59 protein-coding genes and 1 tRNA gene (2 of these 60 running past the window's edge) are annotated in these 55,893 nt (G+C 62.6%); 39 read left to right on the plus strand and 21 right to left on the minus strand.

Annotated elements, in window-relative coordinates; all coding sequences use genetic code 11:
• Positions 1–541, plus strand: partial view of a long-chain-fatty-acid--CoA ligase gene (locus ESZ53_RS13060; RefSeq protein ID WP_129073226.1) — the final stretch only. 1,163 nt of this gene lie to the left of the window's left edge; the window shows 541 of its 1,704 coding nt (coding positions 1,164–1,704); its start codon lies off the left edge, out of view; its stop codon occupies positions 539–541.
• On the opposite strand, the gene ESZ53_RS13065 is transcribed toward ESZ53_RS13060, so the two are convergent.
• Entirely contained in the window at positions 538–909 is a 372-nt protein-coding gene (locus ESZ53_RS13065; RefSeq protein WP_129073626.1) for a hypothetical protein, read from the minus strand. The genes ESZ53_RS13060 and ESZ53_RS13065 overlap by 4 nt on opposite strands.
• A 120-nt stretch (positions 910–1,029) precedes the next feature.
• Positions 1,030–2,487: an NADP-dependent phosphogluconate dehydrogenase gene (gndA, locus tag ESZ53_RS13070; RefSeq protein ID WP_129073627.1), complete on the minus strand. Its 1,458-nt coding sequence runs from the start codon at positions 2,485–2,487 to the stop codon at positions 1,030–1,032.
• Between the two features lie 175 nt (positions 2,488–2,662).
• On the opposite strand from gndA, the gene ESZ53_RS13075 reads away from it, so the two are divergent.
• Positions 2,663–2,980 carry a putative quinol monooxygenase gene (locus ESZ53_RS13075; RefSeq protein ID WP_129073227.1) on the plus strand — a complete coding sequence of 106 codons (318 nt, stop codon included), beginning with the start codon at positions 2,663–2,665 and terminating at the stop codon, positions 2,978–2,980.
• Positions 2,981–2,984: 4 nt separating this feature from the next.
• On the opposite strand, the gene ESZ53_RS13080 is transcribed toward ESZ53_RS13075, so the two are convergent.
• A complete protein-coding gene (locus ESZ53_RS13080) occupies positions 2,985–3,410 on the minus strand; it encodes a pyridoxamine 5'-phosphate oxidase family protein (RefSeq protein ID WP_129073228.1) in 426 nt (141 codons plus the stop codon).
• 211 nt (positions 3,411–3,621) lie between these two features.
• Between ESZ53_RS13080 and ESZ53_RS13085 the strand changes: the two genes are divergently transcribed.
• Genes ESZ53_RS13085 through ESZ53_RS13100 form a run of 4 tightly spaced genes read left to right on the plus strand, consistent with a single transcriptional unit; the run spans position 3,622 to position 7,459 of the window.
• Positions 3,622–4,143, plus strand: coding sequence for a gluconokinase (locus ESZ53_RS13085; RefSeq protein ID WP_210403804.1), 522 nt, complete (start codon positions 3,622–3,624; stop codon positions 4,141–4,143).
• 23 nt (positions 4,144–4,166) lie between these two features.
• A complete protein-coding gene (locus ESZ53_RS13090; protein WP_129073229.1) occupies positions 4,167–5,576 on the plus strand; it encodes a GntP family permease in 1,410 nt (469 codons plus the stop codon).
• Positions 5,577–5,585: 9 nt separating this feature from the next.
• Positions 5,586–6,359, plus strand: a complete 774-nt coding sequence (locus ESZ53_RS13095) for an SDR family oxidoreductase (RefSeq protein ID WP_129073230.1) — start codon at positions 5,586–5,588, stop codon at positions 6,357–6,359.
• 56 nt (positions 6,360–6,415) lie between these two features.
• Positions 6,416–7,459 carry an L-idonate 5-dehydrogenase gene (locus ESZ53_RS13100; RefSeq protein ID WP_129073231.1) on the plus strand — a complete coding sequence of 348 codons (1,044 nt, stop codon included), beginning with the start codon at positions 6,416–6,418 and terminating at the stop codon, positions 7,457–7,459.
• Between the two features lie 72 nt (positions 7,460–7,531).
• Here the strand turns inward: ESZ53_RS13100 and ESZ53_RS13105 are convergent, their stop codons facing one another.
• A complete protein-coding gene (locus ESZ53_RS13105) occupies positions 7,532–8,248 on the minus strand; it encodes a FadR/GntR family transcriptional regulator (protein WP_129073232.1) in 717 nt (238 codons plus the stop codon).
• A gap of 314 nt (positions 8,249–8,562) precedes the next feature.
• On the opposite strand from ESZ53_RS13105, the gene ESZ53_RS13110 reads away from it, so the two are divergent.
• The 3 genes from ESZ53_RS13110 to mfd all read left to right on the plus strand — a co-directional run bounded on the left by ESZ53_RS13110 (position 8,563) and on the right by mfd (position 13,598).
• On the plus strand, positions 8,563–9,183 hold the full coding sequence (locus ESZ53_RS13110) for a 50S ribosomal protein L25/general stress protein Ctc (protein ID WP_129073233.1): 621 nt from the start codon (positions 8,563–8,565) through the stop codon (positions 9,181–9,183).
• 26 nt (positions 9,184–9,209) lie between these two features.
• Entirely contained in the window at positions 9,210–9,791 is a 582-nt protein-coding gene (pth, locus tag ESZ53_RS13115) for an aminoacyl-tRNA hydrolase (RefSeq protein WP_129073234.1), read from the plus strand.
• A 120-nt stretch (positions 9,792–9,911) separates the two neighbouring features.
• Positions 9,912–13,598, plus strand: a complete 3,687-nt coding sequence (gene mfd / locus ESZ53_RS13120; protein ID WP_129073235.1) for a transcription-repair coupling factor — start codon at positions 9,912–9,914, stop codon at positions 13,596–13,598.
• A 16-nt stretch (positions 13,599–13,614) separates the two neighbouring features.
• Here mfd and ESZ53_RS13125 read toward each other — a convergent pair whose 3' ends face one another.
• From ESZ53_RS13125 to ESZ53_RS13135, 3 genes are all read right to left on the minus strand, one after another.
• Positions 13,615–14,547 carry a CPBP family intramembrane glutamic endopeptidase gene (locus ESZ53_RS13125; RefSeq protein WP_129073236.1) on the minus strand — a complete coding sequence of 311 codons (933 nt, stop codon included), beginning with the start codon at positions 14,545–14,547 and terminating at the stop codon, positions 13,615–13,617.
• Positions 14,548–14,625: 78 nt separating this feature from the next.
• Complete coding sequence (locus tag ESZ53_RS13130; protein ID WP_210403805.1) at positions 14,626–15,276, minus strand: thermonuclease family protein; 651 nt, start codon at positions 15,274–15,276, stop codon at positions 14,626–14,628.
• A gap of 82 nt (positions 15,277–15,358) precedes the next feature.
• Positions 15,359–16,171 (minus strand): SGNH/GDSL hydrolase family protein, encoded by an 813-nt coding sequence (locus ESZ53_RS13135; protein WP_246837323.1) that lies wholly within the window; start codon positions 16,169–16,171, stop codon positions 15,359–15,361.
• 99 nt (positions 16,172–16,270) lie between these two features.
• Between ESZ53_RS13135 and ESZ53_RS13140 the strand changes: the two genes are divergently transcribed.
• The 10 genes from ESZ53_RS13140 (at position 16,271) to ESZ53_RS13185 (ending at position 25,285) form a co-directional block, all read left to right on the plus strand.
• Positions 16,271–16,927 carry a YabN family protein gene (locus ESZ53_RS13140; RefSeq protein ID WP_129073237.1) on the plus strand — a complete coding sequence of 219 codons (657 nt, stop codon included), beginning with the start codon at positions 16,271–16,273 and terminating at the stop codon, positions 16,925–16,927.
• 288 nt (positions 16,928–17,215) lie between these two features.
• Positions 17,216–17,815, plus strand: coding sequence for a TetR/AcrR family transcriptional regulator (locus tag ESZ53_RS13145; RefSeq protein WP_231595631.1), 600 nt, complete (start codon positions 17,216–17,218; stop codon positions 17,813–17,815).
• 36 nt (positions 17,816–17,851) lie between these two features.
• Positions 17,852–19,141 (plus strand): histidine--tRNA ligase, encoded by a 1,290-nt coding sequence (gene hisS / locus ESZ53_RS13150; RefSeq protein ID WP_129073239.1) that lies wholly within the window; start codon positions 17,852–17,854, stop codon positions 19,139–19,141.
• 27 nt (positions 19,142–19,168) lie between these two features.
• Positions 19,169–20,125: a CPBP family intramembrane glutamic endopeptidase gene (locus ESZ53_RS13155; protein ID WP_129073240.1), complete on the plus strand. Its 957-nt coding sequence runs from the start codon at positions 19,169–19,171 to the stop codon at positions 20,123–20,125.
• Positions 20,126–20,185: 60 nt separating this feature from the next.
• Complete coding sequence (eno, locus tag ESZ53_RS13160) at positions 20,186–21,466, plus strand: phosphopyruvate hydratase (RefSeq protein WP_129073241.1); 1,281 nt, start codon at positions 20,186–20,188, stop codon at positions 21,464–21,466.
• Between the two features lie 30 nt (positions 21,467–21,496).
• Positions 21,497–22,003, plus strand: coding sequence for a septum formation initiator family protein (locus ESZ53_RS13165; RefSeq protein WP_129073242.1), 507 nt, complete (start codon positions 21,497–21,499; stop codon positions 22,001–22,003).
• Positions 22,000–22,569 (plus strand): DUF501 domain-containing protein, encoded by a 570-nt coding sequence (locus ESZ53_RS13170; protein ID WP_129073243.1) that lies wholly within the window; start codon positions 22,000–22,002, stop codon positions 22,567–22,569. Before ESZ53_RS13165 ends, ESZ53_RS13170 begins: the two co-directional genes overlap by 4 nt.
• Entirely contained in the window at positions 22,566–23,816 is a 1,251-nt protein-coding gene (locus ESZ53_RS13175; protein ID WP_168187251.1) for a S8 family serine peptidase, read from the plus strand. The genes ESZ53_RS13170 and ESZ53_RS13175 overlap by 4 nt, the downstream gene beginning before the upstream one ends.
• Before the next feature lie 39 nt (positions 23,817–23,855).
• A complete protein-coding gene (locus ESZ53_RS13180) occupies positions 23,856–25,172 on the plus strand; it encodes an NAD(P)/FAD-dependent oxidoreductase (protein ID WP_129073244.1) in 1,317 nt (438 codons plus the stop codon).
• A 39-nt stretch (positions 25,173–25,211) separates the two neighbouring features.
• A tRNA-Leu gene (locus ESZ53_RS13185) sits at positions 25,212–25,285 on the plus strand.
• A gap of 63 nt (positions 25,286–25,348) precedes the next feature.
• Here ESZ53_RS13185 and ESZ53_RS13190 read toward each other — a convergent pair.
• Together ESZ53_RS13190 and ESZ53_RS13195 are read right to left on the minus strand one after the other, a co-directional pair.
• Positions 25,349–25,771 (minus strand): arsenate reductase ArsC, encoded by a 423-nt coding sequence (locus ESZ53_RS13190; RefSeq protein ID WP_129073245.1) that lies wholly within the window; start codon positions 25,769–25,771, stop codon positions 25,349–25,351.
• Between the two features lie 63 nt (positions 25,772–25,834).
• The gene (locus ESZ53_RS13195; protein WP_129073246.1) at positions 25,835–26,884 is read right to left on the minus strand and encodes a metalloregulator ArsR/SmtB family transcription factor; all 1,050 of its coding nucleotides are present in this window, start codon (positions 26,882–26,884) and stop codon (positions 25,835–25,837) included.
• Positions 26,885–26,950: 66 nt separating this feature from the next.
• Here ESZ53_RS13195 and ESZ53_RS13200 point away from each other — a divergent pair, with 66 nt between their 5' ends.
• Positions 26,951–27,637 (plus strand): MIP/aquaporin family protein, encoded by a 687-nt coding sequence (locus tag ESZ53_RS13200; protein WP_129073247.1) that lies wholly within the window; start codon positions 26,951–26,953, stop codon positions 27,635–27,637.
• A gap of 42 nt (positions 27,638–27,679) precedes the next feature.
• Positions 27,680–27,907 carry a hypothetical protein gene (locus ESZ53_RS13205; RefSeq protein WP_129073248.1) on the plus strand — a complete coding sequence of 76 codons (228 nt, stop codon included), beginning with the start codon at positions 27,680–27,682 and terminating at the stop codon, positions 27,905–27,907.
• Here the strand turns inward: ESZ53_RS13205 and ESZ53_RS13210 are convergent.
• Positions 27,904–28,206 (minus strand): putative quinol monooxygenase, encoded by a 303-nt coding sequence (locus ESZ53_RS13210; protein WP_129073249.1) that lies wholly within the window; start codon positions 28,204–28,206, stop codon positions 27,904–27,906. The genes ESZ53_RS13205 and ESZ53_RS13210 overlap by 4 nt on opposite strands.
• A gap of 210 nt (positions 28,207–28,416) precedes the next feature.
• Here ESZ53_RS13210 and ESZ53_RS13215 point away from each other — a divergent pair, with 210 nt between their 5' ends.
• The 5 genes from ESZ53_RS13215 to ESZ53_RS13235 all read left to right on the plus strand — a co-directional run bounded on the left by ESZ53_RS13215 (position 28,417) and on the right by ESZ53_RS13235 (position 33,884).
• Positions 28,417–29,643, plus strand: a complete 1,227-nt coding sequence (locus tag ESZ53_RS13215) for an amino acid deaminase/aldolase (protein WP_129073250.1) — start codon at positions 28,417–28,419, stop codon at positions 29,641–29,643.
• A 46-nt stretch (positions 29,644–29,689) separates the two neighbouring features.
• Positions 29,690–31,075, plus strand: a complete 1,386-nt coding sequence (locus ESZ53_RS13220; RefSeq protein WP_129073251.1) for a D-arabinono-1,4-lactone oxidase — start codon at positions 29,690–29,692, stop codon at positions 31,073–31,075.
• 62 nt (positions 31,076–31,137) lie between these two features.
• Entirely contained in the window at positions 31,138–32,283 is a 1,146-nt protein-coding gene (locus ESZ53_RS13225) for an FAD-dependent monooxygenase (protein WP_129073252.1), read from the plus strand.
• Between the two features lie 112 nt (positions 32,284–32,395).
• The gene (locus ESZ53_RS13230) at positions 32,396–32,962 is read left to right on the plus strand and encodes a LemA family protein (protein WP_129073253.1); all 567 of its coding nucleotides are present in this window, start codon (positions 32,396–32,398) and stop codon (positions 32,960–32,962) included.
• 37 nt (positions 32,963–32,999) lie between these two features.
• Positions 33,000–33,884, plus strand: a complete 885-nt coding sequence (locus tag ESZ53_RS13235) for a M48 family metalloprotease (RefSeq protein ID WP_129073254.1) — start codon at positions 33,000–33,002, stop codon at positions 33,882–33,884.
• A 61-nt stretch (positions 33,885–33,945) separates the two neighbouring features.
• Here the strand turns inward: ESZ53_RS13235 and ESZ53_RS13240 are convergent, their stop codons facing one another.
• Entirely contained in the window at positions 33,946–35,178 is a 1,233-nt protein-coding gene (locus tag ESZ53_RS13240) for a winged helix-turn-helix domain-containing protein (RefSeq protein ID WP_210403806.1), read from the minus strand.
• Positions 35,179–35,383: 205 nt separating this feature from the next.
• Between ESZ53_RS13240 and ESZ53_RS13245 the strand changes: the two genes are divergently transcribed.
• The 6 genes from ESZ53_RS13245 (at position 35,384) to ilvA (ending at position 41,892) form a co-directional block, all read left to right on the plus strand.
• Positions 35,384–36,496, plus strand: coding sequence for an ABC transporter substrate-binding protein (locus ESZ53_RS13245; protein WP_129073255.1), 1,113 nt, complete (start codon positions 35,384–35,386; stop codon positions 36,494–36,496).
• A 35-nt stretch (positions 36,497–36,531) separates the two neighbouring features.
• Positions 36,532–37,476 (plus strand): ABC transporter permease subunit, encoded by a 945-nt coding sequence (locus tag ESZ53_RS13250; RefSeq protein WP_129073256.1) that lies wholly within the window; start codon positions 36,532–36,534, stop codon positions 37,474–37,476.
• Positions 37,473–38,333: an ABC transporter permease gene (locus ESZ53_RS13255; RefSeq protein WP_371683537.1), complete on the plus strand. Its 861-nt coding sequence runs from the start codon at positions 37,473–37,475 to the stop codon at positions 38,331–38,333. The genes ESZ53_RS13250 and ESZ53_RS13255 overlap by 4 nt, the downstream gene beginning before the upstream one ends.
• Positions 38,330–39,433, plus strand: coding sequence for an ABC transporter ATP-binding protein (locus ESZ53_RS13260; RefSeq protein WP_210403807.1), 1,104 nt, complete (start codon positions 38,330–38,332; stop codon positions 39,431–39,433). Before ESZ53_RS13255 ends, ESZ53_RS13260 begins: the two co-directional genes overlap by 4 nt.
• A 64-nt stretch (positions 39,434–39,497) precedes the next feature.
• A complete protein-coding gene (locus ESZ53_RS13265) occupies positions 39,498–40,664 on the plus strand; it encodes an AI-2E family transporter (RefSeq protein WP_129073257.1) in 1,167 nt (388 codons plus the stop codon).
• Positions 40,654–41,892 carry a threonine ammonia-lyase gene (gene ilvA, locus ESZ53_RS13270; RefSeq protein WP_246837324.1) on the plus strand — a complete coding sequence of 413 codons (1,239 nt, stop codon included), beginning with the start codon at positions 40,654–40,656 and terminating at the stop codon, positions 41,890–41,892. The genes ESZ53_RS13265 and ilvA overlap by 11 nt, the downstream gene beginning before the upstream one ends.
• A gap of 13 nt (positions 41,893–41,905) precedes the next feature.
• Here ilvA and greA read toward each other — a convergent pair whose 3' ends face one another.
• Together greA and ESZ53_RS13280 are read right to left on the minus strand one after the other, a co-directional pair.
• Positions 41,906–42,397, minus strand: a complete 492-nt coding sequence (greA, locus tag ESZ53_RS13275; protein ID WP_129073258.1) for a transcription elongation factor GreA — start codon at positions 42,395–42,397, stop codon at positions 41,906–41,908.
• A gap of 67 nt (positions 42,398–42,464) precedes the next feature.
• Positions 42,465–42,935, minus strand: coding sequence for a DUF4307 domain-containing protein (locus ESZ53_RS13280; protein ID WP_129073259.1), 471 nt, complete (start codon positions 42,933–42,935; stop codon positions 42,465–42,467).
• 81 nt (positions 42,936–43,016) lie between these two features.
• Between ESZ53_RS13280 and ESZ53_RS13285 the strand changes: the two genes are divergently transcribed.
• Positions 43,017–43,385 carry a hypothetical protein gene (locus ESZ53_RS13285; protein ID WP_129073260.1) on the plus strand — a complete coding sequence of 123 codons (369 nt, stop codon included), beginning with the start codon at positions 43,017–43,019 and terminating at the stop codon, positions 43,383–43,385.
• Here the strand turns inward: ESZ53_RS13285 and ESZ53_RS13290 are convergent.
• The gene (locus ESZ53_RS13290) at positions 43,366–44,115 is read right to left on the minus strand and encodes a hemolysin III family protein (protein ID WP_129073261.1); all 750 of its coding nucleotides are present in this window, start codon (positions 44,113–44,115) and stop codon (positions 43,366–43,368) included. The two genes, ESZ53_RS13285 and ESZ53_RS13290, sit on opposite strands and share 20 nt — an antisense overlap.
• A 63-nt stretch (positions 44,116–44,178) precedes the next feature.
• Here ESZ53_RS13290 and ESZ53_RS13295 point away from each other — a divergent pair, with 63 nt between their 5' ends.
• From ESZ53_RS13295 to ESZ53_RS13305, 3 genes are all read left to right on the plus strand, one after another.
• Positions 44,179–44,964 (plus strand): isoprenyl transferase, encoded by a 786-nt coding sequence (locus ESZ53_RS13295; protein WP_129073262.1) that lies wholly within the window; start codon positions 44,179–44,181, stop codon positions 44,962–44,964.
• Between the two features lie 210 nt (positions 44,965–45,174).
• Positions 45,175–46,548, plus strand: a complete 1,374-nt coding sequence (locus ESZ53_RS13300) for a PhoH family protein (protein WP_371683538.1) — start codon at positions 45,175–45,177, stop codon at positions 46,546–46,548.
• 73 nt (positions 46,549–46,621) lie between these two features.
• Positions 46,622–47,389 carry a fumarate hydratase gene (locus ESZ53_RS13305; RefSeq protein WP_129073264.1) on the plus strand — a complete coding sequence of 256 codons (768 nt, stop codon included), beginning with the start codon at positions 46,622–46,624 and terminating at the stop codon, positions 47,387–47,389.
• On the opposite strand, the gene ESZ53_RS13310 is transcribed toward ESZ53_RS13305, so the two are convergent.
• Genes ESZ53_RS13310 through xseA form a run of 5 tightly spaced genes read right to left on the minus strand, consistent with a single transcriptional unit; the run spans position 47,386 to position 51,596 of the window.
• A complete protein-coding gene (locus tag ESZ53_RS13310; RefSeq protein ID WP_129073265.1) occupies positions 47,386–48,783 on the minus strand; it encodes a class II fumarate hydratase in 1,398 nt (465 codons plus the stop codon). The two genes, ESZ53_RS13305 and ESZ53_RS13310, sit on opposite strands and share 4 nt — an antisense overlap.
• A 42-nt stretch (positions 48,784–48,825) precedes the next feature.
• On the minus strand, positions 48,826–49,467 hold the full coding sequence (locus ESZ53_RS13315; protein ID WP_129073266.1) for a carbonic anhydrase: 642 nt from the start codon (positions 49,465–49,467) through the stop codon (positions 48,826–48,828).
• Positions 49,464–50,111, minus strand: coding sequence for a DUF4245 domain-containing protein (locus ESZ53_RS13320; protein ID WP_129073267.1), 648 nt, complete (start codon positions 50,109–50,111; stop codon positions 49,464–49,466). The genes ESZ53_RS13315 and ESZ53_RS13320 overlap by 4 nt, the downstream gene beginning before the upstream one ends.
• Positions 50,111–50,356: an exodeoxyribonuclease VII small subunit gene (locus ESZ53_RS13325; RefSeq protein ID WP_129073268.1), complete on the minus strand. Its 246-nt coding sequence runs from the start codon at positions 50,354–50,356 to the stop codon at positions 50,111–50,113. Before ESZ53_RS13325 ends, ESZ53_RS13320 begins: the two co-directional genes overlap by 1 nt.
• Before the next feature lie 19 nt (positions 50,357–50,375).
• Positions 50,376–51,596 (minus strand): exodeoxyribonuclease VII large subunit, encoded by a 1,221-nt coding sequence (gene xseA / locus ESZ53_RS13330; protein ID WP_129073269.1) that lies wholly within the window; start codon positions 51,594–51,596, stop codon positions 50,376–50,378.
• Positions 51,597–51,731: 135 nt separating this feature from the next.
• Here xseA and ESZ53_RS13335 point away from each other — a divergent pair, with 135 nt between their 5' ends.
• Positions 51,732–52,784: a 4-hydroxy-3-methylbut-2-enyl diphosphate reductase gene (locus tag ESZ53_RS13335; RefSeq protein WP_129073636.1), complete on the plus strand. Its 1,053-nt coding sequence runs from the start codon at positions 51,732–51,734 to the stop codon at positions 52,782–52,784.
• Positions 52,784–53,329 (plus strand): DUF6264 family protein, encoded by a 546-nt coding sequence (locus ESZ53_RS13340; protein ID WP_129073270.1) that lies wholly within the window; start codon positions 52,784–52,786, stop codon positions 53,327–53,329. The genes ESZ53_RS13335 and ESZ53_RS13340 overlap by 1 nt, the downstream gene beginning before the upstream one ends.
• A gap of 91 nt (positions 53,330–53,420) precedes the next feature.
• Here the strand turns inward: ESZ53_RS13340 and fbaA are convergent, their stop codons facing one another.
• The gene (fbaA, locus tag ESZ53_RS13345) at positions 53,421–54,446 is read right to left on the minus strand and encodes a class II fructose-bisphosphate aldolase (protein WP_129073271.1); all 1,026 of its coding nucleotides are present in this window, start codon (positions 54,444–54,446) and stop codon (positions 53,421–53,423) included.
• A gap of 212 nt (positions 54,447–54,658) precedes the next feature.
• On the opposite strand from fbaA, the gene glpX reads away from it, so the two are divergent.
• Positions 54,659–55,648: a class II fructose-bisphosphatase gene (gene glpX / locus ESZ53_RS13350; RefSeq protein WP_129073272.1), complete on the plus strand. Its 990-nt coding sequence runs from the start codon at positions 54,659–54,661 to the stop codon at positions 55,646–55,648.
• A 52-nt stretch (positions 55,649–55,700) separates the two neighbouring features.
• Here the strand turns inward: glpX and rmuC are convergent, their stop codons facing one another.
• Positions 55,701–55,893 carry the final stretch of a DNA recombination protein RmuC gene (gene rmuC, locus ESZ53_RS13355; RefSeq protein ID WP_129073273.1) on the minus strand. Its footprint extends 1,121 nt past the window's final position, so the window shows 193 of its 1,314 coding nt (coding positions 1,122–1,314); its start codon lies beyond the right edge, outside the window; it ends in the stop codon at positions 55,701–55,703.

Genomic DNA, 55,893 nt, shown 5'->3' on the forward strand with positions numbered 1-55,893 from the left:
CGAGATTCGGGTCGTGGACCCGGAGAATCCTACGGTCGACCGAGCACCGGGCGAGGAGGGCGAGTTGCTGGCCCGTGGCCCGCAGGTGTTCTCCGGCTATTGGGATAAGCCAGAAGAGACAGCCGTGGTCTTCGTGAAGGCGACTGACTCAGGCTCAGACTGGTTCCGCACCGGCGACATCGTCACGGTCGATCCGAGCGGGTTCGTCCGGATTGTCGACCGCATCAAAGAGCTCATCATCACGGGGGGTTTCAACGTGGCGCCGAGCGAGGTCGAGGAGGCCCTTCGGCAGCAGCACGGCATCGCCGATGCCGCCGTTGTCGGTCTGCCGAGCGAACACAGTGGCGAAGATGTCGTCGCCGCGGTCGTGCTGGCGCCGGGAGCATCGCTCGACGAGAGTGCCGTGCGCGAGGCGTTGCGGCAGAACCTCGCGGCGTACAAAGTTCCTAAGCGAATCGAAATCGTGGATGAACTGCCGCGATCCCTCATCGGCAAGATTCTGCGTCGTGAAGTGCGAGAGCAGCTGCTCGCGAACGACTAGGTGTTGTCTGCCGGGCTCGTCGGAAGTACGGCGGGGCCGGGGATGAGGCCGAGTGAACGCAAGAGAGTTTCGCTACCGTTGAACGAGATCGCGTAACACTTCCAACCGGGATCGCCGTCGCCCGTGAGCGCGAAACGAACGTCGTAGGACACGGCCTGGGGCGCAAGGTATTCGGTGTAGATAGCGCACGTTCGATGCGCAGTGTTGTTTGCGGTGCCTGCTGCGGAAACGATGCCGGGAACAACGAGGCCGATGAGGCCAAGAACAACAACGACCCGCATCACGGACTTGAAGGCGCGTGATCGTAGCGGGCGTTCTCCGTGGGGTACGTAGCCGTCGAGTTCGGGGTTTTCGTCAGACAAGCTCATGGTCATGCCATTCTGTCACTGACCGCTGAGGATCGCCCCGCGCGGCCGCTCAGAAACGGCGATGGCGGCGAACCGAGGTCCGCCGCCATCTTTGTTAGTGCAGGTAGTGAGTGAACCCGCTTAGTGCGAGTCCGTCGCTTCGATTTCGCTACGGTCGCCCGACCACAGTGTGTGGAAGGTGCCATCCATGTCGACGCGCTTGTAGGTGTGAGCGCCGAAGAAGTCGCGCTGTCCCTGAACGAGGGCAGCAGGCAGGCGCGGTGCGCGCAGGCTGTCGTAGTAGGCAAGCGACGACGAGAATGCGGGGGTCGGGATGCCGGCGGCGGCAGCGCCACCCACCACACGGCGCCAGGAATCCTGCGTGCCTGCCATCGCGTCGGTGAAGTACGGCGCCGTGACGAGAGCCACGAGACCGGGGTTCTCGGCGTAGGCCTCGGTGATGCGGTTCAAGAAGCGCGCACGGATGATGCAACCACCGCGCCAGATCTTGGCGATCTCGCCCTTCTTGATGTCCCAGTTGTACTCTTCAGCGCCGGCGACGATCGCGTCGAAGCCCTGGCTGTACGCGATGATCTTCGAGGCGTAGAGAGCCTGGCGAACATCCTCAATGAAAGCTGCTTTTTCTTCGATGGCGGGCACCGAACTCGGGCCGGGCAGCGCTGCGGCTGCCGCACGCTGAGCAGGCTTCGACGAGACGGCGCGAGCGAACACGGCTTCGGCGATGCCCGAAACGGGTACTCCGAGGTTGAGGGCGGTCTGTACTGTCCACACGCCGGTTCCCTTGGAACCAGCCTGGTCGAGAATGATGTCCACGAGGGGCTTGTCGGTCTTGGCGTCGACCTGGCGCAGAACCTCGGCGGTGATCTCGATGAGGTAGCTCTCGAGCTCGCCCTTGTTCCACTCGGCGAAGATGTCGGCGATCTCGGCCGGGGTCGCGCCGGTGCCCTGGCGGATGAGGTCGTAGGCCTCAGCGATGAGCTGCATGTCGGCGTATTCGATGCCGTTGTGAATCATCTTGACGAAGTGACCTGCACCGTCGGTGCCCACGTGGGTAACGCAGGGCTCGCCTTCGGCAACAGCGGCGATCGACTTGAGGATCGGGCCGAGGGTCTCCCACGCTTCAGCGGAACCGCCGGGCATGATCGACGGGCCGAGCAGTGCGCCCTCTTCGCCACCGGAGATTCCCGCACCGACGAAGTTGATGCCGGTTTCGCGCACTGCCTTCTCGCGGCGGATGGTGTCGGTGAAGAGCGCGTTGCCGCCGTCGACGATGATGTCACCGGGCTCGAACGCTTCGGTGAGAGCGTCGATTACGGCATCCGTGCCCTTGCCGGCCTGCACCATGATGATGGCGGTGCGGGGCTTCGACAGCGACGCCGCAAATTCTTCGTAAGTGGATGCCGGAACGAAGTTTGCTTCGGGGTGCTCAGTGAGCAGGGTCTCGGTCTTCGAGTAGGAGCGGTTGTAGATGGCAACGGTGTTGCCCTCGCGGCTCGCGAGGTTGCGGGCGAGGTTGGAGCCCATAACTGCGAGCCCTACTACGCCAATGTTTGCGGATGCTTGCTCAGCAGCGGTCATATCGTTCACTCCTTGACTCTGGGACAAAGTGGCGGGCCGATTCAGCACGGCTGGCTGGCCCAGTGATCAAGCCTAGGGCACACCGCGCAGCAGGCTCGCGGCATCCATTCAGCCTTCCTCGTCGTCGTCATACTTGCCTTGCGGAAACGCAGGGGGCGAGGAGTAGCGTGGCACCATGACTCAACCAGTGATCGTTACCGCTATTTTTCACATTCGCCCCGACAGCAGGGATGCGGTTGTTGCCGCGCTCCACACCGCGCTTCCTCTTGTGCATGACGAGCCCGGTTGTGAGCTCTACGCCATTCACGAAGCGGCGGATGGCACTCTAGTCATGATCGAAAAGTGGGAGTCGGAAGCGCTTCTCGACGACCACGGCAGCAGCCCCGCTGTTGCTGCTCTTGTCGGAGAGATTGGTCAGTACCTGACCGCTGAAGTCGCTGTCACTCGCATGACCGCGATTCCTATTGGGACGTCGGGCAAAGGCGCGCTCTAAGCCGCTAGTAGCGCTCGGGCTCCGGCCCGAGCGTGAAGCGTCGCCCAGAAACTTCCGTTGGCGTGATCTCTACCCAGACGTATTTAAGCGTCGGGATCAGCGGTGTCAGCGGTAGTTGGTCGGCGTCGTAAATCTCATCTTGAGATTCGACGATGCGCGCCGTTCCCTTGGCCACCACGCTCCACGCAGTGTGCGGGCCCACGTAGTCGGTCTCGAAAGCGACGCGATCATTGATCGTGAGCTTGAGCAGTTTGGTCCCTTGCGCTGTTCGCAACATCAGTCGATTGTCGACGGCGATGAAATTCACCGGGGTTATCTCAGGCTCTCCCTGAAAGCTCACAGCGATCCTGCCCAGAGTGGCGGTGCGCAGCAATTCCCAGCAGGTCTCCGGTGTGAGTTGCTCCACCGGATCGTTCAGGTTCTCGCTCATAGCAATTCCTTCCCTTGCCTCATTCTCCCACCGCCACGCGGAGGAAGCTAGGGGATTCTGCCGGGGAACTCTGCCCGGGGCGGGCGCGAGAGGAACATCCGCCCATCCTTGTTAGGAGATATTTGCTCAGACAGTTTGTAATAAGTCTGTTTTAAGGCACACTGGTCAGATTGATATCAGACGTAACGATGCGTCGAATGTTAGGAAGACCGTGGCTTCACAATTTCCACCCCTCATCGTGATGGGTGTCTCTGGATCAGGTAAGTCGACCGTTGGCGCAGCCCTCGGCGCCGAATTGGGCATGCAGTTCATTGACGGCGACGACCTTCACCCTCGCGCCAACAAAGAGAAGATGGCCGCCGGTCATGCGCTCAACGACGAAGACCGCGCACCGTGGCTTGAGATCATCGCCGAACGAATCGGCGCCGAACTCGCTGACGGCAACCCCATCATCGTTGCCTGCTCTTCGCTCAAGCGCTCGTACCGCGATACGCTCGCGGCCCATGCGCCCACGACTGTTTTTGTGCACCTGCGCGGCGAACGCGAAGTCATCGCCGAACGCCAGTCGCACCGCAATCACGAGTACATGCCCAACAGCTTGCTCGATTCCCAGTTCGACACGCTCGAACCCCTTCAGGACGATGAGCGCGGTGTGCTCGTCGACCTCACCCAGACTCCGGACGACATTGTCCGGTCCATCAAAAAAGACCTCACCGACGCGTTCGTCGACTGAGCTGCACAAAAGAAGTTAGGACAATGATGACCGACCTCCAACTGCTGTGGGAGTTGCCCACGTGGGGCCTTCTCCTGCTGGCCGCAGGCGCGATTGCGCTGTTGCTGCTGCTGATCATCGTGGGCCGCGTTCACGCGTTCCTCTCTCTGATCATCGTCAGCCTCGTGACTGCCGTGGCTGCCGGTATTCCGACGAACCAGATAATCCCGACTCTCACGTCGGGCTTCGGTGGCACTCTCGCGAGCGTTGCGTTGCTGGTCGGTTTGGGAGCCATGCTCGGGCGGATGCTCGAAATGAGTGGGGGAGCGCAAGTGCTCGCCGATTCGCTCATCGGTCGTTTTGGTGAGAAGCGTGCACCGTTGGCCCTCGCTGTCGCGTCTCTCATGATGGGTTTCCCCATCTTCTTCGACGCCGGTCTTGTGGTCATGTTGCCGATCATCTTCACCGTGGCTCGTCGTCTCGGTGGATCGCTGCTCTTCTATGCCTTCCCCTCGGCTGTCGCATTCTCGGTCATGCACATCTTCGTTCCGCCGCACCCCGGCCCCGTCGCCGCTACCGGTCTTCTCGGTGCCGACGTCGGCCTCGTCCTCATCTTCGGTCTCATCGTTGCCCTGCCCACCTGGTACGTCGTCGGTTACAAGTTCGGTACCTGGACCGGTAAGCGCTTTGACATCGCCATCCCCGACATCCTCTTTGGAAGTCAGGATGACGAGAAGGCTGCCCAGTTCAAGTCGAACCCCAAGCTCGGCACGATTCTCTTCTTGCTCCTGCTGCCCCTCGTTCTGATCTTCATGAACACCGGCCTCAACGCGCTCGCTACTGCTGGTGTCGTCGACATCGAAAGCCCCGTTGTTCAGGTTCTTCGCCTGCTCGGTGAAACCCCGATCGCGCTACTTATCACCGTGGTCTTTGCCATGTGGTTGCTCGGCTGGAAGCGCAACAAGGAGCGCACGCTCATTGAGACGATCGTCGACAGCGCGCTCGGCCCGGTCAGCTCGATCATCCTCATCACAGGTGCCGGTGGAATGTTCGGTGGCGTTCTTCGCGCCAGCGGAATTGGTGCCAGCATTGCGACCTCGCTCGAGTCGATCGGCATGCCGCTCATCGTGGCGGGTTTTGTGATCGCTGCGATCATCCGTGTTGCTCAGGGTTCGGCCACGGTGGCACTCACCACGGCGGCAGCGCTCATTCAGCCGGTAGTGATGGCCGATGCCAGCCTCAACCCCGTCGAACTGGCAGCCATCGTGCTCGCGCTCGCCGCCGGTTCAGTGTTTGCTGGTCACGTCAACGACTCGGGCTTCTGGTTGGTCAGCCGCTTCTTCGGCATGGACACCCAGACCACCCTGCGCACGTGGACCGTTGGCCAAGCACTCGTCGGTGTCATGGGCTTCGCGATCGCGTTCGTCATTTTCATCGTCGCCGGAATGTTCTAGGAGATAGCTGTGGCATCCACTCTGTTTGACCTCACCGGGCGTATTGCCCTCGTTACCGGATCCAGCCGAGGAATCGGGCGCGTTATTGCGCAAGCCCTCGCCGAAGCTGGTGCCACGATCGTGCTGAACGGTCGCGATGAAGAGCGGCTCGCCGCAACTCACGCCGACTTCAGCGCCGAGTTTGGGGCCGAACGCGTCTACGCTCGCGCGTTTGACGTAGCGGATGCCACGGCTGTCGCCACCGCAATCGCCGAAATCGAGGCCTCCATCGGTGCGATCGGGGTGCTCGTGAACAACGCGGGCATCCAGCACCGCGAACCAATGCTCGACCTCGCCGTGGAGGACTGGAACCGCGTCATCTCCACCAACCTCACCAGCGCGTTCCTCGTCGGGCGCGAAGTCGCCCGGCACATGCTCGAGCGTGGCGAAGGCAAGATCATCAACATTGCGTCGGTGCAGACCGACCTTGCTCGCCCCACCATCGGGCCGTACACGGTCTCGAAGGGCGGCATCCGCAACCTCACGCGCGCCATGACGGCGGAGTGGGCGAGTGGCGGGCTGCAGATCAATGCGATCGCTCCCGGCTACATCCACACCGAGATGACGCAGGCGCTCGTCGACGACGACACCTTCAATAACTGGATTCTCGGGCGCACGCCTGCCGGTCGCTGGGGAACTCCCGCCGACCTGGGCGGCCCCGCCGTCTGGCTCGCCTCGAATGGATCCGACTACGTCAACGGCCAGGTCATCTTTATCGATGGCGGCATGACGGTCGTCGTCTAAGACCCTGCTTCACCGCCGCGCGTCGCTGCCGGCACCGTTCTACAGAAAAGATTGTCATGACAAGTGCAGCCCCCGCCGAAACTCTCGCGGTCACGATTCACGCTCAAGATGACTTGCGCGTGGAGAGCATTCCGTTGGCCACGCCGGCCGCCGATGAAGCCGTGATCCAGATTGCGTTCGGCGGGGTCTGCGGGTCTGACCTGCACTACTGGTCGCACGGTGCGGCGGGGGAGTCGATTCTCAAGGCGCCCATGATCCTCGGCCATGAGGTTGTCGGCACCGTCATTCAGCAGGCCGCTGATGGCACGGGCCCTGTCGCGGGAACGGCCGTGGCCGTGCATCCGGCAACCCCCGGTGGTACCGAGCCGCGCTGGCCCGAAGACCGCCCGAATCTTTCTCCCGGCTGCACCTACCTCGGCAGTGCCGCGCGCTTTCCGCACACCGAAGGTGCGTTCGCCGAGTTCGTGACGTTGCCGAGCCGGATGCTGCGAGCACTCCCCAGCTCGCTGACTTTGCGCGACGCCGCTCTCGTCGAACCCGCCAGCGTGGCCTGGCACGCCGTCTCGCGTGCTGGTGACGTTCGCGGAAAACGGGCTCTCGTGATTGGCGCCGGCCCGATCGGTGCGCTCATCGTTGCGGTGCTCAAGCGTGCCGGAGCGAGCGAGATCGTGGCCGTCGACATGTTCGCCGGCCCCCTCGCCATTGCCCGTCAGGTCGGCGCGACTGACACTCTTCACGCCACCGATGCGGATGCCATCGCCGCCGTCGACGCCGACATCGTCTTCGAATCCTCGGGCAGCTACCGCGGTCTCGAGTCTGCCGTGCGCGGTGCCACTCGTGGTGGCCGCGTTGTCATGGTGGGGCTTTTGCCCTCAGGCCAGCAGCCCGCGCTCATCTCGCTTGCCATCACCCGCGAGCTCGAACTCGTCGGGTCTTTCCGCTTCAACGACGAGATCGACGAAGTGATCGCGGCGCTCGCCGACGGCAGCCTCGTTGTGGGGCCGATCGTGACCCACGAGTTTGCGGCATCCGATGCTCACGAAGCGTTTACGGTTGCCAAGGACTCGGAGAACAGCGGCAAGGTGCTGCTGCGCTTCTAGGGTGCTGGGTTTGCGGCGTGCAGCGTTTCTAGCGCGCTGAGTTTCTTGCGCGCTGAGTATCTAGCGCAGCGTCTAGTCGAGGAAGATGCGGGGCTCGCCAGCCCAGATGGGCTCGACCTCTTCGATCGTGCGGCTCATGATGCGTTCCATCGCGGCGTAGGCGTCGGCCGGGCGCTTACCCTGAATGGCATCCGCAACATCCACGTGCAGCTGCAGCGCTTCTTCGTGGGGTGTCGCTGGCATGAGCCCACGGTGGGTGCGGCCCGTGAGCACTTCGGCGATCACGCGGTCAAGGCGGGCAAACATTTCGTTGCCACTCGCAGCAAGAACGAGCGAGTGAAAGCGGATGTCGAGCTCGAGAAACAATTCGAGGTCGCCTGAGCGGCCCACGGCCCGCATTCGCGCGGCCAGCGCCAGTAGCTCGCCGGCGGCCTCGTTGGAGGCGTGCAGGGCTGCGAGCTTCGCCGCCTGGGGCTCGATCGCGCTGCGCAGCTCGGTGAGCGAGCGCAACTGGCGTCCGTTCTCGACCTGCTCAAGCCTCCAGCGAATCACGAGCGGGTCGTAGAGACTCCACTCCGACATCGGAAGAACGCGCATTCCGACTCGCTTGACGGAGGCGACCATGCCAAGCGATTGCAGCACGCGTACGGCTTCGCGAACGACGGAACGTGAGACGCCGTACCGCTCTTCAAGCTGTTCGGCAAGGATCGTAGATTCGGGGGAGATCTCGCCCGAAACGATGCTGAGCCCGAGATCGTTGAGCACGCGTGCGTGAAGACTTCCGGGCATGCTTCAAGAGTAGTGCTTCTGTAGCGCTCATTGAGTGGCCCTGCGAGCCCGAATTCGTGGCTGACAGCTGGCGCAAACCGTGTAAACTCAGCAGTTGAACTTCGGCGAGGGAACCATCTGGTTCCGTTATCGACGCGGCGGGCAAGTCTCAGGGCTATTTCCTCACAGGGCTTTTCCTCACGCGGCAGATCTACGGTCTGCCGGCGTTCGAGTTGAACTACAGACAATGATCTGGGCACTGAGCCCGCCACGAGCACTTTGTTCGTCGCAGGCACTGAGCCCTCTACAGACTTCGGTCTTAACAGGAGATAACTATGGCTAAGCCAGGCGTAAACCACGTTGTTACAGATGCTCGTGATTCCTTCGGCAAGGGTGCTGCACGCAAGCTCCGTGCTGCCGGCAAAATTCCTGCCGTCATCTACGGTCACGGCACCGAGCCCATCCACGTTGCCCTCCCGGGTCACGAGATCGGCCTCATCCTCCGCAAGTCGAACCAGATTCTGGACCTCGACATCAACGGCAAGAGCCAGCTCGCCCTCGTGAAGGACGTTCAGAAGGACCCCGTTCGCCAGATCATCGAGCACATCGACCTCGTTGTCATCCGCAAGGGTGAAAAGGTCATCGTTGACGTGCCGATCCACGTTACTGGCGAGTCGGCTCCCGGCACCCTCGCGAACCTCGACGCTCCGACCATCTCGGTCGAGGCAGAAGCAACTCACATTCCTGAGTACTTCACCGTCGACATCGAGGGCCGCGAAGAAGGCGCTCACATCTACGCCGCCGACATCGAGCTCATCGAGGGCTCGAACCTGCTCTCCGACCCCGAGCTTCTCGTTGTCGCCGTCAGCATGCCGCGTGCATCGGTTGAGGCCGAAGCTGCTGAAGAAGAAGCCGCCGCTGTTGCTGCAGAGGCCGCTGCAGGGGCTGCTGAATAATCAGATTCTTCCGCAAGCGAGAAATCGTGGATGACCAATGGTTAGTAGTCGGGCTCGGTAACCCCGGGCCCGGCTACGCCGGTAATCGCCACAACGTGGGCCACATGGTGTTGGCCCATTTGGCTGACGAGCTGTCGGCCACTTTCAAGAACCACAAAGCGAATGCTGCCGTGGCAGAAGGCCGCAGCTTCGGCGATGGCCCCAAGCTGATTTTGGCCAAGCCCAATTCGTTCATGAACCTGTCGGGTGGCCCCACTGCCGCACTGATGAGGTTCTACAAGATTCCTGTTGAGCGCCTCATTGTCGTGCACGATGAACTCGACATCGACTTCGACACCGTGAAGCTCAAGACCGGTGGCGGGCACGGAGGCCACAACGGCATCCGCGATATTGCTGCCGCTGTCGGCTCTCCTGACTTCACCCGCGTTCGCGTCGGTATTGGTCGCCCTCCCGGCCGCCAGCCGGCCGCTGATTTCGTGCTCCGTGACTTTTCGGGTGAGGAGCGCAAGGTTCTGCCGAACCTGCTTGGCGATGCTGCGGATGCCGTAGTCATGGTCGCTCAAGAGGGTCTCGAAGCGGCCCAGCAACGCTTCCATAGCCCGCGCTAGTTCTGCCGGCGCGAGCCCGTCTCGTGCCGAGCGACTACGTCGCTCGGTGCCCCGCGTAATTCTGCTGCGCTGTGGGTGAACTCTCATCGCAGCGTCGGTGGCCGCGAGTAGAGTAAACCGGTGACTCTCGACGGAATTATCTCAGCACTTTCGCGCGCCCAAACCGTAGAGAGCGCCCTGCGGTACTCCGAGCGCAGCGCTGACTTCTCTCTCGTCGAAGGGCTACGGGCGCCCCTCATTGGTGGCCTTCTTACCGCGACCGACGCACCGCGCTCGATGCTCGCGGTTACCGCGACCGGCCGCGAGTCTGAGTCACTACGCCGCTCTCTCGCCAGCTATCTTCCCGACGCTCAGATCGTGGAGTTCCCCGCGTGGGAAACTTTGCCGCACGAACGCTTGAGCCCCAGCGCCGAAACCGTGGGTAAGCGGATGCAGGCGCTGCGCGACTTGGCGAAGTGGCAGGCGAACCCGGTGGGCCAGTTTGTGCTGGTGGCATCCGTTCGAGCAGCACTGCAACCTATTGCAGACAACCTCATCACGATCGAACCGGTCATCCTCACCAAGGGCGGTCGCAACTACGACCTCTCCGCTCTGTCAGCGCGACTCGTGGCACTGGCATATTCCCGAGTCGACATGGTTACTCGTCGCGGTGAGTTCGCCGTGCGCGGCGGCATTCTCGACGTGTTTGCTCCCAACCATGAGCATCCGCTTCGTCTTGAATTCTTCGGTGATGAGCTTGAGCAGTTGCGCGAGTTCTCGGTGGCTGACCAGCGTTCAATCGACGGCGACATTGAGTACGCCGAGCTTGTGCCGAGTCGTGAACTGCTCCTCAGTGATTCGGTGCGGCAGCGCGCTCGCGAAATGCAGCACGAGTTTCCAAGCCTTTCGACGATGCTCGCGAAGATTGCCGAGGGCATTCCGGTCGACGGCATGGAGTCGCTCGCGCCCGCGCTCGTCGACAAGCTCGTGCCGCTGACGCACTACCTTCCTCCGGATGCCGCGATTGCGGTTCTTTCGCCCGAGAAAGTTTCTTCGCGTGCAGTGAACCTCGCCGAGACCAACCAAGAATTCTTGAGCGCGGCGTGGAACGCCGCGACCGCTGGGGCCGAAGCGCCCATTGATTTGGACGCCGGTGACTTTGTCACTCTGAACAAGCTGCGCGCCTCCGCCGGGGATCGTCCCTGGTGGACCCTCAGCACATTTGATTCGGGCGAAGCGGATGCCGCGAACCTGATCGATGCGGCCGAAGAAGCATCCGAATACGTGCGTATCGATGCCACCGCCACGCCCTCGTTCGCGGGAACCCTCGATGGTGCTCTCGACCATGTGGGTACGCTGCTCGCTGACGGCTGGACGGTCGCGATCGTTGCCGAAGGTACCGGGCTCGTGGAGCGCACGGCCGACCTGCTGGGGGAGCGCGAGCTCTCGGGCCGCGCGGTTGAGGCATTCCCCGAGACCACGGAACCCGGCGTCGCGTACTTGCTTCGCGCATCCGTCGACCATGGTTTTGCCATGCCCGAAGCCAAGCTGGCGGTGTTGAGCGAAGGTGAGTTCTTCGGCCGCTCGGTCGGCTACGCCTCGCGGCCAGCGCGCAAGCTCGCCACCCGCCGCAAGAATGTCGTCGACCCGCTGCAGCTCAAGAGCGGCGACCACGTCGTGCACCAGACCCACGGCATCGGCAAGTTCATCGAACTCGTCACCCGCCAGGTCAGCACGGGCGGCCGTAATGCGGTCAAGACGCAGCGCGAATTTCTCGTGCTTGAGTACGCGCCCAACAAGCGCGGGTACCCCGGTGACAAGCTCTACGTGCCCACCGATCAGCTCGACCTGCTGTCGCGCTATGTCGGCGGTGAGGCACCCTCGCTCAACAAGATGGGCGGCACCGACTGGTCGGCGGCCAAGAGCAAAGCGCGCAAGGCCGTTCGCGACATCGCAGTTGAGCTCGTTAAGCTCTACAGTGCACGCATGGCCAGCAAGGGCCACGCGTTCGGGCCGGATACCCCGTGGCAGCGCGAGCTTGAAGAAGCCTTCGCGTATGCCGAAACTCCCGACCAGTTGACGACGATCGACGAAGTTAAAGCCGACATGCAAAGCCCGGTTCCGATGGACCGCCTTCTCAGCGGAGACGTCGGATACGGCAAGACCGAGGTCGCCGTTCGTGCCGCCTTCAAGGCTGTTCAAGACGGCAAGCAGGTCGCGATGATCGTGCCGACGACCCTGTTGGTGCGCCAGCACATGGAAACCTTCGCCGATCGCTTCGCCGGCTTCCCCGTGCACTTGCGGGCGCTCAGCCGCTTCCAGACCGAGAAAGAGTCACGCGAAACCATTGCCGGCCTCGCCGACGGCACCGTGGATGTCGTCATCGGCACACACCGCTTGCTCTCCAAGAGCGTCGCGTTCAAAGACCTCGGGCTCGTCATCATCGATGAGGAGCAGCGTTTCGGCGTTGAGCACAAAGATGCGCTCAAGAAGCTCAAGACCAACGTCGACATCCTGGCGATGACCGCGACCCCGATTCCCCGCACGCTCGAGATGGCCGTCACGGGCATCCGCGAAATGTCGACTCTTGCGACGCCGCCCGAAGACCGCCATCCGATTCTTAGCTTCGTTGGCCCGTATTCCGAGCGTCAGGTTGGCGCGGCCATCCGCCGTGAGCTGCTGCGCGAAGGCCAGGTCTTCTACGTGCACAACCGCGTGAGCTCGATCAACCGGGTGGCGGCCAAAATTGCCGAACTGGTGCCGGATGCTCGCATCGCGATCGCCCACGGCCAAATGCCCGAAGCGGCGCTCGAGCAAGTGATGGTCGACTTCTGGGACCGCAAGTTCGACGTGCTCGTCTCGACGACGATTGTGGAAACTGGGCTCGACATCCCGAACGCCAACACGCTCATTATCGACCGTGCCGACAAGTACGGCCTCAGCCAGCTTCACCAGTTGCGCGGGCGAGTGGGTCGTGGCCGCGAACGCGCCTATGCGTATTTCTTGTATGACGAAGAGAAGCCGCTGAGCGAGACCGCGCACGAACGCCTCGACACGATCGCCGCGAATAACGAGCTCGGCGCCGGAATGCAGATCGCCATGAAGGACCTCGAAATTCGTGGTGCCGGAAACCTGCTCGGTGGCGAACAGTCTGGCCACATTGCCGGGGTGGGTTTCGACCTGTACTTGCGGATGATCGGCGAGGCCGTCTCCACTTTCCGTGGCGATGTCGCCGAAGGTCAGACCGAACTGCGCCTCGAACTGCCGGTGGATGCCAGCATTCCCGAAGACTACGTCGAGAGCGAGCGATTGCGACTCGAGGCCTACCAGAAGCTCTCCACGGCCAGCTCGCCCTCGGCATCCGCCGACAGCATCGATCGTGTGCTCGACGAGCTGACCGACCGCTATGGCGAGCCACCCGAGGAAGTGAAGCACCTCATCGCGGTCTCGCGTTTGCGTCGGATGTCGCAACGCTTGAAGCTGAGCGAAGTGGTCGTCATGGGAGACAAGCTGCGCATCGCGCCGGCCGATCTTCTCGACTCCAAGCAAGTGCGATTGCAGCGCATGTACCCGGGCTCGAAGTACCACTCGGCCGCGTCGACGGCGATCATTCCGCTGCCGACCGGTGCCGACGATGGCGCGCTCATCGACTGGGCGAAGGATCTTCTGGTGTCAGTGTTTGGCGCTCAAGACACCGTCGAAGAGCTCAAAGAAGTCGCACTCGCGGCCGAAGCTGCCGAGAAGCTTGCCGTCGACAAGGCGGCAGCGAAAGCGAAAGAGGCAAAGGAAAGCAAGGATGCCGGCTCCGCATCCGCACCGAAGAAGTAGCTAACCGGTAGCGGTGTCAGCCGGGGCGCGAATCTTCGGAGATAGGCTCCGCCGGTGCGGCCTCCACGGAGACGGGCGCCGGGGCTTCAGGAGCCGGCGTTTCTGGCGCTGCTGCGGCGGCCTCCGTTTCGAGACTCACAGGCTTTGGCTTCGGCGTAAACGCGAGCGGATTGCGGCGACCATCAATGCGATGAACGCCCCCGATGGCCATCGGGATGAGCACGAGCGAGCGCAGGTCGATCAGTGCGTGGGCGATGATCGTCACGAGAATACTGCCAGTGAGCACGTAGATGGCCATGAAGATGGCACCGAGCACCGTGGTCACGATGATGCCTGCCAGACCTTGGTACGAGTGCATGAGGCCGAACAGCAGCAGGCTAGCGATAATCGCGACGACGGCGTTGCCAGTGGTAGCGAACAGCAGCGCGGGTAGTGCGAGGCGAAAGAGTAGTTCTTCGACGACTCCGGCGTTGATCGAGAGTAATCCGCCCAGCACGAGCTCTTGGCGGTTGCGCGGGAGGATCGCTTGAACGTCGCCGACGGCCACCACCTCTTCGCCCTCTTTGCGCACCGCGATGATTGCGAGAACGGTGACCGCAATGAACCCGATAGCGAGCCCGATCAGCACCCCAGCGGTCACGGTGGGGTGGGCGGCAAACACGTTGAGTAGCCAGGACACCCATGACCAAGCCTGTACCTGGCGCAGCAGGGGAGTGGCGAATGCTCCACTTGCCAGTAACGTAACCAGAGCGAGACCACCGAACAGCGAGAACGAGATCAGCAGCCAGCGGCGCAGCATGAGCTGGCGACGCTTCGTGGTGCGAAAGCGCTTAAAACGACGATATTCGCGTTGGTCACGGCGAAACGTTCTTATCGCAAGGGTCGCAAGGACTCCAAGGAGCACGACCCAGAGCAGGGCGAGCATGAGCGGGTGTGCGGGGTCAAGCATGCACCAATCGTGCCACGGGCTGGCTGGATGCTCGACCCGGTCCACGCGCTCCGTGTGAGTCGTGCGGGCACGCGGAGGTCAGCAGGCGCCCCACATGCCGAGCTTTGCGGCGTAGGCGTCGTCTTCCGCGTCGCGCAGTTCGGGCCAAAAGCGGTCGTTGAGCCCGACCTTGAGGGCTTCGGCAGCGCCGAGTTCGACCATGGCAAGGTTCACGAGCGTGCCGTCCTGAAGGTAGACGTACAGGAGCGAGCGGCCGTAGCGGTCCTCGGGCTCACGGTCTTCGAGCGCCCATACGTCCGTGCCCTCCGGGAGGAAGTCGCGCAGGAGGTCCCGGGCTTCGATTCCGTAGCATTCTTCGGCATCCGGCTGCTGTTGGCTGGCGAGTTCGGGGGTGTCGAGCCCGATCATGCGTACCTTCAGCTCCTCGGTGCCGTCGTCGAGGTAGAGGGTGTCGCCATCGTGCACATAGTTGACGGTCGCCGCGAAAGCGCCCGAGGGGATGTCGTTTCCGCTCGTGGCTTCAGCTTCGCTCGCGGCAGTATCGGTGGCGGATGTCGTCGGTGCTTCGGATGCCGAACCCGAGCTCTCCGCGCTTCCCACCAGCGATGCGCCATCGCTCGTTGCACCCGGCGAGGTGGCGCCAGAATAGGCGGCAGCGGCGGCGCCGCCCACGAGGGCGAGAACGATGATGACGCCCACGAGGCGAGTACGTTTTTGGGGAGCAGACACGCCACGATTCTCGCATGCGGGCGGGCTCAGCGGCGCGAGTAGGGTTGCCCTGGCAACGTAACGTTACCGACTTGTCGTTCCGCTAGTCCGCGTCGCCAATGCGGTGACCCTTTCCGAGGTGGGAGGCAAGGGCAAGCGCGGCGGTGGCGCCGAGCTGCTTGCCCCACCGCGAATGGACCGTTCTCCAATTGAGGCTGTCTTGAATGAACTCGGTACAGGTCTCCAGGCTCGGAAACGGTGAGTAGCTGATGCCGGGAATACTCTCGGTGACGGTGATCGAGGCTCGGTTGAGGCGAGTAATCTGCAGCGCGAGGAGCCGTTGAACGAAGCGAGGCATAGCCCGAAAGCGGAACATCGGCGGCACCGCGGCGATGACCACGGGGCAATCCGGATGTCGGCCTCGGCGCACGGTGTCAATGATGGTGCGCAGTCCGGCACTCCACTCGGTGGCGGTAGTTCCGAGGAGTACATCGGGCGGGCCGAGCACAATCACGACAATGTCGACGTCGAGGTCAGCGTGAGCGATCTCCGTGGCGGTGCGAGCCATGGTGAGTTCGGTATCAGTGATGGCGGTCCACGTGCATCCTGAGGCTAGCTCGCGGGCAACATTCCGGGCGGTTTGCGAGACGACTCCGAGGCCGTGATTGAGTACCCCGTAGCTCGACGCTGCGGAGTCTCCGACGAAAAGCATCCGCACAGGTGCGGGCGCGTCAACTTCGCCTGCGGGGATCCCGATGGGGAAGAGCGCATTGGCGGTGTCGACACGATACGCCAGCAGGTTGACCTTCAGCAGCGGCCGAAAAAGGTGGATGAAGCCGGCGACCACACGACGTGTCAGAGGAGCGGACGAGGGGATGCCGGTGGCGCGCTCGGGAGACGTGTTCTTCGGGTCCACGTTTCATATAGTGACCGACGACGGGCGCGGTTGACCTCGCGACATACCCCTTTGGTGTTCGTGATTTCCTCTTACTTTCGAGAGTGGGAGGATGGATCTATGACCGAGCCTGTTGCGCCCCATCCTGAACTCGACACCCTCATCGCCACGCTCGAGCAGCTGAGGGCCCCGGGCGGGTGCGCGTGGGACCGCGATCAAACGCATGAGTCACTCGTGAAGCATCTCGTGGAGGAGACGTACGAACTCGTCGAGGCGATCGAAAGCGGCGACGACGCTGACATGGTCGAAGAGTTGGGCGACGTGCTCTACCAGGTGCTCTTTCACGCCGACATTGCGGCCGAGGCCGGGCGCTTCACGCTCGAAGATGTGGCCGCGAACATGACGGCCAAAATGGTCGGTCGGCACCCGCACGTGTTTGGCGACACCACCGCAGAAACCGCGGATGACGTGATCGCCGTGTGGGATGACCTCAAAAAAGTCGAGAAACCACACCGCACGAGTGTCACCGACGGCATCCCCGCGAAGATGCCCGCGTTGGCGTTGGCCGACAAACTTCTAGGCCGTGCTCACAAAGTAGGGCTACTGGATGCCACGGCTCCCGGCGCGATCAATGTCACGGAAGAAGACGAACTGGGCCCGCTGTTGCTGGCGATTGTGGCATCCGCGAAAGCTAATGGCTTGGACTCAGAACGAGCGTTACGCACGGCTCTTCGGCAGCTGACTGAGGAGATCAAGGAACACGAGACGTCGAGCTAGGTCTCGACGCTCCCCGAAACCCGGAAGGGTGGTGCCCCCCTTAACCCGAATAAGGAGGGCACCGGCGCAATGCCAGCAAACGAGACATGTGATCGCACGTCGATCGTTTACAGAATGGCATCGCGCGTTGATGAATCGGTAGGATTACCCGTCCTGCCGATCCAGCGCTGGAGAAGCCCTTGGTGAGAGGGTTTCACGTTGTTGTGGTGCCGATAACAGGTTTCTGGCACAAGGAGAAATCATAACCGGTGCTTCGTTCATTAGCAAACAACCGTTATGTTAATAACCATGGCACGCAGACCCGACCCGACGCGCAAGCCAGCCCTTGTTCAGCAAATTATTGCCCATCTTGCTGACAAACCGCTGTCTAGCCTCACATTCCGTTCGCTCGCGAAAGCGCTCGACGTCAGCACCTTTACGCTCGTCTACCATTTTGGAACGCGGGCCGAGCTCATCCGCGAGATCGTTCACGCCAACGCGCGTGGGGCGAGCCCCGAGGAAGCTGCCGGGCTGCCCGTTCACACCCTCGACGATTACTTCAACAGCCTGTATCTGTCATGGCAATGGACGCAGCTGCCCGAAAACTTGCACCGCCAGCGTCTCGAACTCGAAGCGGGGCTGCTCGAGGCTGTTGAGCGCGACGAGCTCAGTGTGACGCGCCCACTGTTCGCCCAGTGGATCACGATGGGCTCTGCAGCGCTCGTCGCGTTCGGCCTCACCGAAGAGCAAGCTCAGCTCGAGGCACGGCTTCTCGTGAACATGTTCCACGGCGTACAGTTCGACCTCGTTCTCAATCAGAACCGCGAAGCATCCGCCGCCGTCTTTAACGCCGCAGTCAGCCACCACCGTCAGCGAATCGAGCAACTGCTTGCTGAGGTTGCGCGGTAGCAGCGAACCCCTGTCGCGTGCGAGAGAATAGGAACCATGGCGTCAACGGTTAATCCTCCCCGCGGTATGCGGGACTTCCTTCCGGCAGAAAAGGCTCAGCGCGAGCGCGTTCTCGGCGTGATCCGGGGCAGCTATCGCGCGCACGGGTTCGACGAGATCGAAACCCCCGTGATGGAAGACAGCTCGCGGCTGCATGCTGGCTTGGGCGGCGACAACGAGAAGCTCGCCTTCGCGGTGATGAAGCGCGGGCTGACGGCAGAGAAGTTGCAGGCGGCATCCGATGCTCTCGATCTTGCTGACCTGGGGATGCGGTTCGACCTCACCGTTCCGCTTGCTCGGTTCTATGCGACCCACCGTGCTGAACTGCCTAAGGTGTTCCGTTCCATTCAGATGGCGCCCGTCTGGCGTGCCGAACGCCCGCAGAAGGGCCGCTACCGCCAGTTCGTGCAGTGCGATATCGACATCATGGGCGAAGCGGGCCCCAGCGCTGAGATCGAACTCATCACCGCTACGGCGGCGACCCTCGACGCTCTCGGAGTGCAGGGCTGCACCATCCGGGTCAACGACCGTCGCTTACTCACGAGCTCGCTCAGCATTCTCGGCTTCCCTGCCAAGGAGCACGAAGCAGTTCTCATCACCGTCGACAAACTCGACAAGCTCGGTGCCGACGGAGTCATTGCTGAGCTTCGCGAGCGCGCTTTTCCGGACACTCCGGTGGCGGCGCTCGCCGAATTCCTTCGGCGCCCGGCCCCCGACACCCGTCCTCAATTCAGCGCGGATGCGATCCGTGCCGCGCTGCCCGCCGGAGTCACCGAAGAGGTCATCCTTGAACTCGCGGCGATCGGTCACGCGGTTGAAGCGGGTCGCGGCGATTCCGGCTCGCTCATTGAATTCGACCCGTGGTTGGTGCGGGGGATGGGCTACTACACGGGCGCCATTTTTGAGGTCGCGCATCCGGCACTCGGATATTCGCTCGGTGGCGGCGGGCGCTACGACGGAATGATCGGCCGTTTCTTGGGCAGTGACGTTCCCGCTGTGGGGTTCTCGCTTGGTTTCGAGCGCCTGGTTGACCTCGTTGAGCTTGGCGCGGCAACCGACGACGATCAAGTCGCCCTCGTGTACGACGCCGACGTTGAGGCGGCGACACTCGTGCGTCTGCAGGCCGCGTTGATCAAGGACGGCAAGCGAGTGCGGCTCGAGGCGCGGCCCAAGAAACTGCCGCAGCTTCTCGACCAGCTCCGGGATGCCGGTTTCACCAGTTTCGCGACGGTCCGTGCAGAAAACGTGAGCATTGATAGCCTTGAGTTCAAGCCGCTGGGTGGTTAGATAGCACCCGCTTTTCGAGGGAGAACAGTGAACGCTCAGGTCAAACCGATTCTCGTCTTTGTCTCCCTGAGTTTCGGGCTCGCGTGGGTGTTCGCTCTGCCGTTGTGGTTTACCGGCGGTCTCGAAAATCCGTTCTTCCCGGTGTTCGCTCTCGCGATGATGTTTACGCCCGCGATTGCCGCGCTTGTTGTCGTCTTCTTTGTGGAGAAGCATCCGGATGCCCGCTCCCGCCGTGCGGCGCTGGGGCTCGGTTCGGTGCGCCCCATCGGCAGGTTCCTGCGCTATTTGGCGCTAGCACTCGTCATTCCACCCGCTCTCATTCTGGCGGCGCTCGCCGTCGGAGCGCTTGTCGGCGTCTACCCGGCCGATTTCGTTAACTTCTCCGGTTACCAGACGATGCTCGACGGCCAGCTTGAGGCGCTTGGCCAAGCACCGCTAGCGGTTCCGATCGAGCTGCTCGTGGCGGCACAGTTCCTCAACGTGGCGATCGGTGCTGTCATCAACACCATCCCGGCACTGGGAGAAGAACTCGGCTGGCGCGGCTGGCTGCTGCCCAAACTGCTGCCCCTCGGCATCGTTCCCGCCATCGTGATTTCGGGAGTGATCTGGGGGCTCTGGCATGCGCCCCTCATCCTGCTCGGCTACAACTATCCGGGCGCTCCGGGGTGGCTCGCGCTCACGGCCATGGTCGGCATGACCATCGTCGTTGGCGGCGTTTTTGCGTGGCTGCGCATCCGATCTGTGTCTGTCTGGCCTGCCGCGCTCGCACACGGTTCGTTCAATGCCGCTGCCGGGTTTTCCTTCGTCTTCATCATGGTCGGTGAGAGTTTTGACCCGCTTCAGGCCAGCATCCTGGGCTGGACCGGATGGCTCGTACCGCTCGTTCTCGTGATCGTGCTGATTGCCACGGGACAGTTCCGCCCCGCCCCGCCGCAGCCCACCGTGCCTCGTAACGAGTCAGCGCCTGTCGCTGGCGCGGAGTAGGCTTTCACACGGACATCCACCACTAATAGTCCAAACAATCTTTCTTAAAGGAGATCCCCTGTGGCCTTGATCGAAGCAGTTGGCGCCCGCGAAATTCTTGACTCTCGGGGCAACCCGACCGTTGAGGTCGAAGTTTTGCTCGACGACGGTGTGGTTTCCCGCGCCGCAGTTCCCTCGGGAGCATCCACTGGAGCATTCGAGGCTTACGAGCTTCGCGATGGCGACAAAGGCCGTTACCTCGGCAAGGGCGTACAGAAGGCCGTTGACGCGGTTATCGACGACCTTGGCCCCGCCATCGAAGGCCTCGACGCCTCCGACCAGCGTCTCGTCGACGCTGAGCTCATCGCGGTTGACGGCTCAGAGAACAAGAAGAACCTCGGCGCCAACTCGATTCTCGGTGTGTCGCTCGCCGTGGCGAAGGCTGCTGCTGACTCGGCAGACCTGCCCCTCTTCCGCTACCTTGGCGGACCGAACGCTCACGTGCTCCCCGTGCCGATGATGAACGTCATCAACGGTGGATCGCACGCCGACAGCAACGTCGACATCCAAGAATTCATGATCCTCCCGCACGGCGCCGAGACCTTCAGCGAAGGCCTTCGCTGGGGCGTTGAGACCTACCACGTGCTCAAGGATCTTCTCAAGAGCAAGGGCCTCAGCACTGGCCTCGGCGACGAGGGTGGCTTTGCCCCCGACCTCTCGAGCAACCGTGCCGCACTTGACCTCCTCATGGAAGCAATCGAGAAGGCTGGCTTCACGCCCGGCAAGGACATCGCCGTTGGACTCGACGTCGCTGCGACCGAGTTCTACAAAGACGGTTCGTACACCTTCGAGGGTGCCTCGAAGTCGGCTGGCGAGATGAGCGCGTACTACGCCGAGCTCGTTGCTGCGTACCCGCTCGTGTCGATTGAAGACCCGCTCGACGAAGACGACTGGGAGGGCTGGGCTCAGCTCAACGCCGAGATCGGTTCGAAGACTCAGATCGTCGGAGACGACCTGTTCGTCACCAACCCGAAGCGTCTCGCCAAGGGAATCGAGCTCGCCACGGCAAACTCGATCCTCGTCAAGGTGAACCAGATCGGTTCGCTCACGGAGACCCTCGATGCTGTGTCCATGGCTCAGCGCGCTGGCTACACCGCTGTTATCTCGCACCGTTCCGGCGAGACCGAAGACACCACGATCGCTGACCTCGCGGTAGCGCTCAACACTGGCCAGATCAAGACCGGCGCACCGGCTCGCTCCGAGCGCGTAGCAAAGTACAACCAGCTGCTGCGCATCGAAGAAGAGCTCGGCGATGCCGCAGTTTACGCCGGCCGTTCCGCCTTCCCGCGGTTCAACGGCTAGCACTCACTAGCGTCGTCTAGCATCGAACGCATGGCTAGGCGAGTACGAGCAAAAAAGGTAGCGGTGTCGTTGCCCGAGGAGAGCGCGCCAGAACACTGGCTGCGCACGATTCGCTTCTCGGGCTTCACCGTGCTCATGCTTGGTTTGCTCATACTCGCCGTCGTCGTTCTTGCGCCGAACCTGCGCATCCTGATCGAGCAACAGCAAACGATCGCGCAGCTTCAGGCGCAGGTCGATGAAGCGCAAGAATCCGTCGACGATCTCGACGTGAACGTAGCGCGGTGGGATGACCCCGCGTATATCGAATCGCAGGCTCGGGATCGGCTGTACTACGTATACCCGGGCGAAGTGAGCTATCTCGTCACCGGCGACGCCGATCAGGTCACCACAGCAGATGGCGTGCCCGTGAGTACGAGCATCCAAACGACTCAGATCGATTGGGTGCAATCTCTCGTGTCGTCCATCTACACTGCTGGTCTCACCGACAAAGCCCCCGACGATCTCACCGACCCCGCAACTGAAGGACCTGAGCAATGACCACCCCACCGTTTGACGCCGTCAGCGATGAAGATGTGCGCATTGTGTCGCTTCAACTCGGGCGCCCTGCTCGCGATGTGATCGGTATCGCCGCGCGCTGCGTGTGCGGCGCTCCCACCGTCGTGTCAACGAAGCCGCGCCTGAGCGATGGAACGCCGTTCCCCACTATCTATTACCTGTGCCACCCGGCCGCGACGGCATCCGTCTCAACGCTCGAGGCCGAAGGCCACATGCCTGAGCTGGCCGCGATGCTGGAGGGCGAAATCGGTGCTCAGTACCAGGCGGCGCATGAGGCATACATCGCTGATCGCGATGGAATCGAAGTTGTTGCCGAGCTTGCCGGCGTTTCAGCCGGCGGAATGCCGACTCGAGTGAAGTGCCTGCACGCCCTCGTCGGGCACACGCTCGCGGCAGGGCCGGGCATCAATCCCATCGGCGATATCGCTCTTGAGCGCGCCTCGTGGAACCCCGCCATTTGCCAGTGCCCCGACTACTCAGAGGCCGCTGAGGAGAGTACCGCTGAGCAGAATGCCGCAGCGGGCAAGGCGGCGGAGAGCGGCCAGTGAAGCTCTGGGCTGCCGGCCTCGTCGTGATGGCGAGTTTGGCATCCGTATTGGTAGCGACACCCGCGCACGCGGATGCGGTGCGCGACCAACAGTATTGGCTTCAGGAATACGGCATCGAGGCTGCCTGGAAAACCACCAAGGGTGCCGGAGTCACGATCGCCGTCATCGATACCGGTGTTGACGGCACGGTGAAAGAACTTGCCGGCGCAGTCACCGGGGGAACAGATTTTTCGGGTGAGGGCGCCCCCGACGGGCAGAAGGCTGTCGGCGAAGACAACCCGGCCCACGGCACGCTTGTGGCGTCTCTGGCCGCGGGGCGAGGCACCGGAACGGGTGCTGGCGTGATCGGCGCAGCTCCCGAAGCCAATATTTTGGCGATCTCGATCGGTTTCACGGGCGGCCCCATTAGCTCGGATGACCAAATTGCTCAGGCAGTTCGCTACGCGGTCGATCAGGGTGCCGACGTCATCAACCTCTCACTCACTCGCGAGACTCTCGACTGGCCCACGAGCTGGGACAGCGCCTTCCTCTACGCCATGCAAAATGATGTGGTCGTCGTTGCGGCCGCCGGTAACCGGGGCAGCGGCACGACCTCGGTTGGTGCTCCCGCCACAATGCCGGGAGTGTTGACCGTCGCCGGCGTCGATGTGAATGGCGTCGCCAGTTTTAATGCCTCAACGCAGGGCATCACGATCGGTGTTGCAGCTCCGAGCGAAGATCTCGTCGGCGTTGCGCCCGGCGGATCACACGTGCTCTGGAACGGCACCAGTGGAGCAACGCCGATTGTCGCTGGCATCGTCGCGCTCGTGCGTGCTGCGCATCCAGAACTGGATGCCAATAATGTGATCAACCGCATCGTGGCTACCGCGCACGACACGGGTACTCCCGGCACCGACGCTATCTATGGTTTCGGATTGATCGATGCTGAGGATGCCGTGAACGCCAACGTGCCCTTGGTTGACGAGAACCCGATGGGAAGCCTCGCGGAATGGATCACGATCTACCGCCGCGCACAATCAACTCCCGCCCCGGTGCCGACGTTCAGTCCCACGCCGCAGCCGGTCCCCGAGAACGACACGACGACCATTGCGGGCCCGGCAAGTCCCTTGGGAACGCTGTTGCCGACCGTCAGCATGCTTCGTAATGTGGGCGTTCCGCTCGCCGTTTACGGTATTTTCTTCCTCATTTTGGCTGGTTCCGGCGTTCTCGCCTGGCGCCGGTTTAGGAGTCTGCGCGAGAGGGAGTAAGTTTGGTGGCGAACTTCCCCTTTTAGGAGACTCTAACTCGTGCCAAAAATCTTGATTGTCGGCGGCGGTTACGCCGGTTTTTACACTGCTCGTAAGCTCGAAAAGTGGCTACGCCGCGGCGAAGCTGAGGTCACCATGGTTGACCCTCTTCCCTACATGACGTACCAGCCTTTCCTGCCCGAGGTTGCTGCAGGCTCGATCGAGCCTCGTCACGCGGTTGTTCCTCACCGTCGCCACCTGAAGACCACCAAGGTCGTCACGGCGAAGGTCACGGGAATCAACCACGCGACAAAGACCGCAACGATTCAGCCCGAGGTGGGCGACTCGTGGGAGATGGAATACGACCTCGTTGTCGTGACCGCCGGTGCCGTTTCGCGTACCTTCCCCATCCCCGGTGTTGCTGACGAAGCCATCGGTATGAAGACGATCGAAGAGGCAGTGGAGGTGCGTGACCGCATCCTCACCAACTTCGATAAGGCATCCAACTTGCCTGCTGGCCCCGAGCGCGACCGTCTACTGACGTTCGTTGTTGTCGGTGGCGGCTTCGCCGGTATCGAAGCCTTCGGCGAAATGCGCAGCCTCGCCTCATCGCTGCTGGCGCTCTACCCGAACCTCAAGTTCGAAGACACTCACTTCCACCTCATCGAGGCTATGGGTCGCATCATGCCTGAGGTTTCGCTTGAGACGAGCAAGTGGGTTATCAAGAACCTCGCTGACCGTGGCGCTCAGATTCACCTCGACACCCAGCTGAAGTCCGCTGTGAATGGCGTGGTTGAGCTGTCGACCGGCGAAAGCTTCGAGTCCGACACCATCGTGTGGACCGCTGGCGTTATGGCGAACCCCGTGGTTCGTGCCACCGACCTTCCCATCGAAGAGCGTGGCCGCATCCGCGTGCAGGCTGACCTCCGTGTCATCAACGACGACGGAATCGTCGAGGGTGCCTGGGGCGCTGGCGACGTGTGTGCTGTTCCTGACCTCACCGGTGGTGGCGTTGGCGGCTTCTGCGTTCCGAACGCTCAGCACGCTGTTCGCCAAGCCAAGCTCATGGCCAAGAACATTGTGGCTTCGCTTCGCGGCGAAGAGCCCAAGGACTACTTCCACAAGAACCAGGGTGCGGTTGCCGGTCTCGGCCTGTACCACGGTGTCTTCCAGTCCGGCAAGATCGCGATCAAGGGCTTCCCAGCCTGGTTCATGCACCGTGGTTACCACGGCATGGCGATGCCGATGTTCGAGCGCAAGGCTCGCGTCTTCAGCAACTGGATCACGAACTTCTTCTGGGGTCGCGACACTGTCTCGATCGAGGCTCGCGTAGAACCGCGCCGCGCATTCGAAGAGTTTGCGTCACGCCCCAAGTAGTGTGACTGCAGGCTCCGCGCGCGAGTGTGGAGCCTGCGTGCCCCGATAGCCCAATTGGCAGAGGCAGATGACTTAAAATCATCACAGTCAGGGTTCGAGTCCCTGTCGGGGCACAGTGTTGTTAACGAACTGAAGGCGGTCGCACTGCGGCCGCCTTCAGTTGTTTAATCGGGTATCTAGGCGGGCAGAATTTCTGCCAGTAGCTTCTGGATGCGCGCCTTGATGTCGTCACGGATGGGGCGCACGTCTTCGATGCCCTTACCGCGAGGGTCGACGAGTTCCCAGTCCTCGTAGCGCTTGCCGGGGAAGATGGGGCAGACGTCGCCGCAGCCCATCGTGATGACGACATCCGAGGCCTGCACCTGGTCGGTGGTCATGAGCTGGGGGACCGCCTGGGAGATGTCGATGCCCTCTTCGGCCATCGCAGCGATGGCGGTGGGGTTGATCTCATTGCCAGGCTCCGAGCCACCCGAACGAACTTCGACAGCACCGTTCGAGAGCGCCGTCATATAGCCGGCGGCCATCTGGGAACGACCCGCATTGTGGATGCAGACGAACAGGACGACGGGCTTAGTGGCGGGGGCAGTCTCGGTAGTCATAGGCAAAGCATAGATGAATATCTATGCTTTGCGCGAGCGCTGCGGGTGCAGGAACGCGATAGTTCACGCAGCGTTCACCGGCGGCAGCGAGCGAAGCAGCTCGCGCACCCGGGTGTCGATGTCGTCGCGCACGGCTCGCACGCCATCCATCGCCATGGCGGCGGGGTCGGGGAGTTCCCAATCGAGGTAGCGGCGGCCGGGGTAGATGGGGCACGCATCGCCGCAGCCCATCGTGATGACGACATCCGCGCCGCGCACGACCTCATCGGTGAGGGGCTTCGGGTATTCGCCATCGACCGAGACGCCGATCTCATCGAGGGCGGCCACAATCTTCGGGTTGATTGACTCGGTCGGTTGTGATCCCGCGGTCAGCACGCGAACTCGATCTCCGGCGAGGGAGCGCAGGATGGCAGCGGCCAGCTGGGAGCGACCGGCATTTTGCACGCACACGAAGAGCACGCTCGTCGGGCGGGTCGCGCCGGGGGTAGTGGCCTCTGCCGCATTCTCCGCTGGCGCGTCGCTGGAGGCTGGCGCGTCGCTGGATGCTGGTGAGCCTGCGGTCGCTGTGGTGTCGCGGTGAAGCCGAGCCGCTTCCAGTGCCCCCAGGCGGTCGGCCGCGAACCGCGATGTATGGGACGACAGGTGGCGATCCCTCGGTGCTCCCTGCTGGAGAAGCTCATAACTGCTCGCGACATAACCCGCGATGGTCTCGCGGGAGAAGGTGCCAGCGAAGCGCAAGGCGAGGTCGCTGCTGATTCGTTCGAGAACGGCAGGGTCGACGCTCACGGGCACGCCATCGCTGGGGGAGCGTTGCACAAAATCAAAGACATCGGCAAGGCGCGACGGCACGAGGGAGTACCAGACCTGGCGCCCTTCCTGAGTGCTCTGCAGGATGCCGTCAGTTGCCATGATGCGCACGTGGTGGCTCACGGTGGGCTGGGTGAGGCCGAGACGAGCGGCAAGGTCGGTGACTCCGCGCCGGCCGTCGGTGGCATCCATGAGTAGGCGCAGAATCTGCACTCGGGTGGGGTCAGCGATCGCACGCATGCTCTGGGCGATGCGTTCGGCTACCGCGCGTTCGCTTTCGGGAGCGGATGACTCGGTCGCAGGCATGGCACTCAGTCTAAGCGAGGACACGCGATTCATAGACAGTTATCAATGTTTCGGTATGATCGCCGAATGACCGCGCCTCGCTCTTTCGCTCTTGCCCGCCGACTGACCGCTGAATTTATCGGCAGCGCCGGCCTCGCCGCGGTCGTCATCGGTTCCGGTATCGCCGCTCAACAGCTCTCCCCGGGCGATACGGGGCTGCAGCTTTTGGAGAATGCCCTCGCGACCGCCTTTGGACTCGGCGTGCTCATCCTCGTCTTCATGACGGTCAGCGGCGCGCACTTCAACCCAGTCGTCTCGATCGTGGATTCGCTCAGCGGGCTGCGGTCGTGGCGCGATACCGCGTTCTACATCCCGACCCAGATCATCGGATGCATCGCCGGCGCGATCCTCGCCAACCTCATGTTCGCGCAGGCTGCTGTCACGTTCAGCACGACCGTGCGCCTGACGCCAAGCCACTTTCTCAGCGAGGTCGTCGCTACCGCCGGACTCATCGTCGTGATCTTCGCCCTCGTGCGAACCGGCCGTGCGAACCTTGCGCCGATCGCTGTGGGCACGTACATCGGCGGCGCGTACTTTTTCACGAGCTCCACGAGCTTCGCCAACCCTGCCATCACCATCGGTCGGATGTTCAGCGACACGTTTGCGGGAATCGCCCCCGGCTCGGCCCCCGGCTTCATCGCGGCCCAGCTCATCGGCGCCGCGATCGGTTTCGGCCTCGTGCGGTGGGTGTTCCCCGAGCGTCGAATCGCGTAACCTCAAGCAGATAGATTCTCAATTTATGGCGATGGGGTCACGATGATCGACAACTTCAGTGTGTGGCACTTCGTCATCGTCGCGACGCTGATCCTGCCCTACGCTGCGAGCGTCTGGGCCATTATCGTCACCGCCCGTGAGACGACCCTGTCGATGTTCTTTCTGCTCGTGTGGGCGGTCGTGCTGCTCGCGATTCCCTATTTTGGGCTCATCGCATGGGTGTTCTGGTGGAACGCCGGAAAACGTAGTCGCGCGAACCGCAGTTCTTAGTCGCGCAGCGGTGATCCGACAACCTCGAAGCGGTGGCCGCCCATCTCGCCGCTCAGCAGCGGCATCGCTTCTTTGATCGCGGCCTGCACGCTCGCCAGCTGCAACGAGAGGGCGTGGGCCTCGGCCGATTCCCACAGCTCAGAAACAAACACCGTGTCGGGCTGCTCGCCGCTTACCCCAACCTCGTAACTGAGGCATCCGGCGCTATCGAGGTCTGTGCTGCGACGCGTGAGAATCGCGACGACCTCATCGCGGTGGCCGGGCTTCACTCCGAGGGTGCCTACGTTTACGAAAGTCATGATTACACTCAACGCCACTGACGCGCGACGGTCAAGCGGGCAGCCGCGAGGAGCGCCGAGGCCAGCGCACCGGCGCAGAATGAGAGCCGCAACCCTGCGCGGCCCGTTGTGCTGCGCGCGCAGTTCTGGGAAAGTTGAGCCACCACGGCGCCGCTGCCCACCCCGGTCGCGCTGTGCCTCGACAACCGCCGCCGTGGCCCGAAGGAATCCGTGAAGCTGCTCAGCACCCCCGCAACGCTTTGGCACACCCCCGAGCACTATTGGCAGACTCTCTCTGACGCCACGCACGCGCTCGATGCTCCCTATGGCGTGCTCTCGCTTGAAGCGCTCTCGCACAATGCCGCCGACATGGTTCGGCGGGCATCCGGAGTGCCGATTCGTGTCGCGAGCAAGTCAATCCGTGTTCGTGAAGTCATGGATGCCGTGCTTGAGCTTGACGATTTTCGGGGCGTTCTGGCCTACACCCTCACTGAGGCGCTGTGGCTGGCAGAGACCATCGACGATGTGGTCGTTGGCTACCCCTCGGTCGATCGCGCGGCCATCGCAGCGCTCGGCACGAGCCCGGCGCTCGCCGAACGCGTGACGCTCATGATCGACTCGGTCGAGCACCTCGACTTCGTCGACTCGGTGCTGTCGCCGCAGCACCGCGAGACCATTCGGGTGTGCATCGATGTGGATGCCTCGTTCCAGTCCCCGCTGCTCGGTCACGTCGGAGCACATCGCTCTCCCGTGCGCTCGGCGGCGCAAGCGCGCACTCTGGCCAGTACCGTAGTGCACCGTGCCGGCTTCACGCTTGTCGGAATCATGGCGTACGAAGCGCAGATCGCGGGCGTCGGCAACCGACCGCCCCATAAGGCCGCGTTCGGTCGCCTCCTCGATGTCATGCAGGCGGCATCCGCCAAAGAGCTTCGCGAGCGTCGCGGCGAAATCGTGGCGTCGGTAAGCGAGATTGCGGAGCTCGAATTCGTGAACGGCGGCGGCACCGGTTCACTCGAATCCACCGCCGAAGACACGTCGGTCACTGAGATTGCGGCCGGCAGCGGCCTGTTCGGACCGCACCTGTTCGACAACTACAGCCACTTCACGCCGGCCCCGGCGGCAGCATTCGCGCTCGCCGTCGACCGCAAATACTCGCTCGATATCGCGACGGTGCACGGTGGCGGGTGGATCGCCTCGGGCGAAGCCGGCGTCGACCGGATGCCCCAGCCCGAGTGGCCCGAAGGCCTGAAGTATGTGCCGCGCGAGGGCGCCGGCGAAGTGCAGTCACCTCTGACCGGCCCCGCCGCTGAGCACCTCGAGGTGGGGGACCGCGTCTGGTTCCGTCATTCCAAAGCCGGCGAACTGTCGGAGCACCTCAACGAATTCGCGGTCGTAGCCGATGGTCGCATCGTCGACACCGTGCCGACCTATCGCGGCGAGGGTAAAGCCTTCCTATGACGACATCGAACCGCGGCAGTGCTGCCGCCCCGCAGAACGCCGCACGATGACAACGCCCGAGTGGATGCCGCCCGCGGCTGCAAGCGCCGCGAGCACGGTTCCGGCATCCCTCCGTCCCGGCTCCGGCTGGCGCAATTGGGGTCGTTCTGAGAGCGCCCATCCTGAATTTGCGGCTCGCCCCGAGAGCGTTGACGACGTTATCGCGGCGGTGAACTTCGCGCGCGACTCAGGCGTCACGGTCAAGGCCTGGGGTGCCGGTCACAGCTTCACCTCGATTGCGGCAACCGACGGCCTGCACCTCGACGTGGGCGCGCTCGCGGGCGTGATCGCGGTCGGGGGCGCCGACGGCACGCAGCCCACTCACGTCACGCTCGGGGCCGGCGCGAACCTCCACGAACTTCCTGCGCTGCTCGAACCGCTCGGGCTCGCGCTCGCCAACATGGGCGACATCGATCGCCAGACAATTGCCGGCGCAATCTCGACCGGTACCCATGGCACGGGGGCCCGCTTCGGCGGCATCGCCACCCAAGTGCGCGGTGTCACCCTCGTGACGGCGGCGGGCGAGGTGCTGCGCGTGAACGCGAATGAGAACCCGCAGCTGCTGCCTGCCGCTGCGCTCAGCTTGGGTGCCCTCGGCATCCTTGTCGACGTCACGATCGAGTGCGTGCCGACTTTTCTGCTGCACGCGGTGGAGCGCCCCGAACCGTCCGCCGTCGTGCTCGATGAGTGGCTGCAGCGCAGTGACGAGACCGACCACTTCGAGTTCTTCGTCTGGCCGCACACCACGACGGCTCTGACCAAGAGCAACACGCGTCTGCCGGGTGATGCGCCGCGGCATCCGCTCAGCCGGTTTTCGCGTTGGTTTGATGACGAGTTCATGGCCAATGGGGTCTTTCGTGCCATCAGCGCCGCCGGCCACGCAGCGCCAGCGATTATCCCGCCGATCAACCGGCTGGCAGTGAAGCTCTCGGGCAATCGCGAGTTCACCGACGTGTCGACCAACGTCTTCGTCACCGATCGCACGGTTCGGTTTCGCGAAATGGAATATGCCCTCCCCATCGAAGCGGTGCCGGATGCCGTGCGCGCCATCCAGAAGCTGATTGCAGACAAACGCTGGAGGGTTTCGTTTCCGATCGAGGTGCGCTCGGCTGCTGCGGACTCCTTGCTGCTCTCTACCGCGTCTGGGCGCGCCACCGGATACGTCGCGGTGCACCGGTATTGGCGCGAAGACCCCGCCGAGTATTTCCGCGAGGTCGAGGCGATCATGATGGCGCATGACGGCCGACCTCACTGGGGAAAGTTGCATAACCGGCCAGCCGAATCGCTCGCGACGGCGTATCCGGGATTCAATGAGTTCTTGAGCATTCGCGACCGGCTCGATCCGGGGCGCGTATTCGCGAACGATTATCTGCGCCAAGTGTTGGGGCAGTAGCTGCCTAGGGCCGAAGTCAGGCTCACTACAAGTAGCGAGAGGGCACGATTATCAAAGCCATTGTGTGTGGAGCAGGAATTTCGGGGCTCACGGTCGCCGGTCAATTGGCCGAGCGCGGCTGGGAGGTCACGCTGCTCGAGGCTGCGCCCGAACGTCGCACGCAGGGCTACATGATCGACTTCTTCGGACCCGGCTATGACGCCGCCGAAAAGATGGGCATTCTGGAGCGTTTGCGCGAGCTGAGCTACTCGATCACCGAGGCGCGCTTTGTGCGCCCCAACGGTCGTAGCCAGTCGCTCGATTATGGAGTGGTCGCCGCCAATGAGGGTGGCAAGCTCCTGAGTCTCATGCGTCAAGACCTCGAGTTGACACTCTTCGAAGCTCTGCCCGACTCCGTCGATGTGCGGTTCGGCAGTGCGGTCACCGCGGTGGAAGATCGCACCGACTACGTCACGGCGGTATTGGCCGATGGCACGCGCATTTCGGGCGACATCGTGGTCGCGGCCGACGGCATCCATTCGGCTGTTCGTTACAGCATCTTTGGCGATTCGGCGGCGTTCGACCGTCAACTCGGCATGCACACCTGCGCCTACACGTTCGATTCACCGACGTTGCACGCCAAGCTTGGCGACAGCCTGATTTCTACTGACGAGCTGGACCGCATGGTCGGGCTTTACGGTCTGCACGACGGCCGGGTAGCGCTCTTCGCCGCGCACCGTGTCGAGGACACCGTGCTGCCCGCTAACACCCGCGAGGCCATTCAGGCCGCCTATGCGGGCATGGGCGACGACGTGGCTGAAGCGTTAGCGAAGTGCCCGGAGCCGGCCAAGATTTACTACGACCAGGTTGCACAGATCGAGTTACCGGTGTGGAGCCGCGGTCGAGTCGTCTTCGCGGGGGATGCCTGTCAGGCGGTGTCACTGCTCGCCGGGCAGGGTGCATCCTTGGCGATTGCCGGCGGGCTGCTGTTGGCCGAGAAAGTTTCGGGCGATCGCGAACCGAGTGCGGCTTTCGCCGAATACGAAGAAGAGTGGATGCCGGTGGTCGCCGATAAGCAGGCCGCTGGTCGTCGTGCCGCGAACGGCTTTCTGCCGCACACCACGTTTCAGTTGTGGAAGCGTCGCGTGGGGCTCGCGCTTCTCACGACGCCGGTCATTGGCAAGTTCGTTACGTCGTCTGTCACGGGGACAAAAGCACTGAATCAGTGAGCGATTCGCTCTCTCGTGCCCGCATTTCGCGGCAGTTGTCGACCCGTGATTGGGGGCCGCGAGCGGCTCTTTTTCTCGGTGGAGGCACAGCAGCGCGTTCTATAGTTGAAGCATGGAATTCCTGATCGTAATCGGCGTCATCGTTCTGCTCGCAGTCATTGTCGGCATCTACCTGTGGACGACGTACAACGCGCTCGTTACGCTCAACGTTCGTGTTGACGAGGCGTGGAGCGACATTACGGTGCAGCTCAAGCGTCGTGCCGATCTGCTGCCGAACCTCATCGAGGCGGTCAAGGGCTATGCAGCTCACGAAAAGGGCGTCTTCGAGTCGGTTACCAAGGCTCGCGCTGAGACGCTGAACGCTCAAGGCCCCGTCGATGCTGCCGCTGCTGAAAACCACATGCAATCGGCCCTCAAGAGCATCTTCGCGGTTGCTGAGGCGTACCCGCAGCTGCAAGCTAGCCAGAACTTCCTGCAGCTTCAGGGCGAACTTGTCGACACGGAAGACAAGATTCAGGCCAGCCGCCGCTTCTACAACGGTGGTGTGCGCGAGCTCAACACCAAGATCAAGATCTTCCCGAACACGTTGTTCGCTCGAAACCTTGGTTTCCACGAGCGCGAATTCTTCGAGGTTGCGGATGCCGCTTCCATCGCAGAGCCCCCTCGCGTTCAGTTCTAATTCTTCGTCTTTCTAACGGCGTGACCAGGATGTCTAGATGTATCGCGCGATAGCGAAAAATAAGCGCAACACTGTTCTGATCATCATTCTGTTCGTCATCCTTATTGGGTTCCTCGGCTTTGCGCTGAGCTTTCTGATGGGTGGCGATCCGATGACGATCACGATCGGCACGATCATTGGTGCGGGAGTCTTCACCCTCATCCAATACTTTGCAGCGGGCAGTCAAGCTGTCGCGATGAGTGGCGCGGTCGAGATTCAGAAGGCCGACAACCCGCGGCTGTATCGCATCGTCGAAAACCTGTCGATCACGACCGGTACGCCGATGCCAAAGGTGTACATCGTGCACGATCCGGCACCGAACGCGTTCGCTACTGGGCGGGATCCGGAGCACGCGATTGTGGCGGCAACAACCGGTCTGCTCGACATCATGACGGATGCCGAACTTGAGGGCGTCATGGCGCATGAGCTCGGTCACGTGCGCAACTACGACATCCGCGTGTCGATGATCGTGTTCGGTCTCGTCGTTGCGGTTGGTTTCATCTCGGATATCGCGCTGCGCTTCACCCTGTTCGGTGGCCGCGGCAATAACCAGAACAGCAACCCGATCATGATCGTGATCGGTTTGGCCGCTCTACTCATTTCGCCGCTGGTCGCCGCGGTCGTGCAGGCGTCTATCTCTCGTCAGCGTGAATATCTGGCCGATGCAACGGGGGCGCTCACGACGCGTCATCCGGATGCGTTGGCGAGCGCCTTGCAGAAGCTGGGCGACTACGGTCGCCCGATGGTGAAGCAGAACTCCACCATGGCTCACATGTGGATTTCTGATCCGACGAAGCCCGGCATCATGGATCGTCTGTTCAGCACTCACCCGCCGATCGCGTCGCGCGTGGAGCGGTTGAGCAAAATCGGCGGCGGTTTCTAGCTAACGCTGCAGCTCTGCCGTGCAGTGACTGTGCGGTTCGCTAACGCGCGCTGGCTGCGAGTCAGCGCTGCAGCTCGGCCTCGATGGCGGGGGAGAGGGTGCCACGGCCGGTCACGCTGATCTCGCCCATACCTTGCCAGCGTGCGATCTCGCGCAGGGTCGGCACGATTCGTTCGGCGAGGGCTCCGGTGCCTCCGGGCAGGGCGTCGAGCCCGGCTTCGTGCCAGGCGGATTGCACACGGAGCACACCCGCGTGCCGATCGGTCTTGAGGTCGATGCGGCCGACGAGCGCGTCATCCACAAGTACGGGCAGCGAGTAGTAGCCGAACTGACGTTTCGGTTCGGGCGTGTAAATCTCGATGCGGTAGTGGAACCCGAACATGCGCTCGGCACGCTTGCGGTCCCAGACCACGGGGTCGAAGGGCGAGAGCAGTGCGACGTGGTCGATGCGGCGGGGGATTCGCGCCTCCCGGTGTAGCCACGCGGGCTGGTCCCAGCCGCGTACGATCACGGGAACGAGCTCGCCAGCATCCACGAGTTCGTCGATGGCGGGGCGCACGTCGACACCTTTGAGGCGAAAGTAGTCGGCGAGGTCGGATGCCGTGCCCACGCCCAGCGCCCGTGCCGATTCAGCAACCAGGGCCCGATGCGCGTCGGCGCGGCTCACTTCGCGTTCGCGCAGCTCGGCCGGAACAACGTGTTCCGTGAGCGCGTAGGTGCGTTCGAAGCGGGTGCGGCCGGCGGTGACGACATCGCCCCAGCGGAACAGCATCTCCAGCCCTTGCTTCACATCAGACCAGCCCCACCAGGGGCCGGTGCGACGGTTGGCGTCGTGCTCAATCTCGCGGGCGGTGACGGGGCCGGTGTTGGCAAGTTCTTCACGTAGCCACTGCAGCATGGGCTGGTTGTTGCGCACCCATTCGTAGCGCTGGGCGTCGCGTTGGCGCAGCGAGTCCATCTTCCAGCGCCACAGTGGCCACGACTCGAGCGGAATGAGCGCGGCTTCGTGAGCCCAATACTCGACATACCGGCCGGGGCTGCGCGGCGTTGGCTTGCGGAACGTCAGGGCATCGAGCGCTGCTTTGTCGTAGTGCCCGAGGCGGGCGAACACTGGCTGGTAGTGACTGCGCTCGAACACGTTCACCGAGTCGAGTTGCAGCAGCCGGAGGCGGTCGAACAGCAGGTTGAGCTGGCGCGTGCCCGCGGGGCTGGCCGCGGTCGCGGTGCCGCGCCCGAAGCCCTGGGCAGCGAGCAGCACTCGGCGCGCTTGCTCTGCAGAGAGGGAATCGGCCACGCAACTGACTCTACCGAGCGGCGGCGACATCCACAGCGGCCGTGCTGAGGGAAACTCGAGACCCACTGTGTTTGTGTCGTTCACGGTTCGTTTACCCGGATGACAGGGAGCGACGCCTCCTGCTGCGTACCGTCAACTCCAGATCGTTTCGGTACCCTCTGCCCGCACACAGCGCGGGCGGCCGAGGTGGTCTTTGGAGGAAGTCTTGTTCACTAAGCGCACCCTCGCCGTCGTTGCACTCGTTGCAGCATCGGCGATCTCACTCAGTGGTTGCAGCACCACCGAGGCAGCAGCAGGCGATGTTGACGCATCGACCGCCACCACCGCCGAAGACTTTGGCGGAATGGACGCTCTTATTGCAGCCGCTCAGGCTGAGGGCGAACTCAACGTCATCGCGTTGCCCGACAACTGGGCAAACTACGGCGAGATCAAGGCTCTCTTCGAAGAGAAGTACGACATCATCGTCAACTCCGCTGACCCCGACGTTTCCAGCGCCGAAGAAATCGCTGCTGCGGACAACCTCAAGGGCCAAGACACCGCGCCTGACGTCTTCGACCTCGGAACTGCTGTTGCGCTCGACAGCCTCGACTACTTTGCTCCCTACATGGTCGCCAACTGGGATGAGATTCCCGCTGACAATAAGGAAGCAACCGGCCTCTGGTACAACGATTACACCGGCAGCATGTCGATTGGCTATGACTCCAACTCGGTTCCCGAGCCTACGAGCCTCGACGACCTGCTCAAGCCGGAGTACCGCGGCGCTGTAGCGCTGAACGGCGACCCCACGCAGGCCGGAGCCGCGTTCGCTGCTCTCGGACTCGCCACGGTTCACCGCGGCGGAACGCTCGACGACTTCACTCCCGGTATCGAGTTCTTCAACGAGCTCAACGCCGCTGGCAACTTCATCCCGGTCAACGTCACGGGAGCGACCATTGCTGCCGGCGAGACCAAGGTTGCCTTCGACTGGAGCTACAACAACCTCGCTGCGGCAGCAACGGTTGATGGCTGGAAGGTAACGACTCTTCCCGGCGCCGTCTACACGAGCTTCTACAACCAGGCCATCAGCGTGGATGCTCCGCACCCGGCTGCTGCTCGTCTCTGGCAAGAATTCCTCTACAGCCCTGAAGCGCAGAACCTCTTCATCGTCGGCGGCGCGTACCCGGTCACGATTCAGGCACTGCAGGATGCCGGAACGGTCGACACCGCAGCACTCGACGCCCTCGGCGCTCTCGAGGGTGAACTCGTCACGCCCACCCCGGAGCAGGCCGAGAAGAACGCAGAGATCCTGGCTGAAAAGTGGACTGTGGCAATCGGCTAACGCTGATTCCCTCGAGCACTCTTAGCTAATACATCGTGTCGCTAGCCACCGCGCCAGCGCCCGCTCAGGATGGTGTCGAGCTCACCGCTCGGCACCATCCTCGCGTGGCCCCGGCCAAGAAGCCGTCGAACCGACGTCGTCGCCTCGCTTATGCGGGGCTGACGCCGTTCGCGGCCTACGTTCTAATCTTTCTCGCCCTGCCGACCATCCTTGCGGTGGTCACGGGCTTCTTCTCCGACGACGGTTCGCTGACGTTCGACAACGTGACGGGGCTGTTCACCCCGACCATCCTCGCCACCTTTGGCAGTTCTTTCTGGCTCTCCGGGGTCACCGCTGTCATCGGTGCCGTCGTCGGCGCTCTCATTTGCTACGCGATGCTCGGCACCAAGGTTGGCGGCCTGCTGCGCACGATCATCGAGTCTGCAGCCAGCGTGCTCGCCCAGTTCGGCGGTGTGATGCTGGCGTTCGCCTTCATCGCGACGATCGGCGTGCAGGGTCTCGTCACGGTCATCCTGCGCGACACCTTCGGCATTGACATTTTTGCGGATGGCGTGTGGCTCTATCAGGTGCCCGGCCTCATCCTTCCCTACGTCTACTTTCAGGTTCCCCTCATGGTGATCACGTTCTTGCCCGCCCTCACGGCGCTGCGCCCGCAATGGGCTGAGGCCAGCGCCACGCTCGGCGGTAGTCGCTTCGCGTACTGGCGCCACATTGCGGCTCCCGTGCTCGCCCCGGCGTTCCTCGGCTCGCTACTGTTGCTCTTCGCCAACGCCTTCTCGTCGTTCGCCACGGCTGCCGCCCTCATCAGCCAGGGTTCGCAAATCGTGCCCCTGCAGATCCGGGCTGCCCTCGTGAGCGAAACCGTGCTCGGCCGCGAGAACATGGCGGGTGCCTTAGCGCTCGGGATGATCGTGGTCATGGTCGTCGTCATGTGGGCGTACTCGGTGCTGCAGTCCCGCACCTCGCGGTGGCAGAAGTGACCGCCGACGTGGCCGCGCCGCTGAGCTCGCGCGCGAAGACCGCGAACCAGGCCGTGCGCATCGGGGCCGAACCGAGCCCCCTCGTCCGCCGCCTCATCCTCGGCATCATCGGCGCGATCTTCCTGATCCCGATCATTGCGATGATCGAGTTCACCTTCCGCAACGGGCTGGCCGGCGACTACACGACGAGTCACTGGACGGGACTCTTCAGCGAAGACAGTGCCCGCACCTACCGCGGTCTATACCAAGCGATCGAGAACTCGCTTGTGCTCGCCGCCGTTACCGTGGGCATCGTGCTCGTGCTTCTGCTGCCGACGATGGTGCTCGTGCATCTGCAGTTTCCGCGGCTCAAGCGCACGCTCGAGTTCATCTGCATCATCCCGATCACGGTGCCCGCCATCGTGCTGGTTGTGGGGCTCGCGCCGGTCTACTCGGTGGTCGTACAAGTGCTTGGCGGCTCCACCTGGACTCTCGCCTTCGCCTACGGCATCACCGTGCTGCCGTATGCCTATCGCGCCATACAGGGCAACCTCGACGCGATCCCGGTGAAGACCCTCAGCGAAGCGGCGAACACCCTCGGCGCTGGCTGGCTGACCGTGCTGTGGACAATCTTGCTGCCCAACCTGCGTCGCGGAGTGCTCGCGGCATCCTTCATCTCGATCGCCGTTGTGTTGGGGGAGTTCACCATCGCGAGCCTGCTCAACCGCCGCAACCTGCAAACCGCGCTGCTGCAGGTGTCACAGTCCGACCCGTGGGTAGCCGTGATTTTCGCGCTCGCCGCCCTTGTTCTCGCTTTCGTCTTGCTGCTGATCATTGGCCGCCTTGGCACAGCTTCGCCCTCTAGGAGAAAATCATGACCGCCACGTTTACCCTGACGGGCCCCACGCCAACGTCCGATCCTGCCAACACCGCACCGCCCACGGGAGCGACGGTTCAACTCAGCGCGGTCGTCAAGGCCTTCGCCGGGCACACCGCCCTCAACAGCATCGATCTCGAAGTCGCCCCCGGCGAACTCGTGGCCCTGCTCGGCCCCTCGGGCTGCGGCAAGACAACAGCGCTCCGCACGATCTCGGGGCTCGAGAGCATCGACAGTGGTGGCATCCTGATTGACGGTGTGGATGTCGCGGACACTCCCACCAACAAGCGCGACATCGGAATGGTCTTTCAGGCCTACTCGCTCTTCCCGCACATGACGGTGCTCGAGAACGTGGAATTCGGTCTCAAAATGCGCAAGGTCGCCGCCGCTCGCCGCCGCGAACGTGCCCTCGAAACCTTGGAGATGGTCGGCCTCACGAAGCACAGCGAACGCTTCGCTCACCAGCTCTCGGGCGGTCAGCAGCAACGCGTAGCTCTCGCCCGCGCCCTGGTCACACGCCCCCGCGTACTTCTGCTCGATGAGCCGCTCAGCGCCCTCGATGCCAAGGTGCGAGTGCAACTGCGCGAAGAGATCCGTCGTCTGCAAACAGAACTCGGGATCACGACCGTCTTCGTCACGCACGACCAAGAAGAGGCGCTTGCGGTGGCCGATCGTGTCGCCGTCATGCGCGACGGTCGCATCGAGCAAATCGGCACGCCAGAAGAGCTCTACGCGACCCCCGCCAACGCTTTCGTCGCCGACTTCGTTGGCCTCAGTAACCGGATGCCCGCCGAGCTGATCGACGGCAAGGTGCACCTCCACGGCTGCACCCTTGACCTTCTCGGCGATCCCATGCCCGACGGCCCCGTCCTGGCGCTCGTTCGCCCGGAGGACATCGCCCTCTCCACCGAGGGCATCGCCGGCACGGTTATCTCGTCGAGCTTCTTGGGCTCCCTGCGCCGCACGCGCGTGCGACTCGACGACGGCACCGTCGTCGCGATCCAGCACGAAGTGGAACGGCATCCGCTGCCCGGTGAAGCTGTCACAGTGCGCCTGAAGGGTGCCCCGGTGAGCGCGCTACCGCCCAAGGCGAAGAAATAGCGGCCAGCGCTCGTGGCATTTCCAGCGCATCAAGTGCACACTCCAGCACAACTAAGATAGGCACGTGGTATTCGGTCGACGGGATAAATCAAACAGTCGGGTCCAGTCACGCGCCAGCACAACAGACGCCGCTGAGGTTCCCGCCGGGCTTTCGATAGCTGCTGCCTACTCGTGGCGCATGCTCGTGGTTCTCGGTGTGGTTGCCGTGCTGATCTACCTGGTGATCACCCTCAAGTACATCGTGATCCCGTTCCTGATCGCGATCCTGATCGGGGCGCTGCTCGTTCCCGTGGTCGGCTTCTTAGTGCGGATGAAATGGCCACGCTGGCTTGCCGTCACCGTTGTACTCGTCGCCTTTTTCGCTGTCGTCAGTGGCCTCGTCGTGGTCGTCGTTGGCCAAGTGCGCGCGGGATTGCCCTCACTGCAGATTCAGTCGGCGGCCGCCTACGAGAACCTGCGGGAGTTCTTGCGCAGTTCTCCGCTGCAGCTCAGCGATGCCGACCTTGACGGCTACCTCTCTGAGATCGTGGATGTCGTGCAGCGGGATTCCGAAGCCCTTGTCTCGGGCATCCTCTCGGTGGGTTCCACCGCTGGTCATGTTCTGACCGGCGCGCTGTTGAGTCTGTTCGCCACGATCTTCGTGCTGATCGACGGCAAGGGCATTTGGGCCTGGACCGTTCGACTGTTCCCACGCCGCGCGCGCACCGCGGTCGATGGCGCGGGTGTTGCCGGCTGGCTCACCCTGACGACCTTCGTCAAGGTGCAAATCTTCGTTGCCGCCGTTGACGCCGTCGGAATCGGTGTTGGTGCCTGGATCCTCGGGTTGTTCTACGGCGGCTTCCCGCTGGTCATCCCCATCGCCGTCGCAGTGTTTTTGGGATCGTTTATCCCCGTCGTCGGTGCTCTGGTTACCGGCGCGCTCGCGATCTTCATCGCGCTCGTCTTCTTGGGCCCGCTCCCCGCCGTCATCATGTTGGGAATCGTCTTGCTGGTGCAGCAGCTTGAGGGCCACATTTTGCAGCCCCTCGTGATGGGGCAGGCCGTGAAGGTTCATCCGCTCGCTGTCGTCTTTGCGGTGGCCGCCGGGTCCTTCGTGGCGGGCATCCCCGGTGCACTCTTTGCGGTGCCTCTCGTCGCTGTCGTCAATGTCATGACCAAATACATCGCCAGTGGCAACTGGCGAGTTCAGGGTCGCCCTACGATCTCGGATGTGCTCGGAAATGGTAAATAACCGGATGCCCGGCCCCACGCTCGCTGACTACGAAGCAGCACGCGTTCGGGTGGCCGAAGTGGCCGATGTCACCCCCATGCAGACCTCGCGTTTTCTCGCGGAAATCTTAGGTTCCTCGGTCTTCCTGAAGTGCGAAAACCTTCAGCGCACGGGCTCGTTTAAGCTGCGCGGTGCGTACAACCGTCTTGCCGGTCTCACCGCCGAAGAGAAAGCGCGGGGAGTGGTGGCCGCCTCGGCGGGAAACCATGCTCAGGGCGTCGCTTTTGCGGCTCGTGAGCTGGGCATCAAGTCGACCATCTTCATGCCCGTAGGCGTGCCCCTGCCCAAGCTGCAGGCCACGCGGGACTACGGGGCTGAGGTCATTTTGCGCGGCCACACGGTCGAGGAGCCGCTGCGCGCGGCCGCTCGCTTCGCTGAAGAAACTGGCGCTGTGCTGATTCATCCCTTCGATCACGAAGACGTGGTGGCTGGCCAAGGCACTCTGGCGCTCGAAGTGTTTGATCAGGTACCGCAGGTCGACACCATCATTGTGCCGATCGGTGGCGGCGGACTCGTTTCCGGGGTAGCCGGCGCGATCAAGCAGCGTGCCCGTCTCGAAGGGCGCAACGTGCGCGTCATTGGTGTCCAGGCCGCCAACGCCTCCGCCTACCGTCCTTCGCTCGACAAGGGTGAAATTGTCGAAGTTCGAACCACCCCCACGATCGCTGACGGTATCGCCGTCAGCCGCCCCGGCGTGCTCAACTTCAGCATGGTCCGTGATCTTGTGGATGAAGTCATCACGGTCTCCGACGACCAGATCGCCTACGCGGTGCTCGTTCTTCTCGAGCGTGCCAAGCAGGTCGTAGAGCCTGCCGGTGCCGTCGGAGTCGCCGCTATCCTCGCGGGTGCTATCGCTCCGAGCGGCAACACTGTCGTGGTGCTCAGCGGCGGCAATATCGACCCCATGATGATGGAACGCATCATCAGTCACGGCCTTTCGGCATCCGAACGCTACCTGCGTCTGCGCATTCCGCTGCCTGACCGCCCCGGTCAGCTCGCGCGTATCTCAGCCCTCGTGGCGGAGGCGAGCGCCAACGTTGTCGAGGTGCTGCACTCGCGGCACAACAGCAAAGTGCAGTTCAGCCAAGTTCAGCTCGAACTGCACATTGAGACCCGAGGCCCCGAGCACGCGGAGTCAGTACTCGCGCGGCTCAGGGACGAAGGGTTTGACCCTCAGGTCGACTTCTAGCCAGGCTAGATAGTTAGCCGGAGTAGGTCGCGATCTTAATGATCTTGACGGTGATTTCTTTGCCGTTGGGCGCGGTGTACTTCTTGGTTTGCCCGACCTTGAGACCGTTGATGGCTAGGCCAAGGGGGCTCTTCTCGCTGTACACGTCGAGATCGCTGTCTTCGGCAACGATCTCACGGCTGCCGAGCAAGAAGGTGCTCTCTTCGCCCATAATCTCGGCCGTAACCAAGATTCCGGGCTCCACGAGGCCATCGTCGTCGGTGACATCGCCTACGACGGCGTGACGAAGAAGCTGCGTGAGAACGCGGATGCGGGCCTCAATCTTGCCCTGCTCTTCCTTGGCAGCGTGGTAGCCACCGTTCTCCTTGAGGTCGCCCTCTTCGCGCGCGGCCTCAATCTTCTTCGCGATTTCATACCGTGCTTCGCCGGTGAGTTGTTCCAGTTCGGCGGTGCGACGATCGAACGCCTCCTGGGTCAACCATGTGACGTCGTTATCTGCAGCCACTGTGTTTCTCCCTATACAAAAGAGAAACCGGCCGAAGACGACCGGTTTCGAGATGATTTGCTACAGCCTAGGTGAGCCAGCACCGGTAGATCAAGCCTGACACTGCTTGTTCTGTCGTAAGCACGGTGGTGCTCAAGTCGCGGTTGCGCTGATCGCTGCCTGGAACATCCACCACCTTCCAGCCGATAATGGCGAAAGTGGAGTTGAGAGCCTGAACTGCGCAGCGAGCATCCGTGTTCTCCGGCACGTTAAATTGCCAGCGGACATCGATCGCGGTGTCATCGATGATCTCGTAGCCGGTGTCTTTTGCCTCGAACTGGGCAGGTGCTTCGAGCAGCCCGCCCCACACCAGCCACGCGGCGAAGACCACGACGAAGCCCACTGCGGCGCCAATCACGATGATGCGATTGTTGCGTTTGGCTTTCGGGCTGCGACCGTAGCGGGCATCCAAGTCGGTGGATGCGGTGCCGGCAGTTGCGGCGCTGTCAGCGGTGCCAGCGGGCTTACTGGATGCTTCGGGCACGCGGGGCTCCTTCATACGACGGTATTCTTGTTACTACAAGGCTATTCGCAAACTCGCGTGATGAAATCATCGAGTGAACACCCCAGAGGACAACAGTTGATTTCTTTCACTTCGCTCGCAACCAGCGCGATTCTCTGGACGGCAACTCCGAGCCCCGAACCGACGCTGTACCCGGCGTTCGAGGGCGACCCCAACTCGGTCACGCCGGGAGTCGTCGGCTTCTTGGCAACCGCATTCATCGCCATCGTTACCGTGCTGATCATCGTTGATATGAACCGCCGCGTTCGCCGAGTTCGCTACCGCGAGCTTGCGCAAGACACGATTCGTGCCGAGCAGGATGCTGCGGCCTCCGATAGCGCTGCCACGCTGGGTACCGCGGTCGACGCCGACCCCGACCTCAACGCTGATGCCGATCTGAGCGCCGACGCCCGCGACGGCGACACCCCTACACAACGGGCGGATTAGTCGCGACGAGAAAGATGCCGACCCAGTGGCAAAGGAACGCCAGTAGCGTCAGCGTGTGAAAAATCTCGTGGAAGCCGAAGACCCCGGGAATGGGGTTGGGTCGCTTCATGCCGTAGACCACGGCCCCCACGGTGTAGAAGAGTCCACCAGCCAAAATCAGCGTCATCATGATCCAGTTGGCTTGAAAGAAGTCGACGACGAACATCATCGCGGCCCAGCCCAGCAGAACGTAGAGCGGAACGTAGAGCCAGCGCGGGGCGCCCACCCAAAAAATGCGAAAGCCGATGCCGAGAGCGGCACCGCTCCACACGAGCCAGAGCAGCAGAGTTGCCTTCTCAGGAGGCAGGGCCAAAACCGTGATCGGCGTATAGGAACCGGCAATAAGCAAGAAAATATTGGAGTGATCGAAGCGCTTCAGCAGCATCCGCGTCTTGTCGCTCCAATTGAAGCGGTGGTACAACGCAGAGATTCCGAACAGCATGAGCGACGACGCCACAAACACGGCTGAACTCACCTTGGCCGCCGTACCGTCGGCCATGACTATCAGGATGACGCCCAAGGCAATGGCGATGGGGAACGTGCCAGCGTGAATCCAGCCCCGCCACGTGGGCTTCTGGTCGGCAGGGTCGTTGAGCATCACATCGTCGACGAGCGGAATCTCGGGCAGACGCGACGCATCTTCTTGTTCGACGGCCGCTGCGGCAGCTGAATCGGCAGCATTCTGGTTCATCCTCACAGTTTACGCCCGGGCAGGTTTGACTTGCTGGGCGCCGCAGTGGTCTAACGTAGTCCCGTGAGTAAGCGACAGTCACCATTCGGTCGCGGTTTTCTCTATGGTCTGTACCAAAAGAAACTGCGTCGCCAACTAGAGGGCCAGCAATTGCCGCGCCACGTAGCCATGATCATCGATGGCAACAGGCGTTGGGCCAAGCTGAAAGACCTCGAGACCGCAGCTCACGGCCACCGCGCCGGAGCCGCGAAATACCGCGAGTTTCTCGTGTGGTGCGACGATCTCGACATCTCGGTAGCAACGCTCTACCTGCTTTCGACCGACAACCTCACGGGGCGTTCGCCGGAAGAACTCACCGAGTTGTTCACGATCATCGGTGACCTTGCCGAAGACCTTTCGCACTTCAGAGACTGGCGCGTTCAGCATGTGGGGTCGGATGCCGGACTCCCCGATCAACTCAAAGCTCAGCTCACCGCAGCTCACGATCGCACCGCCACGAACACCGGCCTGCACGTGAACCTCGCCATCGGTTATGGCGGTCGCCACGAAATTGCCGAAGCTATGCGCCGTATCGTGCGCAAACACAGCGCGGAGGGGCACAGCCTTGAAGCGCTCGCCGAACTTCTTACGCCCGAACTCATCGGCGAGCACCTTTACACGAAGGGTCAGCCCGACCCCGATCTGGTCATCCGTACCTCGGGCGAGCAGCGGATTAGCGACTTCATGCTGTGGCAGTCTGCGCACAGCGAGTTGTATTTCATGGAGGCCCTTGGCCCCGATTTGCGCGAGGTCGACTTTTTGCGCGCACTGCGAGACTTCTCACGCCGCAATCGCCGCTTCGGCGCTTAGCTTCTGCACGTTTCTCGTGGTTGGCCTGTCACCGGCGTGCCACGAAAGTGACGCAATGGTGTCTAGTGGCGTGTCGTGGCGCCCACGAGGTGCTGCAGGTTTAGCGTTCAAGACATCAGGTATGGCGCCTGATCGAGACGGCCACGTAAGTTCGTTTTCGTAAAGTACTGGCCGTCTTCGCAGACTGGATCCGAGTGCTCGCACTCGGGGATGGAGTGCACGTTGGCCGACCTAGCAAGCCCCAAGACCACGATCACCACGTCGAAGGCGGGAGGTCGAGCTCAGCGGCAAGCCGAACGTACCTACGTTCTGGATACGTCAGTTTTGCTCTCCGACCCCAGCTCGATCAAGCGGTTCGCCGAACACAATGTTGTTCTGCCCGTGGTGGTGATCTCCGAACTCGAAGCTAAGCGTAACGACCCAGAGATCGGCTACTTTGCCCGCCAGGCGCTGCGCAGCCTCGACGAGTTGCGCATCAAGCACGAGCGCCTCGACTTTCCGATCGCCGTTAGCGATGCCGGAGGCACTCTGCGCGTTGAGCTCAACCACTCCAACATGTCGGTCCTGCCCTCCGGGCTGCAGCTTGGCGATAACGACTCGCGAATCCTTGCCGTTGCGCTCAACCTCTCCAATGAGGGGCTGGATGTCACGGTCGTGTCTAAGGACCTTCCGCTTCGAGTGAAGGCGGCATCCATCGGTCTCGCGGCTGAGGAGTATCGGGCCGAACTGGCCGTGGATTCCGGCTGGACTGGCCAGGCTGAGATTGAGCTCAGCGGAGATCAGGTGGCGACGCTCTACGACAAAGAAGAATTGCACACCAGAGCCATCGCCGAACTGCCCGTGAACACCGGCCTCGTGGTGCACTCTGAGCGCGGCTCGGCACTGGCCAAGGTGACCGCCCGCGGCAAGATGGCGCTCGTGCGTGGCGACCGTGACATTTTCGGGCTGCACGGTCGCAGCGCCGAACAGCGACTCGCGATTGAGATGCTGCTCGACCCCGAGCTGGGCATTGTGTCTCTCGGCGGTCGTGCCGGCACGGGTAAATCGGCGCTCGCGCTGTGCGCTGGCCTCGAAGCGGTGCTCGAGAAGCAGCAGCACCGCAAGATCATGGTGTTCCGTCCGCTGTACGCGGTCGGCGGCCAAGAGCTGGGCTACTTGCCGGGGGATGCCTCAGAGAAGATGAACCCGTGGGCTCAAGCAGTCTTCGACACCCTCGGTTCTGTCGTCTCCGAGAATGTGCTCGAAGAGGTTCTCGACCGTGGCTTGCTCGAAGTGTTGCCGCTCACTCACATCCGAGGCCGTTCTCTGCATGACGCGTTTGTCATTGTGGATGAGGCACAGTCGCTTGAACGCAACGTGCTGTTGACAGTGCTCAGCCGCATCGGCCAGAACTCACGAGTAGTTCTGACCCACGATGTGGCGCAGCGCGACAACCTGCGAGTGGGCCGCCACGATGGTGTCGCGTCGGTGATTGAAACTCTCAAGGGACATTCCCTGTTTGGCCACATCACCCTCACGCGCTCTGAGCGCTCCGCCATTGCTGCTCTGGTCACTGATCTGTTGGAGGGCAACGAACTCGCCTAACAATTAGCTCTCAAAGTCTGAGCGCGCCGCGGAGGAGTCGGCGCGGTGCGCTCAGGCGACGTAAGGTTTTCTCGTGGGCTGGGTTTGGTGGTTTATCGCGGTGCCCCTCGGGGTAGCTGCCCTCTGGGCAATTTTTGCACCCCGAAACCAGTGGCGCAGTCTTTTTTCCTGGTCGGTAGCCAACGCGCACACGGCTGAACCGGGCGGAGCGGCTTACGCTTCGCGCCAGATCTTGGCGGCACTCGCTTTGGGGTCGGCGCTCACCATGATCGTGATTGCCATGGTGGCCACCATGGTTAATGAGCCGCAAGAATCCAGCTCCCCGAGCGATATCCAGAACATGTGGGGATCGCCAGCGCCCCTGCTCGTGTACCGCACTTTTCAGACGGCGAAATCAGTGGACGACTCGCTGGTCGACGTGCCGATCGAGAGTTACCTTTCGGTCAACGACGACGAATACCCGCCGTTGTACCTGCTCGAATTGGAACCGTTTTCACGCCTTGGCACTACCGGCATTCCCGGGTATATCGGCAGCGAGCCGGCCGAGACAGACTCGACCATCACGCGAGCAGATGTCGTGATTCACGTTCGTGGACCGCTACTGTGCATCCCGCGTCGCGTCGTCGCGGTGGAGACACCAGACGTGGTTCAACTCGCTGTGCAATACGGTTTGCCGACTCCGAGCGATGGTTCGAAGCCCGACAATGTCGAGGCCTGCCCGGTGGGAGAGGACCTCTCGGGGTCAGTTTTGATCCCGGTACGACTCAAAGATCCGATCGGAGAGCGTTCCGTCCAATCTCTCGACGGAACGCCCCTCGCGATGGCTGATTCGGAAGGTTAGCCAGGCGTCGTCATCGACAGAACGTCGAGGGCGGCATCCAACTGTTCGATGGTGACTTCGCCACGTTCGACAAAGCCGAGGTCGATCACTGCTTCGCGCACGGTGATGGACTGGGCAACAGCGTGCTTGGCGATCTTCGAGGCTGCTTCGTAGCCGATGATCTTGTTGAGCGGGGTCACGATCGACGGCGACGACTCGGCAAGAGCCAGCGCACGCTCGAGGTTCGCTTCGAGGCCGTCAACGGTCTTGTCGGCGAGGGCGCGCAGCGAGTTGGAGAGCAAGCGGCTCGACTCAAGCAGCGAGGTTCCCATCACGGGAATAGCAACGTTGAGCTCGAAGGCTCCGGATGCTCCGCCCCAGGCGATCGTCGCATCGTTACCGATAACGCGAGCACAGACCATGAGCACGGCCTCGGGGATGACGGGGTTGACTTTGCCGGGCATGATCGACGAGCCGGGCTGAAGGTCGGGAATCTGCAGTTCGCCGAGACCGGTGTTGGGGCCTGAGCCCATCCAACGAAGGTCGTTGCAGATCTTGGTGACGGAGACTGCAATCACGCGGAGAGCACCGGATGCCTCAACGAGGGAGTCGCGAGCACCCTGAGCCTCGAAGTGATCTTCGGCCTCGGTGATCGGCAGACCCGAATTCTCGGCAAGGATCTCGATAACGCGCTGCGGGAAGCCGAGGGGAGTGTTGATTCCGGTGCCCACAGCAGTGCCGCCGAGGGGAACTTCCGCAACGCGGGGGATAGCCGACTGGATGCGGGCAATGCCGAGACGAATCTGGCGGGCGTACCCGGCGAACTCTTGGCCGAGGGTGACGGGCGTGGCATCCATGAGGTGGGTGCGGCCAGCCTTGACGGCGCCCTTCCACAGTTCAGCCTTCACGTCGAGGGCAGCAGCGAGGTGCTCGAGCGAGGGGATGAGGTCGCCGATGAGGGCGCCCGTGACGGCGAGGTGCACCGAGGTGGGGAACACGTCGTTCGACGACTGCGACGCGTTGACGTGGTCGTTGGGGTGAACGGCGCTGCCGAGCGAGTCGGAGGCGAGTCGCGCCAGAACTTCGTTCATGTTCATGTTCGACGACGTGCCGCTACCGGTCTGGTAGGTGTCGACGGGGAACTGGTTGTGGTGCTGGCCGTCGATGATCTGGTCGGCGGCGCCCACGATGGCATCCGCAATCCCGGAGTCGAGCTTGCCGAGTTCACTGTTGGCGATCGCAGCGGCGCGCTTGACGCGAGCCAGAGCCACGATCTGAGCCGGCTCGAGGCCGGTGCCCGAGATGGGGAAGTTCTCCACAGCACGCTGCGTCTGAGCGCCGTAGAGGGCATCCTTGGGCACGCGTACCTCGCCCATGGTGTCGTGTTCGATGCGGTATTCGGTGGAACTCGTCACAGCGTTGTAATCCTTTGTTTGCGAGCGAACGTGGTGGAAGCGTTAGACCGTGCCGATGACGAGGTCGGGGACTGCCCGGCCTTCAAGCAAACGGTAGTTGGCGCCTACTACGGCAAGCGTACCGTCGGCCACAGCGTCGCTGATGAGTTCAGAAGCGTTCATCAGTTCGAGGATGGTGGCGCGCAAGTGAATGCGCCCGACGTCGTAGGCGTTGATGTTCGCCACCTCGACAGAACCGGTGTCGCTGCCGGCGACGCGACGCACGGCAGGCACGATCTTGGAGATGAGCGACTGGATGTGTGGGGGCAGTGCCGGAGCGTCTTCCGTCTGCGATTCGATGGCAGCAGCAACCGCGCCGCACTCGTCATGACCCAGTACGAGAATGAGTGGCACGTGGAGAACGCTCACGGCGTACTCGAGAGACCCGACAACGGAGCTCGAAATGACCTGGCCGGCGTTACGCACGACGAAGAGATCGCCGAGACCTTTGTCGAAGATGATTTCGGCGGCGAGACGCGAGTCGCTGCAGCCGAAGAGTGCCGCGTGAGGAGCTTGCTCATTAGCGAGCTCGGTGCGACGCTCTACATCTTGGCGCGGGTGCGCGGGCTCGCCAGCGACGAAGCGATCGTTGCCGCGCGACATTTCTTGCCAGACCTGGGCGGGGGTTCTGGTTGGGTTCGTCATTGCGCCTCCGAGTCGGCAGCAATCGCTGCAGCGAGTAGTTCGAATTCTGCATCGGCAGCGGTGCCGTGAAGCACGACCGTACTGCCGGCAATCTCTGCCGACATTGAGTATGCGTAGTTTCCGGTGTCAGCGGAAGAGCGGCGATCGTAAATTGTCCACTGGATGCCGTCGATGGTGGTCGTCTCCGTGGCGAGAGCGCCATCCGTCACAATGCCGAGCCAGGTCGGGTTCGCGTCGATACCCTGCTCGAGCGCAATGAACTGAGCGGAAGCGGAGTCAGTGGCCGCCGTGATGAAGCCGATGTACCAGGTCTGAACGGATGACGTCGTGCCGAGTCGTGCCGAGTTTGAGTACCACTCGTCGGGCGTTGCCGGCGCGAGCAGTGGTTCGTTGGCATTGGTTTGGGCATCGGCCGCGATCTGTTGGTAATCGGCCGTGACGGGGGTCTCGGTGCTCGGGCGCACCACAACAAGCACCAAGAACAGCACGATGACGAGCGAGGCGAGGGTGGCGCCTACAAGATTGAGCAGCGTTTGGTTGGCGCGATGCTTGCGGGAGGTCTCGGCCTTGCGCGCGAAGGTCTCTTCGGGAGTTTCGGGGCGGCCTAATCCTGCAACTTCGCGCGGTTCGGTGCTCTTAGCCATTACTGGTTGTCGCCCGAATCGGCGTCGTCACCCAGACCGGCGGTGCGAGCGGCATCCAGGCGAGCGCGGGCACCCACGAGCCACTCTTCGCAGCGCTGAGCGAGAGCCTCGCCACGTTCCCAGAACGAGAGCGATTGTTCGAGCGTTGCCGAACCCTGCTCTAGCTCGCTCACTACAGAGATGAGTTCATCCCGAGCCTCTTCATAGCTGAGCTCGCTGACGGGGGTTTCGTTGGGGGTAGCCACGATGTAATTCTACTGTTCTCTAGTGGTCTGCCGGCTGGCCGGAGACGGTGGTGGAAATCTTGCCGTCGGCGACGGTGAGCAGTAGCTCCGTGCCATTGGGGGCGTCGGCGGTGGAGCGCACTGCGGTGCCGTCGGGCAGCTGCGCGATCGCGTAGCCGCGCTGCAAAGTTCGTTGCGGGGAGAGGGCACGCAGCTGGCCCGTGAGTTCGGTGACGCCGAAGTGAGCCTTCTCGATCGCGCGTTCCATGAGTTCGTTGCTGCGCGAGACATAGCGTGACAACTCGTCGGCGTGCGCATCGACGAGCGATACCGGGTTCGCCAGCACGGGGCGCGTGCGCAGCGACTCCAGGCGATCACCTTCATGGCTCAAGCGTTGCGTGATGCGCAACCGCATTCCGGCGCGCGCTTGCTGCACGCGACTCAACTCTTCTGCGACATCCGGCACGACCCGCTTCGCCGCGTCGGTGGGGGTGGATGCCCGCAAGTCAGCAACCTCATCGAGCAGCGGCCGGTCGTTCTCGTGACCAATCGCCGACACCAGCGGAGTCACGCAGGCCGCAGCCGTGCGCACTAACGCTTCATCGCTGAACACGAGCAGGTTCTGAAAATCACCACCGCCGCGGGCGACGATAATGACGTCGACCTCGGGGTCGGCATCCAATTGGCGGATGCCCTGCGACACTTCATTGACCGCACGCTCTCCCTGCACCGCTGCATGCGCGGTGCGAAACTTCACGGCGGGCCAGCGCAGCTGAGCGTTGCGAATGACGTCTTTCTCAGCGTCGCTGTCTTTGGCGGTGACTAGCCCGATGCAATTGGGCAAGAACGGGAGCGGCTTTTTGTGCTCGAAGAGACCCTCGGCGCGCAGCTTCTGGCGCAGCAACTCGAGCTTCTCGAGAAGGTCGCCGAGGCCAACATGGCGCATTTCGAGCACCTGCATCGTGAGCGTGCCGCCCTTGACCCAGTAGTTGGGCTTGACGAGCGCAACAACGCGGTCACCCTGCTTGAGATCTTTGGGCAGCTTGGTGCGCACCGACGACCAAATGGTGAACGAGATGGTGGCGTCTACTTCAAGGTCTTTGAGCTTGCCGTAGATGTTGCCGCCCGAGCCACCCCACTGGGTGATCTCGCCTTCGACCCACGCGGTGCCGAGTCGTTCAATCCAGCCGCGAATCTTCTGCGACAGTACCGATACCGGCCACGGCGTATCGACGGTGGGCGGGCCCTCTGTGATCGTCACCTAGCCTCCTCAAGCTTGTGTTTATAGGGTAGAGGATGCCGCTGATACTGCCCTCCGTTCGGCTTCCGTGCAGCAGTCTTCGGTAGAATCTTTTCTGTGAGCACCATTTCTAACGGAAGCGCCCAAGCGCTAGCGATGCCCCCGATGCCCGCCCGCCGAGAGCAATTGAAAGATTTGCCGGTTGCGGGCGCCAAGCGCGTGGTCTTAGCTGCCCCGCGCGGCTACTGCGCCGGCGTCGATCGCGCCGTCATCGCGGTAGAGAAAGCGCTCGCCAACTACGGTGCTCCCGTCTATGTGCGCAAGCAGATCGTGCACAACATCCACGTCGTCACGACGCTTGAAGCGCAGGGCGCCATTTTCGTGGATGAGGTTGAAGAAGTTCCCGAAGGGTCGACCGTTGTCTTCTCCGCCCACGGTGTCTCGCCTGCTGTCGTCAAGGGTGCCGCCGACCGCGAACTACACGCGATCGATGCAACCTGCCCGCTGGTGACCAAGGTGCACCGGGAAGCGACGCGCTTCGCTCGCGACAACTACCAAATCTTGCTGATCGGTCACGATGGCCACGAAGAGGTCGAAGGCACGATGGGTCATGCGCCCGAGCGCACCATCCTCGTCAACAGCCCGGCCGATGTGCCCAACATCGTCGTCGACAACACCGACAACCTCGTGTGGCTCTCGCAGACCACGCTGAGCGTCGACGAAACGATGGAGACGGTTCGACTGCTGCGCGAACGATTCCCCACGCTGCAAGACCCGCCCAGTGATGACATTTGTTACGCCACTCAAAACCGCCAGGTCGCCATCAAGAAGGTCGCTGAAGACGCTGACCTCGTGATCGTGGTCGGTAGCGCGAATAGTTCCAACACGGTGCGTCTGGTCGATGTCGCTCTGGAGTACGGCGCGAAGGCCGCTTACCGCGTCGATTACGCGAGCGAAATCAAGCAGGAGTGGCTCGAAGGCGTCTCCACCGTTGGCGTGACCAGCGGAGCATCCGTTCCTGAAGTTCTCGTTCAAGAAGTGCTCGCTGACCTTGCCGAAGCGGGCTACGGCGACGTCTCGACAGTGGTCACCGCAGAGGAAGACCTGATGTTCTCACTGCCCAAAGAGCTGCGTACCGACGCGCAAGGCAACCCCGACGAACGTGGCCTCGGTGGCCGCAACCGCAAACTTGATTGGCAACAGGGTTAATGACTGATCCCCGCCCTCGCCCGAAATACGGCGAATACGCACCGCTGCCCCCAGCAGCGCCCGAAGGGGTGACTGAGCCCAGCACAGGCGCCCAGTACCCAGCCCCTGCGTTGCACACGGCAGTGCCCCACGTAATTCCGGCGTCGGTGCCAGCCGCTCCACCCGAGCGCCCGCGGCGCATGTGGGATGTCCTACTGACAGCCACGCTGCTGCTTTTTGGCGTCGTGGATGTCATCAACGGCTTCGGTACGGCCGCCAATCTTGGGCCGATCTTGCGCGAGGGCCTCGCGGCTCAAGGCTTCGACGGCTTTGCCGCGGATGAGGCTGCCGCCGAGGCGGGAGCGGTCGCGAACATTGTGCGCGTCATCGCGCTCGTGCTCACGATTGTGTTCGCGCTCATCCAGATTCAACGCACGAAGATTGCCTTCTGGATTCCGCTTGTCGGAGCCACGATCGCGACCATCGCCCTGTTCGTGGCCATCTTTGTTGCCGTGCTGAGCGATCCCGGCTTCATGACCTACGTCGACAGCCTCCAGCCGCAGTAGCGCTGCGCCACTAGTGCGGACCGCTGTTGTAGCGCTGCCTTAACGACAAATGGGGGCCGGCCCGAAGGCCGACCCCCATCTGTGAGGAAAGTTACTTGCTGGAGTGGCCAGCCGAACCCAGCTGCTGGGTGGCTTCGACAACGCGGAGGGCGAGAGCCGACTCTGCTGTCTTGCCCCAGGCGCGGGGGTCGTAGATCTTCTTGTTGCCAACTTCGCCGTCGACCTTGAGGAAGCCGTCGTAGTTCTTCAGAACGCTGTCAGCGATGGAGCGGCTGTAGGCGTACTGGGTGTCGGTGTCGATGTTCATCTTGATGACACCGTTGGCAACGGCGGTGGCGATTTCTTCATCCGTTGATCCCGATCCACCGTGGAACACGAGGTCGAGCGGGTTCGCGTCGGTGCCGTACTTCGCGGCGATACCGGCCTGAATTTCGCCGAGCAGTTCCGGGCGAAGCTTTACGTTGCCGGGCTTGTACACACCGTGCACGTTGCCGAAGGTGAGGGCTGCGATGTAGCGGCCCTGCTCGCCAAGGCCGAGGGCGTCGACGGTAGCGATGACGTCATCCAGCGTCGTGTAGAGGCTGTCGTTGATGTCGTGGCTGACGCCGTCTTCTTCTCCGCCGACGACGCCGATTTCAACTTCGAGAATCGAGTTGATGGCCTTCATGCGGGGGAGGATTTCGCGCGCGATCTCGAGGTTCTCGGCGAGAGGAACAGCCGAGCCATCCCACATGTGCGACTGGAAGATCGGGTTGCGACCGGCCTTAACCTCGGCTTCGGATGCCGCGATGAGCGGGAAGACGAAGTCATCGAGAGCGTTCTTGGGGCAGTGGTCGGTGTGCAGCGCAACCGTGACGGGGTAGTTCTTGGCTACCTCGGTGACGAACGCGGCGAAAGCGAGCGCTCCGGAGGCGCGTGCCTTGACGGACTGGCCAGCGAAGTAGTCTGCGCCACCCGTGGTGACCTGGATGATGCCGTCAGAGCCAGCATCGCTGAGGCCCTGAAGCACGCCGTTGATGGTGGACGACGACGAAACGTTGATGGCGGGGTAGGCGAAGGAGTTCTTCTTCGCCTTGTCGAGCATTTCTGCGTACTGGTCTGGGGTTGCGACGGGCATTGTTGTCTCTCCTCATGCGGTACCGACTACCGCTCTGGTCCGGCTCGCGTCGATTCTATCCACCTGCTCTGGACGGGCGCGAACTGTTGCACGTTAGTGCGATCTCTGCGGTAATGCTCAAAGCCGGTGCAACGATTCGGATAGGCTGGGGCTGCGCTGACCACCACCGGCGCGTCCCCAGTCGACCAACTCTCAACGAAGGATGCTCTCAGGTGAGTACAGAAACCGGCACGCTATTCCTCCATCCCGATCGCAACCTCGCTCTCGAGCTTGTGCGGGCCACCGAAGCGGCGGCGATTCGCGCCGTTCCCTTCATCGGTAAGGGCGACAAGCTCGCAGCCGATGGCGCCGCTGTTGACGCGATGCGCAAGTTCTTGGGAACCGTCGACTTCGACGGTCTTGTTGTTATTGGTGAGGGTGAGAAAGACAACGCACCGATGCTCTTCAACGGCGAGCACGTCGGCACTGGCCGCGGTCCCGCCTGCGACATCGCTGTTGACCCGATCGATGGCACCTCGCTGACCGCCGCCGGGCGTCAGAACGCGATCTCGATGATTGCTGTTTCTGATCGCGGCACAATGCTCGATGCCTCGACCGTGTTCTACATGGACAAAATCGTCACCGGTGCTGAGGGCGTTGGCGTCGTCGACATCCACAAGCCCATCGGTGAAAACATCCGCGCGCTCGCTAAGGCCAAGGGCAAGGCCCCCGAAGACATCGTTGTTGCGGTGCTTGACCGACCGCGTCACGCTCAACTCATCGAAGACATCCGTGAGTCGGGCGCCGGAACGCGCCTCATGCTCGACGGTGACGTTGCTGGCGGCATCAACGCCGCACTGTATGGCACGCGTATCGACATGTGCGTTGGTATCGGCGGCAGCCCCGAGGGTGTTGCAACTGCCTGTGCGATCAAGGCTCTGGGCGGCGAGATTCAGACGATTCTTTATCCGCAGACTGATGACGAGCGCCAGCGCGGTCTGGATGCCGGTCTCAAGTTCGATCACGTCTACACCGCTGATGAGATGGTGGCCAGCGACAACACGTTCTTCGTCGCGACGGGCGTCACCGACGGCGGACTCGTGAAGGGTGTGCGCCGCTACGGCCCGATCATCCGCACCGAGTCAATCGTCTTGCGTTCACACTCGGGAACGATCCGCCGCATTTCGGCTGATCACCTCGCTGAGAAGTGGCTCGACCACTAAAGACAGCCTTCAACTGGCGCGTTCTCCGTCTCGGAGAGCGCGCCAGTTCTCGTTAACGGCCGTCGCTATCGGTGGGCAGTTCGAGTTCCAATTCGGCCGCCGTGATGTGCTTCGGCGTGCCCTCGACCAGCTGGGTGTCGCCGATCACTTTTGATTCGTCGAGCGCGTTGAGCTTGCGGGCCGTCACGAGCACGCGGCTTTCGAGTGAGTTCGCGAACTGGTTGTAACTGCTAACGGTGGTGTCG

The sequence above is a fragment of the Salinibacterium sp. UTAS2018 genome, assembly GCF_004118935.1.
Lineage (GTDB): Bacteria > Actinomycetota > Actinomycetes > Actinomycetales > Microbacteriaceae > Rhodoglobus.

Coding starts and splice junctions, on each gene's coding strand:
- ESZ53_RS13080 (WP_129073228.1), bottom strand. CDS start 3,410: ATGAGCGAGAACCTGAACGATCCGGTGGAGCAACTCACACCGGAGACC.
- ESZ53_RS13140 (WP_129073237.1), top strand. CDS start 16,271: ATGACCGAGCCTGTTGCGCCCCATCCTGAACTCGACACCCTCATCGCC.
- ESZ53_RS13170 (WP_129073243.1), top strand. CDS start 22,000: ATGACCACCCCACCGTTTGACGCCGTCAGCGATGAAGATGTGCGCATT.
- ESZ53_RS13205 (WP_129073248.1), top strand. CDS start 27,680: ATGATCGACAACTTCAGTGTGTGGCACTTCGTCATCGTCGCGACGCTG.
- ESZ53_RS13320 (WP_129073267.1), bottom strand. CDS start 50,111: ATGGCTAAGAGCACCGAACCGCGCGAAGTTGCAGGATTAGGCCGCCCC.
- ESZ53_RS13090 (WP_129073229.1), top strand. CDS start 4,167: ATGATGACCGACCTCCAACTGCTGTGGGAGTTGCCCACGTGGGGCCTT.
- ESZ53_RS13105 (WP_129073232.1), bottom strand. CDS start 8,248: ATGCCCGGAAGTCTTCACGCACGCGTGCTCAACGATCTCGGGCTCAGC.
- gndA (WP_129073627.1), bottom strand. CDS start 2,487: ATGACCGCTGCTGAGCAAGCATCCGCAAACATTGGCGTAGTAGGGCTC.
- hisS (WP_129073239.1), top strand. CDS start 17,852: ATGGCGTCAACGGTTAATCCTCCCCGCGGTATGCGGGACTTCCTTCCG.
- ESZ53_RS13335 (WP_129073636.1), top strand. CDS start 51,732: ATGCCCCCGATGCCCGCCCGCCGAGAGCAATTGAAAGATTTGCCGGTT.
- ESZ53_RS13315 (WP_129073266.1), bottom strand. CDS start 49,467: ATGACGAACCCAACCAGAACCCCCGCCCAGGTCTGGCAAGAAATGTCG.
- ESZ53_RS13220 (WP_129073251.1), top strand. CDS start 29,690: ATGACAACGCCCGAGTGGATGCCGCCCGCGGCTGCAAGCGCCGCGAGC.
- ESZ53_RS13100 (WP_129073231.1), top strand. CDS start 6,416: ATGACAAGTGCAGCCCCCGCCGAAACTCTCGCGGTCACGATTCACGCT.
- ilvA (WP_246837324.1), top strand. CDS start 40,654: ATGGTAAATAACCGGATGCCCGGCCCCACGCTCGCTGACTACGAAGCA.
- ESZ53_RS13235 (WP_129073254.1), top strand. CDS start 33,000: ATGTATCGCGCGATAGCGAAAAATAAGCGCAACACTGTTCTGATCATC.
- ESZ53_RS13230 (WP_129073253.1), top strand. CDS start 32,396: ATGGAATTCCTGATCGTAATCGGCGTCATCGTTCTGCTCGCAGTCATT.
- ESZ53_RS13110 (WP_129073233.1), top strand. CDS start 8,563: ATGGCTAAGCCAGGCGTAAACCACGTTGTTACAGATGCTCGTGATTCC.
- ESZ53_RS13065 (WP_129073626.1), bottom strand. CDS start 909: ATGAGCTTGTCTGACGAAAACCCCGAACTCGACGGCTACGTACCCCAC.
- fbaA (WP_129073271.1), bottom strand. CDS start 54,446: ATGCCCGTCGCAACCCCAGACCAGTACGCAGAAATGCTCGACAAGGCG.
- ESZ53_RS13340 (WP_129073270.1), top strand. CDS start 52,784: ATGACTGATCCCCGCCCTCGCCCGAAATACGGCGAATACGCACCGCTG.
- ESZ53_RS13290 (WP_129073261.1), bottom strand. CDS start 44,115: ATGAACCAGAATGCTGCCGATTCAGCTGCCGCAGCGGCCGTCGAACAA.
- ESZ53_RS13190 (WP_129073245.1), bottom strand. CDS start 25,771: ATGACTACCGAGACTGCCCCCGCCACTAAGCCCGTCGTCCTGTTCGTC.
- ESZ53_RS13210 (WP_129073249.1), bottom strand. CDS start 28,206: ATGACTTTCGTAAACGTAGGCACCCTCGGAGTGAAGCCCGGCCACCGC.
- ESZ53_RS13280 (WP_129073259.1), bottom strand. CDS start 42,935: ATGAAGGAGCCCCGCGTGCCCGAAGCATCCAGTAAGCCCGCTGGCACC.
- ESZ53_RS13260 (WP_210403807.1), top strand. CDS start 38,330: ATGACCGCCACGTTTACCCTGACGGGCCCCACGCCAACGTCCGATCCT.
- ESZ53_RS13075 (WP_129073227.1), top strand. CDS start 2,663: ATGACTCAACCAGTGATCGTTACCGCTATTTTTCACATTCGCCCCGAC.
- ESZ53_RS13200 (WP_129073247.1), top strand. CDS start 26,951: ATGACCGCGCCTCGCTCTTTCGCTCTTGCCCGCCGACTGACCGCTGAA.
- ESZ53_RS13125 (WP_129073236.1), bottom strand. CDS start 14,547: ATGCTTGACCCCGCACACCCGCTCATGCTCGCCCTGCTCTGGGTCGTG.
- ESZ53_RS13195 (WP_129073246.1), bottom strand. CDS start 26,884: ATGCCTGCGACCGAGTCATCCGCTCCCGAAAGCGAACGCGCGGTAGCC.
- ESZ53_RS13145 (WP_231595631.1), top strand. CDS start 17,216: ATGGCACGCAGACCCGACCCGACGCGCAAGCCAGCCCTTGTTCAGCAA.
- ESZ53_RS13300 (WP_371683538.1), top strand. CDS start 45,175: ATGGAGTGCACGTTGGCCGACCTAGCAAGCCCCAAGACCACGATCACC.
- ESZ53_RS13165 (WP_129073242.1), top strand. CDS start 21,497: ATGGCTAGGCGAGTACGAGCAAAAAAGGTAGCGGTGTCGTTGCCCGAG.